Raw genomic sequence first — 57,299 nt, 5'->3', positions numbered from 1 at the left:
GAAGAATTCATTCTCCTGGAAAGAATCGTGAAGGTAAACCGGAACAAGTCCTGTCTGCCAGTCATGACAGTGGATGATATCCGGTCTGAATCCGATCACCGGAAGAACCGATAACACAGCTTTGGAAAAGAAAGCAAATTTCTCAAGATCCCATGGTGCGCTGTCATATGGTTTCGGACCGCTGAAATAATATTCATTGTCAATGAAGTAAAACTGGATCCCGTCATACTGCATCTGCATAATGCCTACATAGCAGTTCTTAAATCCCAGATCCATATAAAAATGGGTCACATACTCCATTTTGTCTTTCCATTCCTGTTTCATACAGGCATATTTCGGTAAAATCACGCGGATATCAAAATATTTTTTGTCAAAGCACTTAGGCAGTGAGCCGGCAACATCAGCGAGTCCTCCTGTTTTGATAAAAGGTACTGCTTCTGATGTAGCAAACAGAATTTTTTTCATCTGTATTCCCCTCCCTGGGTACACCCGTTTTTATTTATGATTATACTCCAAAATTCATCTAATTTAAAGACCGATTTTTATATTCTAGTCTGATTTTATCTGCGATCAGTGCTATAAATTCAGAATTCGTGGGTTTCCCTTTTCCGGTGCTTACAGTATATCCAAACAATTCATCAATGGTATCCATCTTTCCCCGGCTCCATGCCACCTCGATCGCATGTCGGATCGCCCGCTCCACTCTGCTCGGTGTTGTCTGATGGCGTTTCGCAATGGTTGGATATAATACCTTGGTAATGGAATTGAGCATTTCCATGTCATTGACAGACAAAATGATCGCATCCCTTAAATACTGATACCCCTTGATGTGTGCCGGAACTCCGATCTCATGAATGATATTCGTCACATCGGTTTCCAGATTCCTCTCCGGCTGAGGCTTTTTGGTTTCTGTGATACCTGGCCTTGCAATCTCCCGCACTCTTCTGTCCCCAATCTTCCGAATATGTTTGATCCGGTTTAAAAGTGTGGTGTTGTCAAAAGGCTTCAAAACATAATAGTCTGCTCCAAGACTGAATGCATCCTCTGTAATCCTCTCCTGTCCAATTGCAGATAATACGATAAACACTGGAACTTTTTTGACATTTGCGTTATGGGAAAATTTCTCCATAACGGAAAGACCGTCCATCTTCGGCATAATGATGTCGAGAATCACCACATCCGGCTCCTTATCTTTGATTATGTTACAGATTTCTTCTCCGTTGTGTGCTTTTCCGACCAGTTCAAGGTCTTTATCTTCTTCGATCATCTGACCGAGCATGTCTGTCATTTTCGCGTTATCATCAGCAATTGCAACATTTAATTTGTCCATGAGGACCCTCCTAACTTCTATCTCCTTGGGTTTCCAGACATACCCCCTGTCACCACGGCAGTAACCGACACTGTTAGCTGCCTGCGCTTTCCCCTTGCTGGCGACAAAATTATTATAGTGGAAATCCTGTAGTAAAATCAAGATAAAAGTAGTTATTTTATCACACTTTCGTACGATATTTTTCGACATTTTTTCTCTTATATATCACAAAATTCACCAAAATGCAGGTATTTCCATCTGTATCCGGCATTTTTCCCCATATAAAAAAGAGGCACTTTTCCCGGACTTTTTCCATGTTTTTGTGCCTCTTTCCTCAACTGCAGATTATGCATTGCCTGTCATATTTTCAATAAAAATCCCATATCCGCCGGTAGAATCCTGCACAAATACATGAGTCACAGCACCAAAGAGTTTTCCGTTCTGAAGCACAGGACTTCCAGACATTCCCTGAACAATCCCACCTGTTTTTTCCAGGAGTTCTTTATCTGTGATCTGGATCACGAAGCTCTTATTAGAATCCTCATGGTTCATATCAATCCTGGTGATCTCTGCGGCATATTCTTTTACTTCGCCGTCTGTGCAGCAGAGAACAGATGCGGGTCCAATTTTCAGATCCTGTTTGTAACCTACAGGAATCTTCTTCAGATCCAGATTTTTCACCTGATCAGCATCCACAGTTCCAAAAATGCCGTTTTTACTGTTTTCGGAAATCTCACCCAGGATATTGTCAGCTTCGTATCGGATCAGACCAGATAGTTCTCCGGGATTTCCTTTTTCACCTTTCCGGATCCCCAGGATCTGGGCGTTGTAAAGATTTCCATCTGCGATACTTAAAAGTTCGCCGGTATCCACATCGCTGATCCCGTGACCAAGAGCACCGAACCCTCCATTTTCGTCCACATAAGTCAGGGTTCCGATTCCCTGTGTATCGTCCCTCACCCAGATTCCAAGCTTGTATTTTCCTTTTTCATCTTTCACCGGCGTCAGGGACAGGGGAATCATCTCTTTTCCCCGGCGGACCTTCAGTGTTACAGATTCTCCGCAAAGATCTGCAAGATCCTCCAAAAGATCCTGCTTGCACTGAATCCGGTTCTGATCAAAAGCCACAATATAATCTCCCGGCTTTACAATGTCCCGGGCCGGTTCTTCCATCTCACCACTTTCCGAAAGGATCTCGCCTGTATCAATGATCAGAACTCCTTTCGTCTGCATATAAATACCTACTGCATCTCCGCTTGCATATACTTCTTTTGCAGTTATATTTTTTACCTTCACATCCTTAAAAGGGATCACTCCCAAGAGTCTGCAGTGCAACTTATAGCTGTCTTTTCCTGAAACGGTGATCGCATCATCAAAGCTGATAAAAGGGCGTTTAAGAAGATTGGCTACTTCCCGGCTGTCCTCATGATCCACCAGGATCTGATCCGGGATCTTTCTGTCCAGAAGCCGGTAGCCCAGCCATCCCATCAGAATCAGATCCAGCGCAAGAAATACAAGGAGCCAACATCGATATTTTCTTTTTCTGTTCATCTTACGTCACATCCTTTGTAATTTTCTGATACAAGCAAATCCCCACCCACTGCTTATTGCTTTTCGCAACTGAAGCAGGGGACTGACTTGATTCGGTTAAAAAAGAGGACCGACCTTTCGGCCGTCCTCTCTTAGTATGTAACGTATAAATTATTTCAGTCTTGTATTTTTTTGTTGCTGTGCCAATTCCTTCATCTCTCTTGCATTTCCAAGAACAGCCGGCGTGATCTGGGCACCGCCCAGAAGTCTGGCAAGCTCACGAACAGATTCCTCTCCTTCCAGAGGATGGATCTGGGTGATGGTTTCTGTTCCTTCTACATGTTTCTCAATCTCAAAATGGGTATCTGCCATTGCTGCGATCTGTGGAAGATGTGTGATACAAAGCACCTGCCTGTGCTGTCCGATCACTGCCATTTTTTCAGAGACCTTCTGTGCAGTACGCCCACTGATCCCTGTATCGATCTCATCAAAGATCAGTGTATCGATCTGATCTTTATCTGCAAGGATCGCTTTGATGGCAAGCATGATCCTGGAAAGCTCACCACCGGATACGATCTGTCCCAGCGGTTTTCTGCTCTCACCTGGATTTGTGGAAATCTCATATTCCACCGCATCATAACCATTATCTGTATAATTTTTCTGCGGTCAAAACGGATAGAAAATCCACATCCTCAAAATTCAGTTCCTTCAATCCTTCGATAATCTTTTCATCCAGCTGCTTACTGTATTCTTTCCGTATCTCTGAAAGTTCATGCGAAGCTTCCTCAAGAATCTTTTCTGCCTGCATAAGTTTTTCTTTCAGTAACCGGAAATTTTCTTCGAATCTTTGAAGTTTTTCTAATTTTTCCTGCTGTTCCTTCTGATAAGACAAAATTTCATGGATCGTCTGTCCATACTTTGCCTTCAGACTATTGATCAGATCCAGTCTTTTTTCTGTTTCAAAAAAAGTTTCTTCGTCAAAAGTCAAACTATCCATATAAGAGGACAGATCACGGCAGAAGTCACTGAGAAGTGAATCGATTTCCATAAGAGCTTCCTGTAAAGGTGCAAGATCCTTATCGTAATCTGCAATTCTTGAAAACTCTTTCAGGGCATTTCCGGTCATATCTGCGGCGCCCTGTTCATATCCGGTCATCCCACGAACCATTTGTGCTGTTTCCATGATCCTTCTGGCGTTGCTCAGCTTCCGGTAGCGGTCCTCCAGTGTTTCGTCCTCTCCTGGAATAAGAGCTGCCTCCTCGATCTCATTGATCTCAAATTCCAGAAAGGCTTTTTCACGGTTGCGCTGTTCCTCATCCATATCCAGTGCTTTCAGCTGATCCACACAGTCCCGATACTCCTGATAAGCTTTCCGGACCTTCTCCCTGGCAGGAAGGATCTGTTCCTTTCCATATACATCCAAAATAGCCAGCTGGCGGTCTCCATAAAGAAGTGACTGATGCTCATGCTGTCCGTGAATGTCCAGAAGACAGGCTGCTGCTGCTTTCATCTGGCTGACAGTACTTGTCTCTCCGTTGATCTTGTTGATACTTCTGCCGTCCATGATCTTGCGGGACATCAGCACCTGTCCGTCTTCCGGATAGATGTCAAGCGCCGCAAGGGACTCTCTGGCTTTCGTGTTTTCAACCTGAAACAGCAACTCTACCAGGGCATAGGAAGCATTTTCACGAATCATGCTTCTGGAAGTTTTTCCACCAAGGATAAGCTGTATGGATCCTAACAGAATGGATTTTCCGGCTCCGGTCTCACCAGTTAAGATATTTAAGCCTGGTCCGAATTCCACCTCTGATTCCTCTATCAGTGCAAGATTTTTTACATGCAGATGTACTAACATTGATTTCCTTTCTGGTATAAAGCATTTACATATTCTGTCATTTTATTTTCCTCTGGATAAGATCCCGCCAAGCTTCTGAACTACACCCGGTGCCTGTTCAGAGGTTTTCACCACACACATAATGGTATCATCTCCGGCAATACATCCCAGGATTTCCGGCCATTTCATAGCATCAAGAGCTGCTGCTGCCGCCATGGCCATTCCCGGAATTGTTTTTACCACTACGATATTCTGTCCGATGTTCATAGCGATCACTGCATCTTTCAGAACTCTGGAATATTTATCACTTAACACATCCGGTGTATGTTCTTCCAGGATCGCATATCTGGACTTTCCGTTGCTGCCTGCAACCTTTGTCATTTTCAGAGCACGGATATCTCTGGATACGGTAGCCTGCGTAACCTTAAAACCGGCCTCATTTAGTCTTGCTGCAAGTTCTTCCTGTGTATCGATCTCGTACTGACGGATCAGTTCGATAATTTTTTCATGTCTTGCTACTTTCAAAATTGAACCTCCTGCATCAGCTGTTACTCATTTTCTGTCTCAGAACCTCCACAAAGCTCAGATGGTTCAGCTTGAGGATTTTTGTCCTGACTGTGGCTTTCCGGATCACGATCCGGTCACCGGTGACCATGGATATCTGGGTATCCCCGTCGAAAGAGGCCACCGCTTTCTCAATGGTATTATGTCTTCCCTCACCGATCTCTACTGTAACTGCCTCTTCCCCGGAAAGAATGATACTTCGGGTGTTCATGGTATGGGGAGCGATGGGGGTCATGATCATCATACTGGCACTGGGAGAAACCACGGGACCTCCCGCTGACAGACTATATCCGGTAGAACCGGTCGGAGTGGAAATGATGATACCATCTGCATTGTATGAATTCATATATGCATCATTAACATAATTCTTGAAACGGATCACACGGAGATGTCCTTCTCTTCCGATCACAATATCATTTAATGCGATATCTTTTCCAATAAGTTCTTCTCCCCGATAGATCTTTCCTTCCAGCATCATACGATCTTCCAGCTCATAGTCATCTGACAAAAGCCGATCCAGAGCCGGATACACGGAATTTTTATCCACCTCGGCAAGAAATCCCAGAGTTCCCAGATTGATTCCAAGAAGAGGGATATCCAGATGCACCACATCCCTTGCAGCCTGCAGAAGTGTTCCATCTCCACCCAGTACAATAATGCACTGTGTATCCTGCGGAATCCCATCCGGGTCCGTATAATGATACGGTCCTTCCATTTTTTCGGTGATCTTCTGCACATGACACCTGGCACCATGCTTCTCCAGATAGGCAATGATCCTATTAGAAAATGTCAGTTCCGGATCCTTGGCACTGTTTGGAATTATATAAAATCTGTCCATATTGCTTCAGTCCTTTCCAAACATCAGTCCAGCTGTCCGTGGGCTTCCTTTACCACATCCTCTACGGATACGTCAAGACTCACAGGTACTTCTGTTCCTTCCGGATGTTTTTTCAGATGAAGGAGATATTCAATATTTCCTTCAGGTCCCTTGATGGGAGAAAAGGAAAGATGACAGGGCTCCATAAAAATGCTCATGGCATAATCTCTGACTTTCTCAATGACTTCTTCATGGACCTTCGGATCACGGACAACGCCTTTTTTTCCGACTTTTTCTCTGCCGGCCTCAAACTGAGGTTTGATGAGACATACGATCTCTCCGTCCTCTGTGAGAAGGTTTCTTACAGGAAGAAGCACTTTTGTAAGGGAGATAAAAGAAACATCGATCGAAGAAAATGCTGCCGGACCTTCCAGATCTTCCGGTACCACATAGCGGATATTTGTTTTTTCCATGCATACAACTCTTGGATCATTCCTGAGTTTCCAGTCCAGCTGTCCATATCCCACATCAATGGAATAGACTTTGACCGCTCCGTTCTGAAGCATACAATCTGTGAAACCGCCGGTGGATGCGCCTACATCCATGCACACCTTATCCTTCAGCGTCACGCCAAAATTTTTCATGGCTTTTTCCAGCTTCAGTCCGCCTCTGCTGACATAAGGAAGAGTCTTTCCTCTTACCTCCAGCTTGGCAGTCTCAGCAAACATGGAGCCAGCCTTGTCTTCCTTCTGACCGTTGACATATACTTCCCCGGCCATGATATACGCTTTTGCTTTTTCGCGTGACGGTGCAAGTCCCTGTTCCACCATCATGATATCCAGTCTTTTTTTCATATTATCCTCCAACAGCCCGGCTCTTTATGTGCCGGGCTGTAAAATGCCTCACAGCTTCGTATTCTTCTGCAAAGGCTATGTCCTTTATTTTCTGTTATTCACAAGATTTTCCCAGCTCTGTTCTACCGCATCCAGGATTCCCTGTACATTTAAACCTATTTTCATTCGCTGACGGTCCACCGTTCCATGCTCAATAAAATGATCCGGTATTGCCAGTGGAAGAACTCTTACTTCCGGATGACAGGCTTCCATATAAGCAGATACATGTTCTCCGAACCCACCGCTTTTTACATTCTCCTCCACAGTGACCAAAAGACTGTGGTTCTGCGAAAGCCGATCAAGAAGCTCTGTATCCAGAGGCTTTACAAAACGGACATTGACAAACGTAGCTCCTGCTATTTTGTGATCTCTTATCTCTTCACAGACCTTCTGACAGACAGAAACCATGCTGCCAACCCCGAGAACTGCAATCTCACTGCCTGGAGTGATCACTTCACTTCTTCCCTTCTTAAGTGGCTCATGACATTCTTCCATATCGGTACATGCCGATCCTTTCGGATATCGGATCGCACAGGGACCATCCAGCTCTTCTACTGCAAATTTCAACATCTCCTCAAGCTCTTTTCCATTCTTGGGAGCCATAACTGTCATATTGGGAATCATGGACAGATAGGAAAAATCAAAGCATCCATGATGTGTTTCACCATCTGCTCCGACAAATCCTGCCCTGTCAATGGCAAAGATCACATGAAGATCCTGCATACATACATCGTGAAGGATCTGATCGATCCCTCTCTGCAGGAACGAAGAATATACCGCAAAAACCGGGATCATTCCCCCAAGTGCCATGCCTGCCGCAAAGGTTACTGCATGTTCTTCCGCAATACCCACATCAAAAAACGCTCCGGGAATTTCTTCCGGAATCGGTTCAGTCCGGTTCCATCTGGCATAGCAGCTGTAATAGCAACTACTTTTTGTTCTTCTCTGCCAAAGAACATATTGCACCGGAAAAATGATCCGTATATGTCGGCGCTGTTTTTGCTGCAAGAGGTCTGCCACTCTGGATGTCAAAAGGACCTGTTCCGTGAAAACGCTCCGGATGGGAAGATGCCGGTCCATAGCCTCTGCCTTTTTCTGTAAGGACATGGACAACAACCGGTCCCTCCACTCTCTTTGCCTCATTAAAAAGCTTCATCATCTGGCGCATATTATGGCCATCTACCGGTCCCAGATAAGTCAGCCCCATATTTTCAAAAAGCATTCCGGGAATGATCAACTGCTTGATGCTGCTCTTGGTCTTTCGGACCGTATCTACCACGGCGGTTCCAACATGGGGAATCTTTTTGAGTGTTTTTGTCACGCCGATCTTCATTCCTGTATAAGTCTCAGCTGTACGCAGAGCGCTTAAATAGGTGGACATTCCTCCTACGTTCTTGGAAATAGACATGTTATTATCATTGATGATAATAATAAAATTAGTCTTCAGCTCAGCCGCATTGTTCAATGCTTCATAAGCCATCCCACCGGTAAGCGCACCATCTCCGATCACGGAAACCACATGGTATTTCTCTCCCATCAGGTCTCTGGCACGGACATAGCCAAGTCCTGCGGAAATGGAATTGGAACTGTGTCCGGTATCAAACGAATCACAGTCACTTTCATTCCTTTTTGGAAAACCGCTTAAACCTCCTTCTTTACGAAGATCCTTAAAGCCGTCTTTTCTTCCTGTAAGGATTTTATGTGTATAAGCCTGATGTCCCACATCCCAGATCAGCTTATCCTGTGGAAGATCAAGCACATTATGCAGAGCAAGAGTCAGCTCCACCACACCCAGATTGGATGCCAGATGGCCACCTGTCTCACTTACACTCTGGATCAAAAAGCTCCTGATTTCCTCGGCAAGACGCGGAAAATCCTCCAATGAAACTTTATGAATATCATTTGGCTTTTTAATTTTTTCCAGAATCATTTGTACCCTTCCTTTGTTCTTTCTATTTCCTGCGGCTGACAAGACTTTCCACAAGAAGATCCAGAAATCCGTTCTTCCTGTCAAGGTCGTCTAAAAGTTCTACCGCATGGTCAGAAAGTTCTTTAACCCTGCTGGCTGCTGCCGGGGCTCCAACAAGGCTTACATAGGTAACCTTGTTGTTTTTTTCATCACTGTGGATCGGTTTTCCCAGTTCCTCCTGGGTACTGGTCACATCAAGGATATCATCCTGGATCTGAAAAGCCAGCCCGATGTTTTCTGCAGCCTGCTCCACAACCTTAAGTTCTTTCTCAGATGCCCCTGCCAGCACAGCACCGGTCATCATGGAAGCCTCGATCAATGCGGAGGTCTTGTTTTTGTAAATATAATCCAGCATCTTGTGTTCCAGAGGTTTCCCATCATTCTCCACATCAACACTCTGTCCACCAAGCATACCGTTGATGCCGGTCTTATCTGCAATGATCCGCATGGCGGCTATCACACGGTCTTTATCCCCGGTCAGATCAAAGGCGGAAAGCATCACTTCGTAAGCCCTGTTAAGGAGTGCCACGCCGCTTAAAACACCCATGGCTTCTCCGTATACTTTATGTGTGGTCAGCCTTCCCCTTCGGTAATCATCGTTATCCAGTGCAGGGAGATCATCATGGATCAACGAATGTGTATGGATCATCTCCATAGCCGCCATAAAAGGCTCACAAAGCTTATCCTTTCCTCCAAACAGCTCGTAGGTTTCCCTGATCAGGATCGGGCGAAGTCTCTTTCCACCTGCCGTCATACTGTAATTCATGGCCTCTGCCATGGTTTTTGCAAAACCGGATTCTTCCGGAAGATATTCCCGGATCACATGTTCTGCTTCTTCTGTTCTTCTTTTCAGTTCTTCTTTAAAATTCACGAAATGTCCCATCCTCATTCATCTGAAGCATCTTTTTTCTACAGTATCCAGTCTTCTGTTCAGATCCTTTAGGAGCTCCATTCCCTGTCTGTAGAGGCGGAAAGACTCCTCAAGAGGTGTTTCTTTATCCTCCAGCTTCCGGGCAAGCAGATCAAGCTCCCCAAAAGTATCTTCTATGGATTTCTCTTCTTTCTTTGCTTCTGCCATTATCGCTCTTCCTTCCTGATGCGATCCGCAACTGCTTCTATGACTCCATCGGTTACTGCAATGGAGATCCTGTCACCTTTTTTATCTGACTGATCTCTGTCACCGCATGTCCGCCTAAGTCGGACACAAATGCATATCCTCCATTTAGCTTTCTTAATGGAGAAAGTCCCTCAAACCGCTGGATCCATATTGCCAGTTCATGTCTTTTCTCTGTAAGCTTTTGTTCCATGGAAGAACGCAGGCATTCCTCCAGCTCCGATGCATACTGACGTTTTTCACGTAACATGGACTCCGGGCTCAGATACTGGAATCTGTTCTCATAGGCCTTAAGTTTTGCGGCAAAAAGTTCTGTCTTACTGTTCATGGCACGCTGCAGACGGTCTCCGTACATATGAAAGCTCTCCAGAACACTGCGAAAATCATCCACTGCCAGCTCTGCTGCAGCAGATGGTGTAGGTGCCCGCAGATCTGCTACAAAATCCGCAATGGTAAAATCCGTCTCATGTCCCACTGCCGAGATCACCGGTGTCCTGCACTCAAAAATAGCACGGGCAACGCTCTCCTCGTTAAAGGCCCAGAGATCTTCAATAGAGCCACCTCCACGGCCGACGATGATCACGTCCACCCCTGCTTCATCCAGCATCCGGATTCCCTTTACGATACTCTGCGCCGCTCCCTCTCCCTGCACAAGTGCCGGATAAAGGATCACCTGCAGATATGGATTCCTTCTGCCTGCAATATTGCGGATATCCTGTACTGCTGCACCAGTAGGTGCTGTCACCACGCCAAGGGTATGAATAAAATGAGGAATGGGCTGCTTATATTCCTGGGCAAACATCCCCATATCCTCAAGTTCCTGTTTCAGTGCCAGATACCGCTCATAGAGGGCACCAGCACCCTCCAGTGTGATCTCTTTTGCATAAAGCTGATAACGCCCGTCTCTCTCATATACGTCTACAATTCCGCCTGCAACTACCTTATCCCCGTCCTTCATGCGAAAAGCAAGACCCCTACGGTGTCCCGCAAACATCACACAGCTTAATGTGCCTGTTTCATCCTTCAGGGAAAAATAAATATGTCCGCTGGTATGGTATTTACAGTTGGATACCTCTCCCTTTACATAGACTTTCCGGAGAAAGTAATCCTGGGTAAACATATTTTTGACATAATGGTTTACCTGACCGACAGAATAGACATTTCTCATGCGTTCTCTTCCGGGGCTTCTGCTGCCTTCTCTTCTGTATCAGCAGTCTCCTCCTCGTTTTTCTTCTCATCCTTCTCAGATGCGATCTTACCCAGTACTCCATTTACAAAGGAGCCGGAAGCATCTCCGCCAAATCTTTTGGCAAGTTCTACCGCTTCGTTGATAGCTACTCCTGTCGGTACGTCTGCATCATATTCCATCTCATATACTGCCAGACGAAGTGCCGCAAGATCCACACGGCTCATACGCTTTGTCTTCCATCCACGGCTTGCACTGTTCAGCTGTGCATCGATCTCTTCCAGATGTTCTTTCACATGTGCGTACTTCTTCTTCATATATTCCTGGTCCTGTTCTGAAAGTTCTCCAAGACCTTCAAAATAAAGAGAGAGCTGTTCTGTCATCTCTTCTTCTGAATTAAACTCTGTCATAAACATAAGTTTAAATACATGTTCTCTCTGTTCTCTTCTTCTCATAATTTCCTCCTAAGACGGAAAAAGGAAAGGTTTACTTTCCTTTTTCGTTCTCCATATCCACGCTGGCAATATGAATATTTACATCTGCAACCTCAAGTCCTGTCATATTCTCAATAGCGGATTTAACCTTCTCCTGAACCTTCTTGCTTGTCTCAAGAATGTTTCTGCCATACTCGATATTCAGTGACAGATCCACGGTAACGACTCCTTCCAGAATGGTTACTCTCACGCCCTTGGACAGATTCTTCTTTCCAAGTTTACTTACCAGCTCATTGGTGATATTTCCTGCCATGGAAGCAACTCCATCCACATCTGTTGCTGCAAGTCCTGCAACGATCGCAACAACTTCATCTGCAATGTGAACTTCACCGATTCCGCCCAAATCCTGTATCTTATATGTTGTTCTTTTTTCTGCCATGGGAAACCCTCCTACGGATATAATATTTTTGTTCGTAATTTTATACTATTATATCAAAAAAAGTTATGAAATAAAAGGGCTTATTTACTGAATTCTGTCAGTACCAGATCAGGGTTTCTGTCCTCAACCATGCCAACACTCCATGCATTGACAAAGAGCAGCAACGGATTTCCCTTAAGGTCTGTGACTTTCTTCATATCAGAAGTTCCCACGATCTTGTCTACTTTTACAGTCTCCTTGTTGGCAATCCAGCGGATATGCTCATATGGAAGTGTTTCCAGGCGGATATCTACATTATACTCATTCTCCAGACGGTATTTCAGGACATCAAATTGCAGGATACCTACAACACCCACAATGATCTCTTCCATACCGGTGTTAAACTCCTGGAATATCTGGATTGCACCTTCCTGAGCGATCTGGTTGATACCTTTTACAAACTGTTTTCTCTTCATGGTATCGATCTGACGCACACGTGCGAAATGCTCCGGCGCGAAGGTCGGGATCCCCTCAAAGGCAAATTTCTTTCCAGGTGCGCAGATGGTATCTCCAATAGAAAAAATACCCGGGTCAAAGACACCGATGATATCACCTGCATACGCCTCCTCCACAACATGACGGGATTCTGCCATCATCTGCTGCGGCTGAAGAAGTCGCATCTTCTTGTCTCCCTGCACATGATAAACCTCTTTGGTCGCATCAAACTTGCCTGAACAGATCCTCATAAATGCGATACGGTCTCTGTGAGCCTTGTTCATATTCGCCTGAATCTTAAATACAAAGGCTGAAAAATCATCACTCATAGGATCTACCGGTCCGCAGTCTGCAGTTCTCGGAAGCGGAGAAGTGGTCATCTTCAGGAAATGCTCCAGAAATGTTTCCACACCAAAGTTGGTAAGAGCAGAACCGAAAAATACCGGTGTCAGCTGTCCTTTGCTGACCTCTTCCTGAGAAAACTCCGCGCTTGCACCATCCAGAAGCTCGATTTCTTCCATCAGCTGCTCTTTCTGCTCAGGATCCATGACATCATCTGCACGGGGATCATTAATATCAATCTCTTCTATCACACCTTCCTTGGTGCCCTTCTGTGTATCGGAAAAGGTAAGGATCTTCTTTGTATTACGATCAAACACACCCCGGAATTTCTTACCGGAACCGATTGGCCAGTTGATCGGACAGGTTGCAATACCAAGCTCTTTTTCGATCTCATCCAAAAGATCAAAAGTATCGTTGGCATCTCTGTCCATCTTATTGATAAAAGTAAAGATCGGAATGTGTCTCATAACACAGACCTTGAAAAGCTTACGGGTCTGTGCCTCAACACCCTTGGATCCATCGATGACCATAACTGCTGAATCCGCAGCCATCAATGTACGGTAGGTATCCTCGGAGAAATCCTGATGTCCAGGTGTATCCAGAATGTTTATACAATATCCGTCATAATGGAACTGAAGAACGGATGAAGTAACGGAAATACCTCTTTCCTTCTCGATCTCCATCCAGTCTGATACTGCATGGCGGGCCGTAGCCTTACCCTTTACACTTCCGGCCAGATTGATGGCCCCTCCATACAGCAGAAATTTTTCTGTTAATGTTGTTTTACCAGCATCCGGATGAGAGATGATGGCAAATGTTCTTCTTTTTTCTATTTCTTTCGTATACTTCGACACGTGAGCCTCCTGTATATTCTCTGATATCTCTATTTTACTATAACCTTTCCTATTCTAGTATAGACAAGGCTTTGCTGTCAAGGCAATTCAGTCGTAAATTCCCTCTGTATCAATAGTCTGATCGTTCTGGATATCTGCAGCCGTCTCTGCGTCCTCAGATGTTTGATCCGCCGAATCGCTTTCCACAGATGCAGCGGTATCCTGCACCTCCTCACCTGTACTTTCCGCATTATCCTCTGCACCTCCCGTATTTTTTCAGCTTCATCTGCAGTATTTATGACATCCGATGCATTTTTACTTTGACTCAGAGGCGTGATCACAATGCTCTCTGCTGCCACACCGGTTTTCCTCTTTACAATATCCTCGATCTGTGCACGTTTTGCATCCTCCAGATCTGCATCCGGCACCACAACATCCGCAGTTTCACCCGTTAGATTTACGATCACATTTTCAAAGCCCTTCGCCTCCAGAAGAAGCTCTGCAGCCGCCTCTTTTTCTGTAAGATCTGTCATGGAAACCATTGTGTTAATAGCATTCTGTTTTTCCTCTTCGCTGATGTCTTTATTACTGATGATCGCCTGCAGGTCCGCTTTGTTCTGGGAACGCACCTGCTCCCTGCTGACTTTTGCCTGTGCTGCAAAATCCGAAGCACCGGTAAGTACGGCCTCGCCCGGGGATGCGGTATCCATCACCTCCGACTGGGTTGTGCCATCTGCCCCGTTCTCATCCAGAAGGGCTGTTTCATCGGTCAGGTCATAATCCACGTCATCCAGGATACTGCTGCTGTCTGTACTCGTCTCCTTATCCTTAAATCCCAGATCCACATCTGCGAAATTCAGATATCCGGCCACAGCAATGAGAATGGCCAGCGAGGTGATGATTACCTGATTTTTCTTCATGATCTTTTTCACTTCTACTCTCCTCATTTCATTTTCATTATTCTAATTTTAATGAAAATCTTCAAGAATCCTTTGTTTATGCGGGTTTCAGGACTTCGTTTGTGACTAATTTGTGACTAACCGTGTAAATCTATATCTGTTCACAACATCGTAATTTGACGTAAAAAAGAGAGTCGGGTTTTTAGGCCCAACTCTTTTCTGACTGTCCGCTCGTGCCGCTGCTAACAGCCCCCGAATTGGGACATACAGCTCTTCCGTTCATGCACGGTGGAATCAGTCTGCACTCTTCACTTGTGCGTAGCCACACAGGATATTATACATCATAAGTTCAACCCCTGTGCGGCTGTTGATAGTATACCTTGTTCTGAAGGAAAAATCAATCAGAACGTTATTTCGTATTCGCCTTCATGTGCTCAATCACTTTCTTCCAGGTATCAATGCCGCAAGTTCCATTTGCCTTTACGCCAACATTTTTCTGGAAAACTTTAAGGGAATTATATGTGTCATTCCCGAACTGTTTGTCAACTTCCACTCCCAGCATCGCCTGAAGCATTGCCACAGCTGTACCGGAACTGCCCTTTCTCAGAATCGGAAGTCTTGTCTGGAAGGTACCGGTAAGCGTAGTTGAAGGTGTACTTACTTTTGCACCGGTGGTAACAGCAATAGCCACGTGGTGATTATCGTTCAGGAGGATATCTCCTGCCTTTAAATAGTCACCAGATGTCAGATACTTACTATCCGTCAGTACTTTCGCACCAGCAGCCTTCATTGCGGCTCTCATGTTCCGTGTCGTCAGATAGATACTGACTGCCTTGAGTTTTGCGTTATTTAAGCGATACCCAGCCCCCTTGACGATAGCTGCTGTGCTCGCACTGCAATCGGATTCACAAGCTACCGTGATCTGCGCCGGATCATAGTTACTTGCCTTTAAGTGCTGCCAGAACGAATACCGGTCATTGCTGTTTCCGGCAGTACCCTGATCGTACCCGATGAGATTGTTCTGGGCCGCTTTTGTCGCCATATCTGCAATCATGGCTGCGATTTTTGCGTCATTGAATCTCAGGACACAGAGCCACGGTCTGCTGTACCAGTTCATAATCCGATATTCTGTACCAGTCTGATCTCCTGCTTTCCCACCTGCATACCTTCCGTTTTCATCATGTCCGCAGTTACTGATTTTTACCATTGCTGTTTCTCCTTTCTGTGTCGTTCCTCTATAGTCCTTGTAGAACACATCCATATCAACATTTCCACTGATACCGGATACTTTTCCCTTACTGGAATATTGCCAACCTACACCGATCGATGGCTTCAGCCGTGTCTGGACAGTGCCATTATCATTCGCCGGATATCGTGCAATCCAACACTCATACTTCCTGAGTGCATCAGTCAGAACGTTATTATACCAGTCCAGATTGCAGTAGATACCGACCTTATAACCAGCTTTCTTCATCCTAGTCAGAAATGCGACTGCAATGTTTTCGACTGCCTGTTTACCGAGTTTTCGCTGATTAGACCACTCGAGATCATAGAACACCGGGAAGTCCAGTCCACGCCCGTTTAGTGCGGCAATCACATCTTCCGCCTCGTCAATCGCCTGTGCCGGTGTTAAAGCGTAGCTGTACTTATATCCACCGATAAGGATTCCGTTGCTCTTGCATCCCTTGTAGTTGTACTCGAATGAGCTGTCAACGCCGGACCTTTGGTGTATTCTCAAGATTGCGAATTTGATACCGGATTTAGCCACTTTCGCCCAGTCCGGTTTCCCTTGGTTGGATGATACGTCAATACCTTTAAATTCCAATTCTATCAACTCCTTTCATGATTTCATGAAACATATTTGTGGTGGCTGTAGCGTACAGATTCCTGCGCTACTTTTGCGTAAATCATAGTCGTGTCAAGTTTTTCATGTCCGAGCATCTTCTGTAAGTCGGTGACGTTCATTCCCCGTTCGAGCGCCATGCTCGCTGTTGTGTGTCTTATCAGATGCGGGTATAAGTGTCTGCCGATGCCGGAACGTTCGCCAATCTGCCGGACTATCTGCTCAATTTGCGTCTTTGTAATGCCCCGATATGGCTGACGGACGGTGGATATCACGCTGTCGGAATCACCTTTCCGGCTGAGCCAGTATTTCTTCAGAGCAACTTCGGCTCTGGCGTTGATATACGATATCCGGTGTTTACTGCCTTTTCCAAACAGATGAACTTCCTTGGTCCGAAAGTCAATGTCAGTTTTCTTCAGAATCACCATTTCCGAAACACGGCATCCGGTGCTGTAGAACAATTCCACAAGGGCTTTTACTATTTAATTCATTAAGTGCTCCAACCACCGTCTTGTTGTTCGTCTGCAAGTTGCTGATGACCGCATTGGTCAGTTTCTCAACGATCCAGTTCCAGATTCCGCTGAACGGCGAAAGCTTGTTTGCCTTCGATGTTGCGTCGTAAATCATCAGTGTGTCGTTGTCCGCCGGTGTTGCTTTCTGTGAATACTCGTTAAATTTTCCCATTATTGTAATCTCCTTTCTAACTCTTTGATATGTTTTTCTTGCTCGTCAACCTTTGCGCTAAGTTCCTGTATGGCTTTAATGGCGTAGTTGAGAAGATACGGGCTGTTAATCTGTTTAATATCCATCTCGCCGTTTTCGTCATATCCGCCGCCCAGAGCCAAGTTCGGGTCGATTTCTTCCAGTTCATCCGCCACGAAACCGATGTTTTGGTGCCATCCGCCCATCCGCTCTTTCCAGTCAAATTGACGAACTTTCATGCGATTAACCGTTTCGAGGGCGTCTGTTTCGCTGTTTTCGATGTTTTCTTTTAAGCGGATGTCGGAAACTTGTGAGGTTGTATATAAATAGTCTGTGCTAAAGCCAGATCCACCCCATTTAGCACGGATTCCTAAACGTCTGTATGTTGCCGCATCTCCGTGCTTACGGCCTGTTCCCGAAAAAAGATAGGCCACTTGCGAATCATCTGCGCTTACGGACGCTACCGGTTGTCTTTTGACTTTGCCGGATGTTTTTGCTTGATTTTCCAAGTCGTAAAACATAAGGGGTCCATCGACAGTTGCGTTTCCGCCTACGCTCAAGCTTTTGCCAATAGTTGCACTTCCATCTGTCGAAAAATTTGCTCCAAGTTCGCATCCGTCCGTAAAAAGTGAGTTTGTATTTATTCGGACTTTGTTGTTCAGATAGCGAACAATATAGCCTTCCCATTTTTTGCTCGTATCACCTTCCATCCAAAGTTCAGGCACGTTATTTTGGACTTTCTGTGCGTACAGCCCGTATTTTCCAAGCATCAGTGCATTGTAGTTGTCTGCATCTGTGTAGTCCGTATATAATCGCAATCCGGCAGTGTTAAGAGATACCATCGGGTTTCCGGTGTTCTTGTTAAGTACGACATATCCGGTATATCCTAATCTCGATATCTGATTTCCGTCAGCATCGTAAATCTTCAACTGACCGTTTCCATTATTCGTGCCGCCAAGACTGATGACGCCACCTTTCATGGCATTGAATGAGATAAACAGTGTCTGGTTTCCACTTTCATCTTTTTCGTAGTACAGACCCTTGAACTTCCCATCATCTGACAGGATATCGACTATCTGTTCCTGTGTCAGAGACGCCACATCAACCGCAACGGAAAAAGTCTGGTAGTCCGCAAGTTTGGTTTTTGACTGGTCAAAGTACAACGACACCTTCAGCATGTCGTGTCGGCTTATTGTGCATGTAGTATATAATACTGCCATCCTGCTGTGGCTCTTGCGTCATATACAGACCGCTCGAAGAACGGAGTGTTTCAGCTAGTCTCTGTATAGCCTCTTCTCTTGCGGATTTTCTTTTTGCACCATCTGACGTGCCGCAACTATAGTTTTCGTGCTATTCCCGTAAAAGTCACTGCTGCCTCTGATTGGATCATCGGCCTGTGTCTTAACTGTAGTCAGGCCGCCCACGTTACCTGATACATCTGTCAGAGGAGTAAGGTACTTATTCCCTAATCGGTCGTAAGTGTACACCATGTCTCCAAACTCGACGAGCGGGTTGTACACCAGATCACCCTCAAGATTCCGGAATCGTGCTCCTGCAATCTGTTCGCCGATAATATTCGCCACTGTCTGAAGCTGATCGGTATCAATCAGCTCGTTCTCAAGTTCGAGGATGTACCCTTGCTGTACTGGTTGAGCTGGCATCTGGACAGGCTGTTGCTGGAACTGATTCATCTGCCCCGGAACGCCAAAACTATATTGATAAGGATTGTTATATAATGCCATCTTATGCACCACCTTTCTGATTATATTTTTGCATAGATATATCGATCTAAAAAGTTCAAAAAAGTACCAAAAAAGTATTGACTTATCACTCATTGAGTGGTATTATAATATCAGAAAGAGGAAATAAGAAAACTAAGGAGGAAAAGGACATGAAAAAATATAATTTAGCGGTAATAATGAAAAGAGCATGGGAGTTAGTTAAGAAAATGAGAATGTCTATTTCCTCTGGTCTCAAGAAAGCATGGAGGGAAGCAAAGAATATGTGTAAAGAATTACCGGAACTGATTGGTAGTCCAAAGCAGATCGCCTGGGCTGAGGATATCCGTAAGAAAATGATCGAGTATGGAAACAGTTGCATTAATTTTCATGAATCCAAAGGTAGAAAGAAAATGCCGGAGCGCATGAAAAAAGCCATGGAAACTATTTACGAGATCAAAGAAGCAAAATGGTTTATCGAAAACCGTTATTGCGCTTACAGTCCAAGAGAATTAGACGTTGAATTAAATAGCGATATTGATTGCGAAAACAATATTTGCGAAAGAAAATTTAAAGAAGCTTTGAGCGATTATGAAGAAAAGATGGAGCGGAAATAAGATGTTAAAAAAATACGATTATGAAGAGTTTTTGAACATGGTAAAACACGATCTTGAGAATCAGGAGAAGTCAAATCTTTTACCATTTGATTTTCCAGATAATGCAGAATTAATTTCTCCAATCAATGATAAGGAAATAATTGATACAGTGTATCATCTTCTGTCAGTTTGTAGTAATGGTTATAGTGATGTATCAATAGAACTAGATGCTAAATATAATATGCGTTTTTGGAACAGGACATATAAACAGATTGGAATTTTATTTCCAAATCTTAAAATAGAACAAGTATATAGTATAGTTAGATATGTCAGAACTAGATTTATCTATGATGAAATGAAAAGAATAAAAACTGACACAGGAAATTTATGTTCTTATGCTGTTTATTCTGATTCAGATGAAAAGTTTGCATTAGATGAACAGCGCTCAAAAATATTTTTGCAGCAAACCTGGACAGAAGAAGGCAATGAGGTGTTCTATTTCAGGATCCTTCCGTCCTCGATGGGATTCTTTTCTTATCAGGTGAGAGAGGAGGATGTTTTTCCCGAAAAAGTTTCTTCAAATCCTCTTGATTTTCACGAAATCAGAACGTTATCTGGACTTACACAGCAAGCTTTTTCTGAAAAATACGGTATTCCTAAAAGGAGCATCGAAAACTGGGATGGTGGCAAACGCAATCCTCCAGAGTATGTTATTAGTTTGCTTGAGAGAGTTGTAAGAGAAGATATTAAAAAAATAGAAGAATAATAAAAATAGCCCAATTTATAATATCGCAGATTACTATGTTTATCAATAAAAGTAAAGCTCCAGGATTTTTTCTTGCATGGAAATCAATTTTAAAACAGCTCAAAAAAGTATTGACATATCACCCGTTGAGTGATATTATAATATCAGAAAGAGGAACAAGAAATTATTTAGGAGGTAAGCGTTATGAAGTATAACAAATCAGAAATCATGAAGAATGCATGGAGTATCGTAAGACAGTGTAAATGCACTATTTCTGTAGCACTTAAAAGAGCATGGGAAAAAGCCAAAGAAGATCTCAAGCTTGCAAAACTTGGCAAATATTTCAACGCTTGCCTTGACGGACGCGAAGTTCTTTTTAATCTTGGCGATGGAGTCGTTTCTGGAAATACTTTTTATTGTAGAAAGACTTTAAAAGAATTTGGGCTTAAATGGAATCCAGACGAAAAATACTGGTATGGAAGTCCTGAGAAAGTTGAAGATATCGTGAGATATCGCATTTTATAAAAAGGAGGAAAATATCATGAGAATTAATGGAATCGGAATTATCAATAAGAAAGAGGCAATGTCTATTTTAACAAAAGAAGGACGGGAATCCGTTAACGCTGGAGAAATCAGTATGGAAGAACTTGGAGCGATGTACAAGCTCGAACAAGTCAAGAAGGCTTGCAGTATCGGTAGATGTTCTGATACATTCCGAGCAAACTACAGCCGTATTCCGGACAGCTTAAAAGAAAAGCTTATGCCGCAGGAACTGGCGGAGCTTACAGTGGCGTTTTACAAATGTTACGGGGACGGGAAAAATGCGAAAGAATAAAGAGCCGAAAACCAGCTCTTTACACTTAAAATTATTGTTTCAACCCTCGGCGACCGGAATTGTTGGTCACTCCACTTACAGAACATCCTCTGCAAGCGACAACGATATTATACCATAATGATGAAAAAATTAATAGTCTTATTGCAAAAAAGCCCTTGGATAATCTCCGGGGCTTTTATCGTATCAGCATACTTTGATTATTTTATTATTCACCCGGCGGCTTAATCGTTTCGCCGTGGATATACTCACATTCATCTGTTCAGCGCAGTATTCGAGCGTATATTCCTTGCATCTCAGTCGGAATAGCTTTTCTTCGTCCGGCGTGAAATTACACTCTGTCAAAAATCTATCTATATCTTTCTTAGTGAACACATATAATTTCATGAGCATACCCCTTATTAATGCAATTAACGCTGATTCTGTGCAAGATACTCCGTGAGTTTCTGTTTTGTTTTTTAACTCCTCGACATTGTTCCCACTGATTTGGCTATCCAGCATAGTCGATAACACTTCCAGGATTAATGAGTCACGTTCTGCAATTCTCTGAAGACTTTCATAATCTCGCTTGTCATGTTCTTCCAGTGTCTCTACTCGCTTATTAAGTCTGAACGCCGGTGTAATCCACTTAAAGATTACGGCTGCCGCCCCTCCGACAATGGACACCCCTCCACAGATAGAGAGGAAAATCTGTACAAATTCTGATATGCTCATTTAGCTACTCCTTTTCCCAGTAATATACTGGAATCTCATTACCGGAATCCCATGTGTCAAAATATTTGCCATCTTGCACTGTCACCACATGACCATCTATGCAGAGAATGTATGTGCCTGTCGGATGGTCTGTACAGAAGTCGTTGACTGTATAGATATATCGCTCTGATTGTTCAATCAGCTTGCGTCTGTATCCATGCTTATACAGATACGCTCCCCAGACATAATTTGCACTTGGCATATCTGACAGAGCACACGCCTGTATCATTAATCCAGCGAATACCGTTTCCCAGTCGAACCCGGTTGCTTTACATATTGCCCGGACAGCACAATCTCCGGTTCTCTTACCCTTAATAGGATTAGGATTGAAATATTCCCATCTGTCCATCAGTCAATCCCCTTTGCTGTTTTATATCGTTTTGCCGCTCCTCTGGCTTTTGCGGCGTTCTGGCGGTTCCATTTCGCTATCATAAGGCGGTCTTGCAGTTCTCTTAGGTCGTTCTGCTCGCAGTAATCTTTGTATGCAGCATTTTGTTTCTGTAAAAGATAAGACTTCCGGTCAAGGTCTTGCTGGAGTGCGAATTTCGCCTGTTCGTCCTTGCAGTTATCAACCGCTGCTTGCATTCCGAGGACTTCGCGCTTCGTTTTTCGGATTCTCCGCTCATAAGTACGTTGTCGCTGTTCTTTTTCATACTGTTTACCTTTATCAGCTTTATCCTGTGCTGATAGTTCTGCATAGGGGTTGAATTCTCCATCACTTGCCCCAAAGCTATGCCGGCAGTTGACCCCTGACAGTCCGCTTGCTGTTCCGTATCCGGTCAATGAGAACGGCGGAAACTTCTTGCTCTTACCAGAACGAGAGTATATCTTGCCTTGCCACCATGAGTGATTGCCCGGATTCTGGCCGCCGTCACCCGTTCTGGCTCCTATGTGAGCACTGACTAGAACTAAATCCCAGTCCATTTCTTCCATGCGTTTTAGGGATATATCTCCCGTAGCCTGTGCCACACCAGTTCTGACAGAACGCGCAACTGCGGTTTCAATCGTGTCTTTTCTGCCAGATGGATATGTGACGGTGACACCATCTGATACAACATTATTAACTGCCTCTTTGATGGCTTGCGTATACCCAACCGCTCCAGTCATTACATGATTATATGCAAGGTCGCATTGTTCGATATAGAGCCTCTGAGCGGCACTTGCGGTGGTTCGTGTGAAATTCTTCCACTCACCCATAGTCGCAAGCATATTCCGTTCCATGAGCCTTATCATAGCTGGAGACTGCTCAAGCGGTACAGGACTTAACCCTGCTATCCAATGATTATTCGTGCATTTTTCAACCATCTCAATAATCTCTTTCTTATAATCCATAAATAACCCTCCCTATTGCAATTACCACCTACATTACAGTATATGTCCGGTTTTTGGGAAACAGAACCGAACATTCGTTCATTTTTTGCTATTATGCCACTAATGTTCGCCCTTGGAAACTGCCAGATATACACCGATATGTTTATGATTGCATAGAAATTATTCGTAACATCAAAAATATAGTCTTTTCTGTTTAGTGGCAGGGCGAATAAAAACGGCAGCATGGTCTGCTTTATTTCATGGGCGCTATTTTTATGTAGGGTAAAAGATCTGTACGCATTTTGGACAGAATACACTTCTGACTCTTCACGGATATAATCGTCTACACACATTGGTAAATAAACAATGTAATTAAGCAAAAGCACAGCTCCTATTATAATTAGTATATTTTTGATTATTTTCATTTCATAAATCACCTAAAAACGTTTATTTACAACTAAATTTAACGATGCTATAATAAAAATAACATATTTAAACACTCTTTTTTGCAAATGGCGAAAACAATGTTTATAAGGGAATGATTTACATGAAAATTGCGATTTGTGACGATGATAATTTACGGATTGAGATTTTCAAAAATAGCATTGACCGATATCTAAAAGAGCATGGTGATGGTGGATATACATTAACCACCTACACCAGCGGAAAGCCTTTGATCGACGATGTTACAGATGGTGAATGGTATGACATAATAATTCTTGATGTCTCCATTAACGGAGAAAATGGCATAGAGATTGCCAAAAGATTAAGAAAAATCGGATACTATGGAAATATCACTTTTTGGACAGAACGCAAAGAATATGTATTTGATGCACTTGATGTGCTGCCGGTTCATTACATCATTAAAGGCTCTGAGCATGGAAGAATGTATTCAGTTGTTGAGCAGACGCTTGAAAATATCCGTGAAAAAACGCTTACTATCAAGAACAAGGACTACTTTCACAGAGCTGAATTCCGGCATATTGAATACATCGAAAGCCAGAACAAATACATAATGATCCATTGCACGTGCGGAATATCACACAAGGAACGAGGAAAGCTCAATGATATCGAAAAGAGTCTTGACGGAAGATTTTTGCGCTGCCACCAGAGCTATATAGTTAATATGGACGAGGTAAGCGAAGTAAGCCATTTTTTACGATGGTATCTGGCGCGATCGTCCCGATCAGGCAAAGAGAACTTGCAAAAATAAGAGAAAAATATGAAAACTACGTCATTGGAGGGAAATAAAGCATGAGCGAAGAGAAAACAAAGAAATGCAAATATTGTAAAACAGAGATTCCGGCAGACGCTAAAGTTTGCCCGCAGTGCCGAAAGAAATTAAAAGGCGGAAAGCTTAAATGGGTTGTGCTGATAATCCTTGTTGGAGCGATCATCGGAGCTGTAGCTGGTGAAAGCGATTCGGAATCAGATAAAAGCACAGCAACCGCTACTTCTTCAGAAAAGAAAGAAACTACTACTAAACAAAAAGAAGAAGCTGCGCCAATCGAGTACACTACTGTTTCTGTTAATGATATGATGTCCGATCTTGATAGTAACGCCATGGGTGCATCTGATAAATACAAAGGTAAATATCTTGAGATCACCGGAAATCTCAGTAACATTGATGCCTCTGGAAAATACATCAGCCTCACAGCCGATGGCGACTTTGAGATTATTGGCGTACAGTGTAATATTAAAAACGACGAGCAAAAATCAAAGGTAGCATCTCTTACCAAAGGCGATAAAGTAACATTAAAAGGAAAATGCACAGATGTTGGAGAAGTCCTTGGATATTCTTTTGACATTGACGAGATTGAGTAAACCAGACTAGCTCCTGCTTAACGGCAGGGGCTGTTTTTATACAAGGAGGAAAATCATGGCAAAAAGAAAGAAATACCCGAAATTGCCAAATAGTTTCGGCTCTATCCGCTACCTCGGCAAGGGTCGAAGAAACTGCTACGCAGTTCACCCACCGGCAACGATTGACACAACAGGAAAAGCAATCCGTCCACCTGCGATCTGCTACGTTGACGACTATCTGAAAGGGTTCGCCGTTCTGACAGCTTACAAAGCCGGGACGTACAAGCCGGGTATGGAAAAAGAACTTGAGATTGCCCCTACAACGGACGCAGATGCCCTTATAAGCCGTATTTTGTCGGACTACAATACATTTAAGGGCACAGAGGAAAAACACCCGGAAATGCACAAATTGACGTTCTCAGAGGTATATGAACAATTCTACGCATGGAAATTTCCAGCCGGAACAAAAGCGTCCTATAGCTCGATGGAATCATACAAAACAGCTTACTCAAACTGTAAAACATTACACAATCGCACATTTGAAGATTTAAAAGCCCCCGATTTACAAAACGTAATAGACAAATGCACTCTTAAGAAGCAAAGCAAAGCAATTATATTAACCCTCTTTAAGCAGATGTATAAGTATGCCATTTACTCAGAAATTGTGTCGGAAAACAAGGCTTTATATGTAAAAGTTAACGCAAATGATGATACGGAACATGGCACACCTTTTTCGGATGAGGAATTGCAAATCCTTTGGAATAACACCGATGATCCAGAAGTACAGCTCATTCTGATCATGTGCTACTCTGGATGGAGAATTGGCGAGGTCCTGAAGCTTACGACCAATCTTGAAGAGAGATATTTCCAGGGCGGCATCAAGACCGCAGCCGGAAAAGACAGGATCGTTCCAATCCATCCGGCTATATATGAGTTTGCAAAGGACAAGGTCCTGACGCAAAACGGCAGGCTCTGCATCTATTCCCAGACGCAACACCGAAACGCCCTGTTCTACCCTACACTGGAACGATTGGGGATAGTCGGCGATCCGAAGCACACGCCGCATGATTGTCGACACGCCTTTTCCGCCCTGTGCGAAAAATATGGCGTCCGGGAGAACGACCGGAAGAGGATGTTGGGACATTCGTTTGGAAACGATGTCACGAACGCTGTGTACGGTCACAGAACCCTGGAAGAACTCCGGGCAGAGATTGAAAAGATAAAAGTCCCATTTGTGACTAACTGTGACTAACCGTTCCTATTTTTATCTTTTTTAAACTGTCTTAATTACTCTAACAAAAGTCTGCAAAGCCTTGATTTTACTGGCTTTTCCGCATTTTACAAGGGATTTCGCAAAGACATTTTCTTTAATCTAATTTTATTAGCGTCGATCTGAAATAATGCCATAATTGCCTGCTGAATATTCTGGACTGTCACTGCGCTGCCTGCTCCCTGGGCCGCCACCAGCACACCGGTAACTTCATTTTTGCTGCTTATGGAAAAGTTTTCCGTATTTCCCTCATCCCCGGTCATAATGATCACTTCCACTTCTCCGACTCCTTCCACATTGGAAAGCAGTTCCTCAAGGCGGCTCTCCAGGCGGGTTTTCTCCGCATTCTGATCCTCTGCTGTTTTACTATTCTTTCGGGTTACCGGAAGTCCTGCCACCAGAAGAAGGATTCCCAGAAGAAGGAAAACTCCCCACTCCTTCCATCCCATCCTCAGAAGCCAGGATCTGATACTGTCCTTTCCTGAGTCCGCAGATTCTTTCGAGCTCATTTTTCACCGCCTCCCTCTGTTTTTCTGTGACTGTTCCATAAAGTGTTATGGTCAGCTGAAGCTCTTTCTCCATATCTACTTCTGTTTTTGCCGAAAAAACCCCTTCTTTCCTGAGGATACCCTGAACCTGATCCTTCAACTCCTGTTCATATGCTCCTTTAAGAAATGTTTCCCTTATTCCTTCTGCTTCTGTCTTCATACGTACCTGTTCTTCTCTCCCATAATTATTGCTGAATCCGGACAGAAGTTCTTCACTTTTTCCCACTACGGCAAATATAGGCGTACAGATCAAAAGCACCAACAGAAGCCCCATAAACAGCCGTATATACTGCTCATAACGCTTATCAGGCAGAATATGCAGAAGTGCTGTAGTAAGTACATGAAAAAAAGCCAGGCTTTTCATCCACTGATAAAGTTCTGTTCTCATCCCAAGCCTCCTCCTGCCATCAGGATCAGAAATGTAAGCATACATAAAATTTCCGCAGTAAACAGGATTCTCATCAGAAGTGCACATCCCTCTGCCATGGTGCCAAAGGCTTCTACCAGCCGTTTGTCTGATACAGGCTGCGCCGCAGCCGCCAGAAAGCGATAGGTCAGTGACAAAAGTCCATATCGGACCAATTGCCCCGCCCCCACCGCCAGGATCACCAGTAAAAGCGCAATGCCCAGACTGTTTCTTACAAGAACAGCTGTGGTAAGGACCAGTTCCGTAACTGCATTTACCGCGCTCCCAATCCCAGGAAGAGCACCTGCAGTTTTTCCCACAGCACTCCGCTTCAGAGAATCCATTACCGGAGCTACAAGCCCACGCACCACCTGCAGTCCTGCTGCCACTCCAAGTAATGTCCGAAGCCCCCAGGAAATCACAGTCTCGATCAGCTCAGCCATTTTTCCCAGCATTTCTTCCCTGGAAAGATGATTCACAAATCTCAGAAGAATATATAAACTCACTCCGGGAAGCAGTACTCGTTCCAGGATCCATTGAAAAAGCCACACCAGAAGCAGTACTCCCTGATAAAAAGCAGCTGCACTGGATGCACCTGACGCTGCTGCCACTGCCATAAAATACACCGGTGAGAGTTCCTTCATAAACTCCGTGATCCACGCAAGCATTGAAAGCAGTGATGCACTCAAACCGGAAAAATTGTTCATCAGAAGAGTAAAAACAAGAAGATACACCACATAAAAACTGATTTCTCCCACCTGCCCGTTATCAAAGGCACCGGCAAACCCGGAAAAAACGGCAGCGAATAACAGCAGAAGCAACAACTTCACGATCAGCTCTTTTTCTCTTTCAATACCATAAAAAAGGAGACTGTGCAAAAATTCCCGCACACTCTCCTCCGAAAGCACCTCTTCCCCTGACAACAGTCTGTGAAACGCTTCTGTAACAGAAAATGTTTTTTCTCCAAGCATCTCATCTACCATGGACTGCAGGTCGGTAAGCTCCATCTGATCTGTGATCTGTTGTTCCGCCGAAGAAGCATAAACGATCACACCGCCAAAACAGTTTATAACTACAGCCAGAAACAGGGCTGCACAAATCTCTGACCAATATCTTTTCATGCAAGAAATCCCTGTATGGTATCCAACAGTGCCAGAAGAACCGGCATACTTAAGACCATTACAGATAACCGGCAGAACAGTTCGATCTGTGCACCAGTGGAGGAATATCCTGCATCTCTGCATATACCGGATGAAAATTGTCCGATATAGGTGATCCCGATCATCTTCAGCAAAGTAGTAATATAGCTTCCATCAATCGGAAGACTCTGTTTCAGTCTCTCCAGAGACTGGAACAGATAGCTGATCTTCCCTACCACTAATCCCAGTATCACAAGACCTATTCCCATCGTAACAAGGCTTACATACTCCGGTGCGCGGTCTTTCAGAAGAATCCCCAGAAGAACCCCTGCCGCTCCCAGAACAGAAATCTTCAGAATATCCACGGTTCTTTCCCTCCCCTACAGTACAAAAAGCTGCTGGATATTTTTAAAAAGCTCATAAATATACGGCACGATCCAGAACAGTACTAAAAGAAGTCCTGAAAAACTCACCAGAAAAGCCTGTTCCTCCCTTCCGCTATGTTTCAGGATCTGAGAAAGAACAGAGACCAGGATCCCTACTGCACCGATCTTAAATATGATACTGACCTCCAAATGATCCCTCCTTTTCTTCTGAAAGCCTGTCCCTCTTACTACTGTCTGATAAACAATACTATACCAGGAGAACCGCAAGCAGCAGGCCTCCAAGAATCCCAATTCCCTGGTACAGTTTTTTCTTTCCGGAAACCTCCGCTTTCCGCTTCAAAATCTCTGCTTCCAGATTATTTTCATACAGGGAAAGCTGTCGCATCTGCATTTCCAGATCCATATAGCCCAGATATTCTCCGAAAGAAAAAAAGCGTCCTTTTCCCCATGGGTAAGGCAGCTTTTTTTCAGGGCGCTTTCCGCACATTCCCTGCATATCTGTGAAAGTTTTTTCTCCTGTTCCCGCTTTCATCCTGTCCGCGGCACTGATGAGAAACTCTCTGTATTTTCCATTCATTCTTCCTGCTGCTCCATAAAAAGCATCCGGCAGTGATGCATTCCCGCAGCGGATCTCGCCTTTCAGGCAGATCACCATCTGAAGCAGTTTTTCCAGTATACGAATCTGCTCCGAAAGTCTCATACTTCCGGAAAATCCCATTCCGGCTCCTGCCGCCACTACCAGAATACATCCTACAATCCGGTACATAGGCATTTCCCATTTTCATCATAGATTCCTTCCACGATTCCTGCACGTTCATGCTTTCCCAGAAAAATATATCTCTGGAAAACCCGCGCTTCCCACAATTTCCGGAAAAACGGCTGGGATAATGTTTCTTCCATGGAAGCTCCATGTGCAGTTGCGATCAGACGACATCCACAATGGATAACTGATTCCACAGCCTTGAAATCTTCTTCTTTTCCAAGTTCATCCACAGCAACCACAACCGGCGACATTGACCGAATCAGCATCTGCATCCCTTCTGCTTTCGGACAGCCGTCCAGGATATCCGTACGCATTCCAAGGTCATTCTGAGGGATCCCCTGATAGCATCCGGCCAGCTCACTGCGCTCATCGACTACTCCTACCGTAACACCAGAAATATTTCCCCATCCATTACTCATCTGCCGGATGATATCCCGAAGAAGCGTGGTCTTCCCACATCTGGGCGGAGAAACGATCAAGGTATGCATGATCTGCTCTCTTGTCTGGATATATGGCAGCACTTCTTCTGCACATCCCTGGATCTCATGTGCCAGACGGACATTGATGCAGGAAATATATTTCATCCCACGGATACGGTTTCCGTCCAGGATCACCTTTCCGGTAACTCCTACACGATGCCCACCCTGTACACTCAAAAACCCCTGGCGAATCTCATCTTCATAAGCATACAGGGAATAGCCGCTGACATACTCCAGTGTTTCCTTAAGATCCTCCCGCGTAACCAGATAAGGTTCTGTATCTTTTTGCCGGAGGAAACATTCTCCCCCATCATAAGTGAGGAACAGAGGTCTTCCCACGCGGAGACGTATCTCATATAATTTATCATAATCAAGGTCTGCATCCACCAGAAGCTGGCGGACATTACTGGCAAACAGGTTCTGGATCTGGTTTGCGTCCATGTTTTCACCTCTTACACTTAAATATATTGCGGACATGCCGGATTTAGTACCTGTTGTCTTTTTTGATGCTCTCTCGTTTTTTCTTTATTCCGACAGAAAAAAAGACTTTCTTCTTCGTCATAGGTCTCCATCTTCGAAAGATTCAGCTTCAGGACCCGATCCACAATATTTACGGAGGACGCACGGTATGCATAGGCACAGGATTCAAACATCACATAAAGACTGTCACCCTCCACCACGATCTGTTCCAGTCGTTCCGGAAAACGATAAGTTCTGGCAGAATTCTCGTTTACATACAAACGCTTATCGGATTGTTCATAAAACACCAGCCTGGATGGCAGGATTCCAAAAGAATGAGAGATCAAAAGCTTATCATTATAAAAAGCAATTCCCTGAACCTGCTCCGATATGGTGGAATAATCCAACGGAACTGCCATTTCAAAATCCATGCCCAGTTTCTCGTCCATGGTATTGATCAGTTTTCCCTCTTCGTCAACTCCGTATCGTGCAATTACACTTTCGTTATATTTTTCAAAGCAGCCTACATACAGACATCCCTTATAAAAGGTCATAAAAGAATCTCTCACGATCCCATAAAGACTGACTATCTGGAAAGTATCCACCGGCAGATGGCTGTCATCATAATCGTAGGCTTCTATTGTATCCATCTTTATACTCACTGCCTGTGCGATCCCGTTGATATTGGAGGAATACCATAATAACTTATGCTCCGGGTCATAGGCAAGTCCTCCCACATGAGGCTGTCCAGGCAGTATCACTTCTTTAATAAAATTATGTTTTTCCTTATCGATCACATAAATGACCGAATTATGTTTCTGTGTGCTGCAGTAAGCGCTGACCAGCACATAATCCTCTGTAACCGCCAGTCCCTGAGGCGTCATGGACGTACACATGGCAGGAGTGGCACCCTTTTTTGTGAGCAGCGTTCTGGTATTCTTCAGCCCGGGAATGACATATGTTCCATATTCCTTCTCTTTTTCTCTCCCATCAAAGGCAAAATAAGAGAAATCCTCTTTCTGGGAAAGCATCTGTTTCTGTCCCCGCAGTGTATACACTGCAGCACCTCGGTTTGTCACCACAGCTTTTGTGGGCAGCTCAGTTTTTGCACGGTAAACAAATGCATATAAAAAATAACATATGCACAGCACAAAAACAACTGCCAGGATCTTCAGAATGAAAATCCTGAAGCTGCGTTTCATCTCTTTGTTCATTTCATCGTCTCTATTTGCTATCTCAAAATGATGTCTTCGTATTCAAATCGTAATTCCAGGCTGTCTCTGGACCAGATTGCACCACTGTATCCCGGTTCCAGCTCCAGCATTATGTAATTTCCCTTATCCATGGAAATCGTACGCAGATCCCTGGACAGTCCCTCTCCGGTCCATTTGATATATGCCTCTCTCAAAACCCACTGGGCAAAAAAGGCTTTCTCCATATCATCTGCATCCAGGATTTCCCGTATCATATCTGCCGGCACCATTCTTTCAAGGAGCCGTTCGTAATTTACCTTCTTGTGGATCTGCACATCAATGCCCACCTCTTCTCCGGCAAACAGACACATCACATATTTTCCGGAATGTGTGATATTATAATGAATTCTTGGAAGCAGGGTAAAAAACGGTTTCCCATGTTCCCCCTTTGACCGAGGCTCAAAAGCAAGCTTCCGTCCAAATTCCCGCTCAAGTCCGATTTCCAGAAGCTTTTCCCCGATCATATGCTCCATGTTCTTGCCGTTATATTCATCTCTGATCTTCGTATAATAAATAATCCCATTCATAATCCGGCCTCCTCAAGAAAACGGGACGGTTCCCGTTCCTTCTCATACTGCTGTCTTACATAATACAGGCAGAGTTTCTTCTTTGCCCGTGTCATACCAACGTAGAAAAGCCTCCGTTCTTCCTCCAGATGTGCCTCCAGGACTGCCTTCCGATAAGGCATGCTACCTTCATTTACATTCATGATATATACATTGTCATATTCCAGACCTTTGACCGCATGAAGAGTGGATATCACCACTCCTTCCCGTTTCACATCCTGTTTCTTCGCCTGTTCTTCCAGCTTTCTGGTATACTCGTCCATATAGGCCATCCATTCTTCCAATGTTTTCATTCCTCTGGCACTTTCATGGATCCGGTTCAGGGTTTCCATAAGCTCTTCCGGTTTTATTTTACGATACCTTGCATATTCCTGCAAGTATTCTTCGTATCCCATGCCATTCCGGATAAAATTAATAGCTGCATAAGGGGCCATAGTCTTTAAGATCCGAAGATGTGTCTCCATCGTTGTGATCCTGTCACACATCCAGTCTTTGTCTTTGTAAAACTCTCCCAATGCTTTAAAATCAACGTTTTTTTCTGTCAGAGCGTCTCTGGCTATGTATCGGTTTGGCCGGTTCATGATCTCCAGAAATGTACTGCGGCTCCGGTCTCCTTCTGCCATTTTCAAATAAGCGATCATATTCCGGCAGATCCAGTGTCGGAACAGGTTGGGCAGTTTTTCCTTCATAGTGAAAGGAACCCCATACTCCATCAACGCAGCGACCAGTCCTTCGGTTTCCTGATTAGTCCTGAAAAGCAGCGCTGTATCTTCAATATTATCCCCTTCTTCCATCCGATTCCGCAGCAGGCCTGCAACTGCCATATATTCGTCTCTGGGATTTCGAAATTCTTTTATCTGCACCGGCTCTCCCGGTTCATTTGGTGTGGAAAGTTTTTTCACATAACGGTTTTCGTTATGATTGATCACCTTCATGGCTGTATCCAAGATATTTCCACTGCACCGGTAATTGATATTCAGGATCACCGTCTCCGCATTTTTAAAATCTTCCGGGAAATTCAGCATGATCTCCGGGCGAGCGCCACGAAAATGATAGATAGACTGATCATCATCTCCCACCACAAACAGATTGTTCTCCGGTGCTGCCAGCATCTTCACGATATCATACTGAAGATGATTGATATCCTGAAACTCATCCACCAGAATATAGTGAAACTTTTTCTGCCATGCAGACAGGATATCTTTTCGTTTTTTCAGAAGTTCATAACAGCTCAACAGCATATCATCAAAGTCAAGTTTTCTTCTTTCATTCAGGACTTTTCGATATCCCTGAAAGATCTGTCGGAACACTTCATCCGGGCAGCAGGAAGAATAATAATGCTCCAGAGCGATCCTTCCACCCTTTACAACACTGATCTCCTTGGCAATATCTTCCACAAAATCCCCTTCCTGGGACTGTTCTGCAGCACAGTTTACCACCAGTTCTCTTAAGATCGCATATTTTTCTTCTTCTGACAGGATATTTCCTCCATTCAGACCATAAGCCTGTTTGAGGATCCCGTAAAACACTCCGTGAAAAGTCCCGAAAGTAACGCCGGTTCGCTGAACACTGGTAAATTTCAGAAACCGTTCTTTCATTTCCACTGCTGCTGCCCTGGAAAAAGTCACAACAAGAACAGAGGAAGCCGGTATCTTCCCTTCCTGGATCATATGTGCTGTTCTTTCTACTATGACGGAAGTTTTCCCCGAACCGGGGCCTGCCAGAACCATCATAGGTCCTGACAGGTGGGCGATTGCCCTTTTCTGAGATGGATTTCGTTTCATAACTGGATTATCGATCACACTCTTATTTATTTTCAAGCTTTTCGATTGCTGCATGTACACGTTTCAGTGTCTCTTCCTTGCCAATGATCTCCATGATCTCTGTTGCACCGGCCGGTGTCATCTGCTTGCCGGATACTGCTGTACGAAGCGGCCACATAACATAACCATTCTTATATCCGTGCTCCTTTACAAAAGCGCTTAAAGATGCATACAGCGGATCATTGGTATAATCCTCCTGTGCTTCCAGTACCGGAAGCACTTCCTTGAGAACTGCAAGAGAAGTCTCCTCTGTTGTTTTCATCTTTTTGTGGCGGTACATCGCACTGTCATACTCCGGAACTGCCTCAAAGAAATCTACAAGCTCCGGAATATCCGGGAATACTTCAATTCTGGTCTGAACCATTCCTGCGATCTTCTTAAGATCAAAGTCTTTTTTCAGAACTTCTTTCAGATACGGAAGTGCTCTCTCATAGAATGCCTCCGGATCCATCTTCTTGATATACTCACCATTCATCCATTTCAGCTTGGCAATGTCAAAAACTGCCGGTGATTTGTTGATATGATGATAATCAAATGCCTCCACAAGCTCCGGAAGAGAAAAGATCTCACGGTTGTCTGCCGGGCTCCATCCAAGGAGTGCAACATAGTTGATCACTGCCTCTGTCACAAATCCCTGATCGATCAGATCTTCATAGGAAGAATGTCCACATCTCTTGGAAAGCTTCTGATGTGTCTCGTCTGTGATCAGCGGACAGTGAACATAGGTCGGGATTTCCCATCCGAATGCCTCATAAATACGATTATACTTCGGTGAAGAGGAAAGGTATTCGTTACCTCTTACAACATGTGTGATTCCCATAAGGTGATCATCAATTACATTTGCGAAGTTGTAGGTCGGATAACCGTCAGATTTGATCAGGATCAAATCCTCCATCTCCTCATTGTTAACGGTGATATCTCCGTAAATAACATCATGGAATGTAGTGGTTCCCTCTGTTGGCATATTAAAGCGGATAACATGCGGCTCACCTGCATCCAGACGGCGCTGAACCTCTTCCTTGGAAAGATGGAGACATCTCTTGTCATAAATAGAGATCTCCTTACCTGCAACAGTACGTTTCATGCTTTCCAGTTCTTCCTTGCCGCAGAAGCAGTAATATGCATCTCCCTGCTCAATAAGCTGTTTGGCATATTTCAGATACATGCCTGTTGCCTGACGCTCGCTCTGTACATACGGGCCAAATCCGCCATCCTTGTCCGGTCCCTCATCATGGAGAAGTCCTGTTTTCTCAAGAGTACGGTAGATGATATCTACAGCTCCCTCCACATAACGTTCCTGGTCTGTATCTTCAATACGGAGGATAAAATCTCCGCCTTCATGTTTTGTGATCAAATAAGCATAAAGAGCTGTTCTTAAATTACCCACATGCATTCTTCCTGTAGGGCTCGGTGCAAATCTTGTTCTGATCTTTGTCATTTCTTTTCTCCTCGTTTTTGTTGTTTCTCTTTATAGGTGCTATTATATACCCAAATCCTTCAAAATGTCCATAGGTTTTCCGGCGGAATACCCTGCCATCCCTCTCATGTATCTTCGCATATACAAAAAAATCCTCTGAGACACCGTCGTCCCAGAGGATCCTTGATTCCTGTTTATGCTTCTACGCCTTTGTTCTTAAGATAATCGATCACATCTCCAACTGTGTTCAGATCTGTAAGCTCCTCTGCCGGGATCTCAACATTGTACTCATCCTCAAGAGCCATAACCAGCTCAAACAGGTCAAGAGAATCTGCTCCAAGATCATCCTTGAAAGATGTCTCCGGTGTAATTGTTGATGCCTCACAATTTAACTGCTCTGCAAGCATTTCTTTCATTTTTTCTAACATGTCTTTTTTCTCCTTTAATCATTACAGATCGAATCTGTTTCCTCTTTTTGAGCAAAGTATATAGTCTGCAAAAACAGTTGTCAAGAGGATTTTCCCAAAAAATGGCTCCAGAGCAAAAATATTTTGATTTTAAAACTATTTTACTCTTGAAATTTTATCTGACGGGCCACGCTGAGAGCTATTGCCATCTCCAGCATCAGGAACACAATGGACGTTCCTCCGTAACTGATAAAGGGCAAGGTAACACCTGTATTGGGCATCAGATTCAATACAACAGCAATGTTAAGGATCACCTGCAGCGCAATATGTATAAAAATCCCGGTAACGATCAGTGAGCCAAACAGATCCGGTGCATTCTGCGCAATAAAAAACAACCTGTACAAAAGATATCCGAACAGGATCAGTACAAAAATCCCTCCGAAAATTCCAAGCTCCTCACAGATAATGGAAAAGATCATATCATTTTGTGCTTCCGGAACACTTCCAAGCTTCTGGATACTATTTCCAAGCCCGCGGCCAAAAAGCCCTCCGGAGCCAATGGCATACAATGCCTGCAGCGTCTGATAACCGCCTTCATCGGAATATTTCTCAGGCTGAAGCCATACAAGTACTCGCATAACACGGAAGCTGTCACTATTCTTGGTCGTCGCAACCAGAAAAAGTACTCCGATCACAATAAGGATCACTCCTGCCGCTGCCACAGCAATAAACGGACGCATATCCGGATGTGCCACAAACACCATTCCAACTGTTATTCCCAAAATGATCATGGCTGTACTCAGGTTATCTGTAAGTATATAAGCCGCAAGCGCAAGTCCTGCCCCCGGAAGTCCCAGGATCATACAGCTCTTTAAAGTTTTCACCTTTCGTCCCATTTTTCCGATCATGTAAGCCATCATGATAATAACCGCGATCTTTGCCAGCTCGGCAGGCTGAAAGTTGATCGGTCCGATATACAGCCATCTGGTAGCACCATGAGAGGAATGTCCCAGCGGAGTCCGCACAAGTCCCATAAAGATCAGCGAAGCCACATACAACGCAGTTGTAAAAGGAAGAAGGATATGATAATCCAGTATTTTTGAAATAAATAACGCTCCGATCAGACATGCTGCACTGATCAGTGCCTGTTTCTTAAAATAAAACATATCGTTGCCATAATTCACTTCTGCCATATATGAACTGGTGCTGTAAAGCATGACCAGTCCAAAGCACACCAGCAGTACAATAACAGCTACCAGATTATAATCATAATAATCAGATTTCTTATTCTGCTTTTTTCTGTTAAGCAGAGTTTTTTTCATTCTATCACCATCGCTTTCTGTATCTGCGAAGAATTTCCTGATATCCACGAGTAATAAAGAAAGTAAAAAAATTCCCGGAAAGCCGCATAAATGCTGTCTTTCCGGGACGTTCCATAAATGGACCTGAGGGGAATCGAACCCCTGTCCGAAAGCCTATCCCTTAAGGCATCTCCCATCACAGTCGCTGATTTAACATTCCCTCAGCAGTACGCCCACCGACAGGCTTACTGCTTCAGTAGCTTCATGATACATCTACCGGGGCAAAGCTTACCCGGCAAGGTTTCTCACATGGTCGACGCCAGATTCCCGATGTGTGAGTGCAACGGGGCTGACGAGCAGCTTAGGCTGCTAACGCTAACTTTTCGTCTGCGTTTATATTTAGTTCCCGGTTGGTACGCAGTCCAGGAGTCTGCGGATGGCTTCCCTAACTTCAAAGCCCCCGTCGAAACCAGTACAAGCCCTTAAAAGACTTCTGTGACAGGATCATTTCCGGTCATCTCTGGTGGACAGACGAACTTCTTAGTCAGTTTTTTGACTGGGTTTAATTATACCAGAATGATTTTTCGTGTCAAGGATATTTCAAAAAAAGTCCAGACTGTACAGTTTTTCTTACCTGTACAGTCTGGAATATGCATTCAAACTTTGGTATTTTAAATACTATCAAAATGATCTTTTAATTTTATGGCACAAAAAAACCCGCTTACGCGGGTTTTTTGCTGCATTATACACGTGAGAGATACTCACCTGTTCTTGTATCGATCTTCAGTTTGTCGCCCTGGTTTACGAACAGAGGAACCTGAACCTGTGCACCTGTCTCAACAGTTGCCGGTTTGGTAGCACCCTGTGCTGTATTTCCTGCGAATCCTGGCTCTGTCTCAATAACCTCAAGCTCTACAAAAAGAGGTGGCTCGATTGCGAATACCTCTCCGTTATGAGAGCAAACCTTAACCATCTCATTATCCTTAACAAATTTCAGAGAATCGCCAACCTGCTCCTCTGTAAGACCAACCTGATCATATGTCTCTGTATTCATGAAGTAGTATAAACCACCATCCTGATACAGATACTGCATATCTACACGCTCAATACGTGCTGCCGGGAATTTCTCTGTAGGACGGAAGGATTTCTCTACTACAGAGCCTGTGATAATGTTCTTGTATTTTGTTCTTACAAAGGCTGCGCCTTTTCCTGGTTTTACATGCTGGAATTCAACGATCTGACATACGTTTCCATCAATTTCAAGTGTGATACCATTTTTGAAATCACCTGCTGAAATCATAAATATTTCCTCCTTAATATATGCGGTTCTTTTTCGCTATGGATTATTCTATAATACCTTTTGCCATTTTTCAACTGTTTTTTGTTTAAGCCTTCAATTTTTCTTCAATTTCTGCGATCAGCTCATCAAAAGGCTTCACTCCTGTGACAACTTTAATGTCCGCAAACTTCTCATAAACCGGATCTCTCTGTTTCAGAAGTTTCTTGATCTTCTCTTCTTTATTCTCAGTTCCTTCCAATGTGGGATTGTTACTTCCTTCCAGACGTTTGATCAACGTTGCAGCAGATCCCTTCAGATAGATGATCGTTCCCATACTCTGGAGATATTTCTGGTTCTGCTCCTGAAGAGGCAATCCCGCACTTACAGAGATTACCTTCCGTTCGCTGTCTGTGGACAGTTCCTTGACTGCCATAGTCTCCAGCGCACGGTAAAATGCTTCTCCAAAGCGTTCAAATACCTCCTTTACTGACATGTTCATTTTTTTCACGATCAGTCTGTCCACGTCAATAAACGGAAGCCCCAGGTCCTTCGCCAGTCTCTTTCCAACTCGTGTCTTTCCTGAACCCATAAAGCCGATGATTACAATATGGTTCATGAATTCTTTCCCTCCTCTTTTTGGTAAAAATGTAATACTATTTTTTCCAGATATCGCTTCAGTACGATCTGGATCTCCTCTTTTGGATGAATCGGTTTCACAAGGATCGTCCGGATCCCTGCTCTCTTTGCTCCATAAATATCCGTAAACAACTGATCTCCTATAAAGATCGTCCTGTCAAGATCGATTCCGATCACCTGGCAGGCTTTTTTATAATTTTTCACAGCCGGTTTATGGGCATTTTCTATAAAATCCCCCTCTACTGCTTTGGCAAAGGGCTCCACACGAGGTTTCTGGTTATTGGATACAAAACAGTATCGAAACCCGAGAGTCCTCAGCTTTTCAAACAGTTTCTTTGCCCGGTCATCTGCCGGTGCCCCGTGGGGAACAATGGTATTATCGATATCAAAGAGCAGCCCTCTGTATCCTTCTCTGTAAAGCTTCTCATAATCGATCCCATACGCAGAATCCAGATATTCATCCGGAAAAAAGCATCTGAACATCTATTCCACCTCAGTCCTTTCCTATCGCTCGCAAAGAGGAATATACTCTGCTTCCGGAAGGACATTCTTATATGCGGGACGGATGATCTTATCCACATTGATAAGCTCTTCCATACGATGTGCGCTCCAGCCTACGATACGTGCAATAGCAAACATCGGTGTGTAAAGCTCCAGCGGCAGATCCAGCATGCTGTAAACAAATCCGCTGTAAAAATCCACATTGGCACTGACACCCTTATAGATCTTACGCTCCTCTGCGATAACCTTTGGTGCAAGACGCTCTACTGCAGCATACAGCTGATAATCCTTCATTCTGCCCTTTTCTCTTGCAAGCTGTTCCACATAGCCTTTAAAGACTTCTGCACGTGGATCTGAAACAGAATAGATCGCATGTCCCATACCATAGATCAGTCCACGTTTATCAAAGGCCTCTTTATGAAGAAGCTTCTTAAGGTATGCACTGATCTCCTCTTCATCACTGTAGTCATGTACGTGTTTACGCATATCGTTAAACATTTTTACGACTTTGATGTTGGCACCGCCGTGTTTCGGGCCTTTCAGAGAACCTAGTGCTGCCGCGATCGCAGAATACGTATCTGTCCCGGAAGAGGAAACCACATGTGTAGTAAAAGTAGAGTTATTACCACCGCCATGCTCCATATGAAGGATCAGAGCAATATCAAGGATCTCTGCCTCCAGTGCCGTATACTTCTTATCCGGTCTTAACAGACGCAGGATATTCTCAGCTGTGGAAAGCTCCTTTTTAGGCTGATGGATATAAAGACTCTCGCCTCTCTCATAGTGGTTATAGGCCTGATATGCATAAACAGATAACAGCGGGAAAACACTGATCAGGTTGATACACTGACGGAGCACATTCTCCAGTTCAATATTATCCGGGTCTTTGTCGTAGGAATAAAGTGTCAGCACGCTTCTTGACAGAGCGTTCATAATATCTCTGGATGGTGCCTTCATAATGACATCCCTTACAAAATTCCGCGGAAGCATACGCTGGTTCGCAAGAATCCCGGAAAATCCATTCAGTTCTTCCTGATCCGGAAGCTTTCCGAAAAGAAGCAGATAGGTTACTTCCTCAAAGCCGAAGCGCCGGTCATTGATAAAACCATTTGTCAGATCCTTAATGTCATACCCGCGATAAGAAAGCTTACCTGCGCAGGGAACCTCTTTTCCGTCCACGATCTTCGTTGCCTGGACATTGGAGATCTGGGTCAGTCCTGCAAGGACACCCTTTCCATTCAGGTCACGCAAGCCTCGCTTGACATCGTATTTACCATATAAAGACAGATCCAGTTTGTCATTCTCACGACAGATCTGGGTAAGTTTCTCAATCTCAGGTGTCACTTTCATGTTGAATTTGCTCATCAGTTATTTCCCCTTTCGATTTCTGTTTTATTGCTGTTCGATAACGGTCCCTCCTCATTCCCCTCTCAAGCAATTCTGGTCTTATTTGTATATCCCGGCGTAGCTGGCCGGGATATTTCAGATATATTATAACATTTTTTTCGGTTCCGGTCTATGCCGAAAATATAACCGAATACCTGCTTTACAGTTTATCGGTTATGAGCAGGCAGCGAATGCGGATCGCAAATCTCTTCTTGTCTATCTGCGATCAGCCCTGCTTATATGTAGCAAAGAACTCTTTCATCTTCTTCATTGCCTTGTCAAGCTGGCGGATATCCGGCAGATAAACAATACGGAAGTGATCCGGCTGGTTCCAGTTGAATCCCTTGCCCGGAACAACAAGCACCTGTTTCTCATGAAGAAAATCCAAAGCAAACTGTTCATCATTGAAAATATTGAATTTCTCAGTATCGATCTTCGGGAATATATAAAATGCCGCATGTGGTTTTACAACGGAAATTCCCGGAATATCATTCAGTGCCTTGTAAATAAAGTCTCTCTGCTCATAAACACGTCCGCCCGGCTGCGTATATTCATTGACACTCTGATATCCGCCAAGTGCAGTCTGTACAATGGACTGTGCCGGAACATTTGAACAGAGACGCATGGAAGAGAGCATATTGATTCCCTCTATATAACCCTTCGCCTTACTTTTTGCACCACTTAAAATCATCCATCCGATGCGGAAACCTGCGATCATATGAGACTTGGACAATCCTGAAAATGTTACACAGAACACATCGGGTGCAAGGGATGCAATCGATGTATGTTTATATCCATCCATAACAAGACGGTCATAGATCTCATCAGAAAAGATGATCAGCTCATTTTCTCTTGCAATGTCTGCAATCTGTTCCAGGATCTCCTTCGGATATACTGCACCTGTAGGGTTATTGGGATTGATGATAACGATCGCCTTGGTCCTTGGTGTGATCTTGCTCTTGATATCCTCAATATCCGGATACCAGTCAGACTGTTCGTCACAGATATAATGAACTACATTTCCGCCTGCCAGTGTTGCAGTAGCTGTCCACAGCGGATAATCCGGAGCCGGGATCAGGATCTCATCCCCGTTATCAAGCAGCGCCTGCATACAGAGGTTGATCAGTTCACTGACACCATTTCCCGTATAAATATCATTAATGGTAACTCCCGGGATCCCGCGAAGCTGTGCATACTGCATGATCGCTTTTCTTGCAGAAAAAATGCCCTTGGAATCGGAATATCCCTGGGAAGTACGAACATTACTCAGCATATCCAGGATCACTTCCTGAGGTGCTGAAAACCCAAATGGATACGGATTACCAATATTCAGCTTCAGAATCTCCATTCCATCTTCTTCCATTCTGGCAGCCTCATCCACAACCGGTCCGCGCACATCGTACAGCACGTTGTCAAGCTTTGATGATTTCCCGAATGTTCTCATAAAAACCACTCCTCTTCTAATTTTCACTATTATTTAACCATTTTAATTTCATAGTCAAAAAATATTTATTCTATATCATCTCACATTTAGGCTTTCAACGCAAGAAATAAAAATTTAAAAAAATCAAATTTAGCACTTCCCTTTTTTAGCATGTTAATGTATAATAGCACTCGAATTTAGTTTTCAACGCAATTTAATATGTGATGAGGAGGAAACAACAATGTCTTACACAGAAGAAGTTTATGAAAGAGTTGTAGCACAGAATCCTGGCGAGCCAGAATTCCATCAGGCAGTTAAGGAAGTTCTCGATTCCCTTAAAGTCGTAATTGACAAAAATGAGGAAGAGTATCGTAAACTTTCCATCCTTGAGCGTCTTGTAGAGCCAGAGAGGATCATCTCCTTCAAAGTACCGTGGATCGATGATAACGGAACTGTACAGGTTAACAAGGGATATCGTGTTCAGTTCAACAGCGCCATCGGACCATACAAAGGCGGCTTAAGATTCCATCCTTCTGTAAATCAGGGTATCCTGAAATTCCTTGGTTTTGAGCAGACCTTTAAAAACTCTCTTACAGGCCTTCCGATCGGCGGTGGAAAAGGTGGCTCCAACTTCGATCCTAAGGGTAAATCTGACAGAGAGGTTATGGCATTCTGCCAGAGCTTTATGACAGAGCTTTGCAAATATATCGGCGCAGATACAGATGTTCCGGCTGGTGACATCGGTGTCGGCGGACGTGAGATCGGTTATCTCTTCGGACAGTATAAGAGAATCCGTGGCCTTTATGAGGGTGTCCTTACAGGAAAGGGTCTTTCCTTCGGAGGTTCCCTGATCCGTACAGAGGCTACCGGTTACGGTGTTGTATACATGCTCAACGAGATCGCCAAAGCTCACAATGATTCTGTAGAAGGAAAAACAATCGTTGTAACAGGTTCCGGTAATGTAGCTATTTACGCTGTTGAGAAAGCTACTCAGCTTGGTGCCAAGGTTGTTGCAATGAACGACTCCAACGGATATGTCTACGATCCGAACGGAATCAACCTTGACGTCGTAAAGGATATCAAAGAAGTAAAACGTGGACGTATCAAAGAATATGCAGACCGTGTTGAGGGTGCTACCTACACTGAGGGACTTGGCATCTGGAATATCAAATGTGATATCTACCTTCCATGCGCTACTCAGAACGAGCTTGGTCTTGACGGAGCTAAAACACTGGTTGCAAATGGCTGCAAATACGTCGTTGAAGGTGCAAACATGCCTACTACTCTTGATGCAACAACATACCTTCAGGAGAACGGTGTTCTCTTCATGCCTGGTAAAGCCGCAAACGCTGGCGGTGTTGCCACATCTGCACTTGAGATGAGCCAGAACTCCATGAGACTTTCCTGGACAAGAGAAGAGGTTGATGAGAAACTCCACAACATCATGATCGATATCTTCCACAAAGCTGATGACGCTGCTAAACGTTACGGTATGGAAGACAACTATGTTGTAGGTGCAAACATCGCCGGCTTCGAAAAAGTTGTTGACGCTATGAAAGCTCAGGGTATTGTTTAATTAAGTTTCCTGAATCATTAATGTATATTTATAGCAGGGACCGCAGAGGATTTTTTCCCAGGCGGTTCCTGTTTTTTTGTATCCACTTTTACGATCTCTGAAAAATCGAACATTCATGTTTCAAAAAAGGCCGGTTGTCTTTTGACAATCGGCCTGAAATCTCCTGCATTTGCGGTCTATTCATTTAATCTCTTAATTGATCAGCTTCTTCAGCTCATCCATAAAGGTACTGACATCTTTAAACTCTCTGTATACAGACGCAAAGCGTACATACGCCACCGCATCCAGATCCTTCAGATGCTCCATAACGATCTCTCCGATCTTGGTACTGCTGATCTCACGGTCTTCTGACCGGAAAATATCTCCTTCTATGGAATCGATCATCTCTTCCACTCTCTCAATGGGAATGGGGCGCTTATAGCAGGCACGAAGAACACCATCCTGGATCTTGGAACGTTTATAGCTTTCCCGGTTCTGATCCTTCTTGATCACAGTCAGCGGAATCGTTTCCACCTTCTCATAAGTTGTAAAACGCTTTCCGCAGGCATCACAGAGACGGCGGCGGCGGATGGAATTGGTATCCTCTACAGGTCTGGAATCTACAACTCTTGTATTATCCTGGTTACAGAACGGACATCTCACGGAACTCTCCCCCTTTCCGGATCAGTAAATCATTACTAAATTCGTTTTTATTATAAAATAAATGCACATAATGTGTCAATAATCGGACTTGCATAAATTTTACAGATTTTCCATAAAATCATACCAGGTGATGAATTTATGCGCATCTGTGAGCTGAAACAAAAAGAAGTGATCAATATCCATACCTGCCGCAGTCTTGGCTGCCCTCTTGATGTGGAATTCTGCTGTGAAACCGCACGTCTGAAAGCCCTGATCATGCCGGAACCGGGAAAATTTTGCTGGTGTTTTTCCAAAGAAAATGAATATTCCATTCCATGGGACTGCATCCGCCAGATCGGCGAAGATATCATCCTTGTTGATTTCCGTAATGAAAAACTGCTGTCCGGAGAATAAATACCTCCTTATTGTCAAGGCCCTTTATTTTTATATTTTCCCTGAAAAAGTATATTTCAACCGCCCTCTGAGAATCATCTTAATGTACTGACAAGACAAGGAGGATTCTAAGATGGCACTGAATAAAGTTGAAATCTGCGGAGTAAATACCTCAACCCTTCCCGTTCTCGATCAGGAAGAAAAGGCGGAGCTCTTTAAAAGAATCAAAGCTGGCGATGAAGAAGCCAGGGAATTGTACATCAAAGGCAATCTGCGGCTTGTTTTAAGCGTGATCCGGCGTTTTCAGAACAGCAGTGAAAATCCGGATGACCTTTTTCAGATCGGCTGCATCGGCCTGATCAAAGCGATCGATAATTTCGACACCACTCTTCAGGTAAAATTTTCCACCTATGCAGTTCCCATGATCATCGGAGAGATCCGAAGATATCTCCGTGATAACAACAGCATACGGGTCAGCCGTTCTCTGCGGGATATCGCTTACAAAACCATCTATACCCGGGAAAACTATATGCGGCAGCATCTCAAAGAGCCTACCATTGCAGAAATCGCTGATGAGATCGGTATCGACAAGGAAATGATCGTCTATGCCATGGATGCGATCCAGAGCCCGGTAAGCCTTTTTGAGCCCGTGTATTCCGAAGGCGGAGATACCCTATATGTTATGGATCAGATCAGTGATAAAAAGAACCTGGAAGAAAACTGGGTGGAGGATATTTCTCTTCGAGATGCCATGAACCGGCTTGGAGAGCGTGAACGTCACATTATCGATCTCCGCTTCTACGAGGGAAAAACCCAAATGGAGGTAGCTGATGAGATTGGTATCTCCCAGGCTCAGGTCAGCCGACTGGAAAAACATGCTCTTCGCAGTATGCGAAACTATCTCCGGAATTGATTCATCTCTCTTCAGACAAAAAGCTGCAGCAGAATATCTGTTATCCTGCCGCAGCTTTTATCTCTTATTTCAGCGCTTTCTCAATTTCTTCGATCACGATCCGAAGCGCCTTCAGCCTTGCATATTTCTTATCTACGGATTCCAGAATGTGCCATGGTGCATAAGCAGTACTGGTTTTCTGAAGCATCTCATCTACTGCTGTTTCATACTGATCCCATTTTTCACGGTTTCTCCAGTCCTCATCCGTGATCTTCCACTGTTTTTCCGGATTGCTCTGGCGGTCGTTGAACCTGGCAAGCTGGGTGTCCTTATCAATGTGGACCCAGAATTTCACGATCACAGCGCCCCAGTCAGAAAGCTCCTTCTCAAATTCATTGATCTCATTGTAGGCACGTCTCCAGTCATTCTCGCTGCAGAAGCCCTCCAGACGTTCTACCATCACTCTTCCGTACCACGTCCGGTCAAAGATGGCAATGTGACCATCCTTGGGAAGCCTTGTCCAGAAACGCCACAGATAATGACGGGCTTTTTCATGAGGCTCCGGACTTGCGATAGGATGTACCTCAAATCCACGGGGATCAAGAGCCTCCGTGATCCTCTTGATATTTCCTCCCTTTCCGGCAGCATCCCAGCCTTCATAGGTGATGATCACAGGCACTCTTTTTCGGTAAAGACGGTTATGCAGACTTCCAAGCTTTGCCTGCAGTTCCTTAAGCTCTGCCTTGTACTCTTCATCCCCCACTTCTTTTCCATCCAGAGGAATCTCGCTTAATCTGGGCATCTCCACCAGAGGAAAAACATTCTGCAGGATCGGCACTGCATGTTTGCTGTTTTCCATGGCAACCTCTATATTGCTGATCATGGTTTCCAGTACCTGCAGTTCTGCCCACTTCCGGTCACCGGCATCGACAATATACCATGGAGCCGCAGATGTATTGGTATCCTGCATATACTGGTCGAAAATCTTTCTGCACTTCTTATAATGATCATTCTGCCAGAGATCATATTCATTGACTCTCCATCTGGTATCCTTGCTTTCCAGAAGGATGCCCATACGTTTTTCCTGTTCTTTCCGGTCGATCTGCATAAAAAATTTCAGGAGTACATATCCATTATCCGTCAGCTGACGTTCAAATCTCCGGATACTGTCAATCCGTTTTGAATAATTGTCACCCTTCAGCTTTTTATCCATACGTTCACGACAGGTCTGATCCATCCATCCTGAATCCAGGAATGTAAACTTGCCCGCTTCCGGGATTTCCCTGAAATATCGGTAAAGAAATGGTTTCCGAAGGTCTTCCTCTGTAGGTGCTGACATAGTCGCAACTTTGAAGAAACGAGGATCGATATTCTTGATCACCTTACTTATGGTACTTCCTTTTCCGGAAGCTCCCCAGCCTTCAAACAGCACGATCACCGGAATCTTATGCTCTTTCAGAGCCATCTGCAATTCATATAATCTGGTTCTTGCAGCGCTTAAACGCACTTTGATATCCTCTTTTTCCGGAATCTGTTCCGGGTTCCAGTTTTTCAACATCTGCATCGTCCTTCCTTGAATTTTTTGAATATTCATATTATACCACAGAAGATCTTATTTTACGATAATTTTTACATAATTTTAACCTTTAGCCTCACAAAAGCAAACAAATTGCACAACAAAAATCATTCATAAGCATCGAAAATCTTTTTAACCTCTTGACATTTTTGTCGCCGCTTCATACAATAGACGCTGATTGTTATTTTTTTAACTTCATAAAAAAGCAGTGCCTGAAAACTGTTGAAATAATAAAGATCAAGGAGCCGATCATGAAACTCACAGAAAAACTTCTGCAGAAAATGGAACAGAAAAAAGAACTCTATGGCGATGGCATCATCATGCCGGACGGGGATTACCGTCTGATCCAGGATGGACACTTAAAAACTCTCATGTCCCTTCTTCCATATACAGAAAACGAAATCTGGAAAATGATCCCCGATGATGATTCCGCACTTTTCTGGCTGGTAGAAAAAACAAGCTGCGTACTGACCGATGTCAATTCCACGATCGGAATGAAGATGACCCCCGCACAGCAGAAAACCTACGAAGCACTTTCCAGTCGCGGGATCATCTCTGATGAATATTATGATCTTACCAAACAGCGGGAAAAAGTAAAAGCTGCCCGGGCTAACGCCTGAGCAGCTTTTATTTATATCTGTCAGTCCTCATACCCTTCCAGAAAAGAATGTTTCACTCCATCTTTTTGTATGCGATAACTGTATGAAGATTAACATTTTCCACACTTCGGAAAATATTACTTTCTACATGTGGATTTACCTTCTTAAGTTCTGCAATCAGATTCTTGATCTCCATTCTCTTGGAAACACTGGTACCATCTGTACGGCAGGTAGTACAGGTATCGGTAAATTTACATGCACACTGGATAAAATGAAGGTCATTATAATCTCTCCAGTGTTTGATATCTGCCTCCCGGATCAGATACATAGGACGGATCAGCTGCATTCCCTCAAAATTTGTACTATGGAGCTTCGGCATCATAGTCTGTACCTGCGCTCCGTAAAGCATTCCCATCAGGATCGTCTCGATCACATCATCATAGTGATGTCCAAGAGCGATCTTGTTGCAGCCAAGCTCCTTTGCCTTGCTGTAAAGATAGCCCCTTCTCATACGGGCACAGAGATAGCATGGGGATTTTTCTATATTATAAACCGCATCGAAGATCTCAGTCTCAAACACTGTGATCGGAATCCCGAGAAGCCTGGCATTGTGCTCGATCACCGCACGGTTTGCCTCATTATATCCCGGATCCATCACAAGAAACACCAGTTCAAAGGGAAACTTGTTATGACGCTTCAGTTCCTGGAACAGTTTGGCCATCAGCATGGAATCCTTACCACCGGAAATACAGACTGCTATCTTATCTCCCGGCTTCACCAGCTCATAATCGTTGATTCCCCTGGCAAATCTGGAAAACAGCTGCTTATGGAACTTTTTGCGGATACTCAGCTCGATATCCTTCCGCCGCTGTTCCATTGCATCATTTTCCTCTTCTTCACTGTTCTCTTTACCGGATTCTTTCTGCATCTGCTGAAAAAGCCATCCTGTATATCCACCTTTCAGGCTCAGTGCGGGAATTCCTTTTTCCCGGAGCATCTCTGCACCCTCCTGGCTGAAAAGCCCTCTTGTACAGTAAAGGACCGGTATCTTATCCCCCCTCAGTTCTTCTGCCCGCTCTTCCAGTTCCTGTTCCGGAACAGAGATTGCTCCCGGGATCATTCCATATTCTACAGTTACTTTATCACGGGTATCTATCAGAAGATATTTCCCCCGTTCTTTCTCTATCTGGTCAAAAGAAATCTCCAGTGTTTCTTCATTCATACTGCTATTATTCCTTTCCTTACATTTTCAAAGTTTCTGGTTCATATTGTAAGCCTTCCCGTCAAAAACCTCAAGAAGATTTTCCCGAAGGTTCCCGCGTTATTGGAATGCTGCTGTTCACTTTGTTCTCAACAACCCAGCCTGTACTTTTTCTGAAAATCAGTTATAATATTTTTGTTTGTAAAAAAATTTTCACCAAGGAGGATACCGGAAATGAAAACACAGAATCAGACTATGCTCTCTGAGAATACACTGACATCCCGGCCCACAGATATTATTGCGGGATTTCCTGTACGTCCCGGGTTTTTTGAATTAAATGGCGCTACTCCTCTTTCCAACGGAGTCAACTTTACCGCACATACCCGCCACGGTACATCCTGCGAGCTTCTTCTTTTCCACTCCGGAGAAGAGGAACCCTTCGCAGTCCTTCCTTTTCCCAATGCCTGTCGTATCGGTGATGTCTACTCCATGATCGTCATGGGACTGGACATCGAAGATCTGGAGTACGGCTACCGCATTGACGGTCCTTACGAACCGGAAAAGGGTCACATCTTCGATAAGACAAAGGTTCTTCTTGATCCTTATGCCAAAGCCGTTGCCGGTCAGCGTGAATGGGGCCAGCAAAAGATCGGAAGCTATCATGCCCGTGTGGTACGTGATTCCTTTGACTGGGAAGACATACCGCAGTCCACCCGTAAGATCAGTGACCTGATCATCTATGAGCTTCACGTCCGCGGCTTTACACAGGATTCTTCTTCCGGTGTTATGCACCCGGGAACCTTTGCCGGTCTTCGTGAAAAGATCCCTTATCTCAAGGAACTGGGGATCAACGCCGTAGAGCTGATGCCGATCTTCGAGTTCGACGAGAATATGAATGCCCGTACTGTAAATGGCAAACGGCTTCTGGAATACTGGGGATACAATTCTGTCAACTTCTTTTCTCCAAACACCAGCTATGCTTCCAAGCCGGAGCATAACTGTGAGGGAACTGAGCTGAAAGAGCTGATCCGTGAGCTCCACGAAAATGGCATCGAAGTAATTCTTGATGTTGTATTCAATCATACCGCCGAAGGAAACGAGCTGGGAAAAACCTTCTGCTTTAAGGGCTTTGACAATAAGGTTTATTATATGCTGACTCCAGAGGGAAATTACTACAATTTCAGCGGATGTGGAAATACTCTGAACTGTAACCATCCCATTGTACGTCAGATGATCCTTGAATGCTTACGTTACTGGACCATCAACTACCGTGTGGACGGCTTCCGCTTCGATCTTGCCAGCATTCTCGGACGCCATGAGGACGGTTCTCCACTTAACAATCCGCCCCTTCTGGAACTCCTTGCTTACGATCCGGTCCTTAGAAATGTCAAACTGATCGCAGAAGCCTGGGATGCCGGCGGGCTGTATCAGGTTGGTTCTTTCCCTGCCAGCCGCAGATGGGCTGAATGGAATGGCCGTTACCGTGACTGCCTCCGTTCCTTCCTGAAGGGAGATTTCTGGAATGCCTGGGACGCTGCATGGAGTATTTCCGGTTCCGGTGATCTGTACGGAGGCTTTTATTCTGATCATAATGACAATTATGCAGGATACAATTCCTGTGTCAATTTCCTTACCTGCCACGATGGCTTCACCATGTATGATCTTTATTCCTACAATGAAAAACACAACGAAGCAAACGGCTGGAATAACACCGACGGTTCCAACGATAACCGCAGCTGGAACTGTGGAGAAGAGGGCGATTCCACCAACCCCGAAGTGCTCTCCCTCCGCTTCCGCATGATACGAAATGCCTGTGCTGTACTGATGTCCAGCCGCGGAACCCCGATGTTCCTTGCAGGTGATGAATTCGGAAACACAAAACACGGAAATAACAATACCTACTGTCAGGATAACGAAACCTCATGGATCAACTGGAAGCTTCTGGAGAAAAATCACGATCTTTTTGAATTTTTCAAATTTATGATCCGGTTCCGTAAAGACCACCCTGTTATCTCCCGGAAGCTTCCCAACGCAGTATGCGGTATGGAAAATATCCACACTCATAACATTGACGCAAGGGATGTGACCATTCCAAGAGATGCCCACACCTTCGCTGTAAGCTTTGCAGGCTATGATAAGAGCAAAGGCACTGATGACCTGATCTACATTGTGATCAACGCATACTGGGAGGACGTAACGGTCACACTTCCGGAGCTTGCCCGTCCCGGTGCATGGTATCTCTGTGTCAACACGTTCGGTGACGGAAATGGCCGTTATTTCTACGAAAAAGGCCAGGAGCCACGCATTGAACACGATTTCTGCATGCGGCCCAGATCCGTTGCCATCTTTACCGGCCGCAATTATTAGAATTTATATCAGGGGCAAAATTCTTTTTGTCCCTGTCTGAAAGAAATGGAGTATTTTGAATGGAATTAAAAAACAGAACTTTGTCCAATTTTGCAGAACTTGTAGAAACAGGTGAATGTAAAAAATTCCGCGGTCGTCTGAAGACAGGTATCGACCTTGGTACTGCCAATACCGTTCTTGCCGTTGTCGACCGGAATAACCGTCCCATAGCCGGAATTTCCGCACCATCCCATGCGATCCAGGATGGAGTGATCGTCAATTACTATGAATCTGTCCAGCTTGTGACAAAACTTAAAAATGAGCTGGAGGAAAGGCTTGGCACAGAACTTACTTACGGTGCTGCTGCCATCCCTCCGGGAGTTTCTGAAGGCAGTGTCAAAAGCATCGGCTATGTTCTGGAGGGTGCCGGTTTCGAGGTTACAAATATCGTGGACGAGCCTACTGCCGCAGCTGCTGTCCTTAAGATCACAGACGGTGCTGTTGTGGATGTGGGTGGCGGCACAACCGGTATCAGCATCCTGAAAGACGGAAAAGTTATCTACACCGATGATGAGGCTACTGGCGGCAGCCATATGACCATGACAGTCGCCGGTCACTATAAAATCCCTTATGAGGAAGCCGAAGTATTGAAAACTACTCCGGAAAAAGAAGACGAAATTTTCCCTGTGATCAAGGCCACTGTAGAAAAAATGGCTGTGATCACCGAGAAATTTCTAAAGGGCTATCAGGTTCCGGCTGTTTATGTAGTTGGCGGTTCTTCCATGTTTAAGGAATTTACTACCGTTTTTGAAAAGAGGCTGAAGCTTCCGGTATACCGTCCGGTCCATCCGCTTCTTGTTACGCCCCTTGGCATCGCATATCACTGTGAGCTGCCAAAAATCTAAGCTCTTCCCGGTCTGGTCCTACGATTCTCCAGAAGGCAAACAACCTCCACTGAATCGGTGAGCGGGAACATATCAACCGGCTGCATCTTCTTTACCAGGTAATCTCTCTTAGTAAGGCAGGCAAGATCTCTTGCTAGGGTTTCCGGGTTGCAGGATACATAAACAATTTTTTCCGGTGAAAGAGTCAAAAGGGAGTGAAGGAATTTACGGTCACTTCCGGAACGTGGCGGATCCATGAGAACAACCTCCACCTTCTCTCCCTCTGCTGCCATTCCTTCCATAAACCATCCTGCATCTCCCGGAACAAAACGAACATTACGGATCTTGTTTTCCCTAGCATTCATTCTGGCATCACGGATAGCATCACGGTTCAGTTCTACACCAATGACATCCCTGGCATTCCCGGAAGCGATGATCCCGATAGTACCTGTGCCGCAGTAAGCATCGATCACCCTCTCTTTTCCTGTCATTGCCGCAAACTCCATAGCCTTTCCGTAAAGTACTTCTGTCTGCACAGGATTTACCTGATAAAAAGAAGATGGAGAAATACGGAAGGTCAGTCCCATAAGTCGATCTTTGATGAATCCCGGTCCGTAAAGTACGATATTGCGGTCTCCAAGTACCATGCTTGTCTGTCTGTCATTGACATTGAGAACCACCGTAGTGATCTCCGGGTACTCTTTACGGAGAGCTTTTACAAAGTTATTCTTAGATGGAAATATTGGAGAAACCGTAACTAATACCACCATGATCTCTCCTGTGGAAAAGCCTCTCCGCACAAGCACATGGCGGAGAAGTCCATATCCTGTATCCTCATCATAGGTCTTGATCTTAAAGGATTTCAGCATACCACGTATGGTACGGATGATCTCCTGACTTTTTTTATCTTCGATCATACAGTCATCTACGGAAACGATCCTATGACTCTTCTCCTCATAAATCCCGGAAATTACGTTTCCCTTCCGGTCACGGCCAAAAGCTGCATGAACTTTGTTTCTGTAATAATAGGGGTCTTCCATTCCAATGATCGGCTCTACTTTTCCGAATTTTTTCAGAAGGCCTTCTGTAATTCTCTGTTTCCTGCGAAGCTGCTCCTGGTAGGATACACCCTGATAACGGCAACCGCCGCATTTCTTCGCAACTGAACAGACAGTCTCTTTCTGTTCCATTTTTATCTCTCCTCTTTTATGGGCACAAAAAAGATGTTCCCAGTTATTTTCACTGAGAACATCTTATCAGACCTTTTCTTTTTTACAAGAAAATCCTTGACCTACTCCTGATATGGCTCATTAAATACAAGAATATGTCTCTTCACATTCTCGTAAGTACCCTGGACCATAGCCTCATTGAGGTCAAAGAAATTATGCTTGTCTGTTGATTCCATATATTTCTCCACATGAGCTGTCAGGCTGTTAAAGCTTGCTGTGGCAATATTCACCTTACGGATGCCAAGAGAGATCGCCCTCTGGAAATCTTTATCAGTGATACCACTGCCGCCATGAAGAACCAGTGGAATATCCACTTTCTCATGGATCTTCTCCAATACATCAAAAGCAAGCGTCGGCGCTACCGGATAATTACCATGGGCATTCCCGATGGCAACTGCAAGCGCATCAATACCTGTCTCTCTTGCGTAAACGACCGCATCATCCGGATCTGTGCAGCGGATACCGTGGTCACAACTTCCATCCTCACTTCCGCCCACAAGTCCCAGCTCAGCCTCAACTGTAGCGCCGTATTTACGTGCTTTCTCCACAACGGCCTTTACTCTGGCGATGTTTTCTTCAAAAGGAAGCGTAGAAGCATCCAGCATAACCGATGTAAAGCCAAGCTCCAGAGCCTTGTCAACCGTCTCAAAAGTAAGACCATGATCCAGATGGACAGCCACATCCACCTTAGCCTCCTTTGCAGCCTGTACCATCATCGGTCCCATCAGGTGAAGCGGAGAATTTTTCAAACGCACCTCCGCGATCTGAAGGATGATCGGAGTATCCAGTTCTTCTGCTGCACGGATCGCACCTCTTACCATTTCCATATTACCAACACTGAAAGCACCGCAGCCAATATTTTTCTCTTCGGCACGTCTCAGCAGATCTTTCATTTTCACAAGTGCCATGATTCGGCCCTCCTGTCCTGTTTATCGTACACTGTTTGCATCTTCTTACAGAAAAAAGCGGTGTCAAAGCACTACTGGCTGATACCGCTTTTTCTATGCAAAGCGGACATCTTTATTCCGCTTAACTGTACATCAGCATGCACCTATTTCCCTGTCGTAATTATAAGCCTGTCTTCTCAGCAATGAATTTTCTTGCACGGATCGCATACTCAAGCGGATTAGCCTTAGCCGGATCCTGCTCAGCCTCAACAACCATATATCCTTCGTAGCCTGCATCCTCGAGAACCTTGAAGATCGGATCATAATTGATGCATCCATCTCCCGGAATCGTGAAGGCACCGGCTCTTACGCCTGCAAGGAAGCTCATGTTTTCTTTCTTAACCTGCTCAACAACTTCCGGACGGATATCCTTCAGATGAACATGTTTGATCCTGTGAACATATTTCTTTACAACCTCAAGAGGATCCTCTCCACAGTATGTAAAGTGACCGGTATCAAAAAGAAGACTTACATATTCAGGATCTGTATTCTCCATCATACGGTCAACCTCAGCAAGGCTCTGTACAACAGTACCCATATGATGATGGAAAGTAAGAGCAATACCATACTCCTCTTTTGCGATCTTACCAAGCTTGTTCATACCTGTGCAGAAGGTATCCCACTCTTCGTCATTCATCTCATATTTATGTCCGAAAATCGGAGTATCCATCTGGCCCTGAACACTGTGGCTCTGCTCAGATGCGCCGATCACTTTCGCACCCATAGCTTTCAGGAAAGCAAGCTGTGCACGGAACTCCTTCTCAACCTCCTCAAACGGTTTGGTGATCAGGAAGCTTGAGAACCACTGGTTACAGATCTCAACACCACGAAGCTCAAGAGCCTTCTTAAGAACCTCAGGATCCTTCGGATACTTGTTACCCACCTCGGAGCCTGTGAAACCGGCAAGAGCCATCTCACTGACGCACTGCTCAAAAGTATTCTCTTTGCCAAGATCCGGCATATCATCATTTGTCCATGCAATTGGTGCAATACCAAGCTTTACTTTATTCTTATCAAACATTGGTCAATTCTCCTTTTATTTGAATTATTCCATAATCTCAGAAATCTTAACCGGTCTGTGCTCCTCGCTGGATTTCTTAGCTGCAAGACCCATTAACACCGGTTTCAGACCATCATAAACATTAAGAGGTGTCTCTTTGTCATTAACGATCGCATCAATAAATGCTGCAACCTCTTTACCATAAGCGTCCATGTATCTCTCAAGGAAGAAGAACATCGGCTTCTCACCTGTAACACCCTCAGCATTGCTGATCACTGTGGAAGACTGGCTGTCATTGGAAATAGCAGCCATACCATCAGAACCGAAAACCTCAGCTCTCTGATCATAGCCATAAGAAGCTCTTCTGCAGTTATCGATAACAGCAATAGCACCATTCTCCATCTGAAGAGTGATAACAGCTGTATCAACATCCCCAGCCTCACCAATAGCCGGATCAACCAGATTTGCGCTCTGAACATAAACCTCTGTAGCATCGCAGCCTGCAAGATAACGAACCATATCGAAATCATGAATTGTCATATCCAGGAACATGCCACCGGAAACCTTAACATAATCAATGCTAGGCGGCTCAGGATCGCGGGAAGTGATCTTGATGATCTCCGGTTTACCAACCTTACCAGCTGCAACAGCCTGCTGAAGAGACTCAAAGTTATGGTCAAATCTTCTGTTAAAACCAACCTGATATTTCAGATTTGTGCCCTCAAGAGCATCGATAACCTCTTTGATCTTGGCAATGTCATGATCGATCGGTTTCTCACAGAAAACATGCTTGCCAGCCTTGATAGCCTCTACAGAAATCGGAGAATGAGTATCTGTAGAAGAACAGATCAGAACTGCGGAAATCTCAGGGTCGTTGATGATCTCCTTATAATCCTTAGTCGTGTGCTCAACACCCATGCTCTTAGCCCATGCAGCAGTCTCATCATTTAAGAAAGGATCTGCAACCGTCTTGATCACCGCATCCGGCACCCTTGTTGTAATACTAGTAATATGAACTCTACCAATTCTACCTGCTCCGATAATACCAACTTTAATCATAGTTTTGATCTCCTTTTGATTTATTTTCCCAATGTAATCTCTTTGCGTGTCCGAACACGCTCTTTATGCTTAATATAATATCATCGCAACACACAAATCGCAACCCCTAATATTGTACAATATTACCATCTTTTTTCTATTAAAAATGACGAGAACTATTTTTAGCCACAATATGTAATATTTTTAGGTCAACTTCACCGAAAATATCTCCAACACATTCCCATACAATCACCCTAATCATCCCACACACCACCCCCTCCAAACATCCAGCACAGCATCACAACTCACATCCCTTCAAGCATCCAGCACAGCATCACAGCTCACATCCCCTCAAACATCCAGCACAGCATCACAGCTTACATCCCTTCAAGCATCCAGCGCAGCATCACAGCTCACATCCCCTCAAACATTCAGCACAGCGCCGATGCCACATCCCTTCAAGCATCCAGCGCAGCGCCGATGCCCAAACTCTCCCTGCAAACAGGCGCAAACTCAGCCCTTGCAGTCGTCCAGCGCAGCGCTGACGACCCACAACCTATCGTCAAACGACATTTTTTCTCGCTGGAAGCACCAGCCGCGGAAGGGGATGCTGTC

General features: G+C 44.4%; 62 protein-coding genes, 1 other RNA gene and 1 pseudogene (1 of these 64 cut by a window edge). 13 read left to right on the top strand and 51 right to left on the bottom strand.

Features of this window, described 5'->3' with window-relative positions:
- The 21 genes and pseudogenes from glgA to CK1_RS00815 all read right to left on the bottom strand — a co-directional run.
- On the bottom strand, positions 1-465 hold the 5' end (the start) of the coding sequence (gene glgA / locus CK1_RS00910) for a glycogen synthase GlgA (protein ID WP_015524465.1). 981 nt of this gene lie to the left of the window's left edge; 465 of the gene's 1,446 nt are visible here — the first part of the coding sequence; it begins with the start codon at positions 463-465; the stop codon falls past the left edge of the window.
- 58 nt (positions 466-523) lie between these two features.
- Positions 524-1,330, bottom strand: a complete 807-nt coding sequence (gene spo0A, locus CK1_RS00905; protein WP_015524464.1) for a sporulation transcription factor Spo0A — start codon at positions 1,328-1,330, stop codon at positions 524-526.
- Between the two features lie 324 nt (positions 1,331-1,654).
- On the bottom strand, positions 1,655-2,860 hold the full coding sequence (spoIVB, locus tag CK1_RS00900; RefSeq protein WP_015524462.1) for a SpoIVB peptidase: 1,206 nt from the start codon (positions 2,858-2,860) through the stop codon (positions 1,655-1,657).
- A gap of 150 nt (positions 2,861-3,010) precedes the next feature.
- Entirely contained in the window at positions 3,011-3,469 is a 459-nt protein-coding gene (locus CK1_RS17730; protein WP_330575380.1) for a DNA repair protein RecN, read from the bottom strand.
- 13 nt (positions 3,470-3,482) lie between these two features.
- Positions 3,483-4,694, bottom strand: a complete 1,212-nt coding sequence (locus CK1_RS00895) for a DNA repair protein RecN (protein ID WP_015524461.1) — start codon at positions 4,692-4,694, stop codon at positions 3,483-3,485.
- A gap of 42 nt (positions 4,695-4,736) precedes the next feature.
- Positions 4,737-5,198, bottom strand: coding sequence for an arginine repressor (argR, locus tag CK1_RS00890; RefSeq protein ID WP_021650687.1), 462 nt, complete (start codon positions 5,196-5,198; stop codon positions 4,737-4,739).
- A gap of 16 nt (positions 5,199-5,214) precedes the next feature.
- The gene (locus tag CK1_RS00885; protein WP_015524460.1) at positions 5,215-6,075 is read right to left on the bottom strand and encodes an NAD(+)/NADH kinase; all 861 of its coding nucleotides are present in this window, start codon (positions 6,073-6,075) and stop codon (positions 5,215-5,217) included.
- A 23-nt stretch (positions 6,076-6,098) separates the two neighbouring features.
- Entirely contained in the window at positions 6,099-6,908 is an 810-nt protein-coding gene (locus tag CK1_RS00880; protein ID WP_015524459.1) for a TlyA family RNA methyltransferase, read from the bottom strand.
- Positions 6,909-6,992: 84 nt separating this feature from the next.
- Positions 6,993-8,877, bottom strand: a pseudogene (dxs, locus tag CK1_RS18715) (1-deoxy-D-xylulose-5-phosphate synthase).
- A 22-nt stretch (positions 8,878-8,899) separates the two neighbouring features.
- Positions 8,900-9,805, bottom strand: coding sequence for a polyprenyl synthetase family protein (locus CK1_RS00870; RefSeq protein ID WP_015524457.1), 906 nt, complete (start codon positions 9,803-9,805; stop codon positions 8,900-8,902).
- Positions 9,806-9,994, bottom strand: a complete 189-nt coding sequence (gene xseB / locus CK1_RS00865; RefSeq protein ID WP_015524456.1) for an exodeoxyribonuclease VII small subunit — start codon at positions 9,992-9,994, stop codon at positions 9,806-9,808.
- Between the two features lie 52 nt (positions 9,995-10,046).
- Complete coding sequence (xseA, locus tag CK1_RS00860) at positions 10,047-11,198, bottom strand: exodeoxyribonuclease VII large subunit (RefSeq protein ID WP_015524455.1); 1,152 nt, start codon at positions 11,196-11,198, stop codon at positions 10,047-10,049.
- Positions 11,195-11,671, bottom strand: coding sequence for a transcription antitermination factor NusB (gene nusB, locus CK1_RS00855; protein WP_015524454.1), 477 nt, complete (start codon positions 11,669-11,671; stop codon positions 11,195-11,197). The genes xseA and nusB overlap by 4 nt, the downstream gene beginning before the upstream one ends.
- Positions 11,672-11,702: 31 nt before the next feature.
- The gene (locus CK1_RS00850) at positions 11,703-12,089 is read right to left on the bottom strand and encodes an Asp23/Gls24 family envelope stress response protein (RefSeq protein WP_015524453.1); all 387 of its coding nucleotides are present in this window, start codon (positions 12,087-12,089) and stop codon (positions 11,703-11,705) included.
- An 80-nt stretch (positions 12,090-12,169) separates the two neighbouring features.
- Positions 12,170-13,759, bottom strand: coding sequence for a peptide chain release factor 3 (locus tag CK1_RS00845; RefSeq protein ID WP_059085481.1), 1,590 nt, complete (start codon positions 13,757-13,759; stop codon positions 12,170-12,172).
- A 77-nt stretch (positions 13,760-13,836) separates the two neighbouring features.
- Positions 13,837-14,670 carry a SpoIIIAH-like family protein gene (locus CK1_RS00840; RefSeq protein ID WP_353611091.1) on the bottom strand — a complete coding sequence of 278 codons (834 nt, stop codon included), beginning with the start codon at positions 14,668-14,670 and terminating at the stop codon, positions 13,837-13,839.
- A 376-nt stretch (positions 14,671-15,046) separates the two neighbouring features.
- Positions 15,047-16,462 (bottom strand): endolysin-like domain-containing protein, encoded by a 1,416-nt coding sequence (locus CK1_RS00835; RefSeq protein WP_306288665.1) that lies wholly within the window; start codon positions 16,460-16,462, stop codon positions 15,047-15,049.
- Positions 16,463-16,485: 23 nt separating this feature from the next.
- Positions 16,486-16,908, bottom strand: a complete 423-nt coding sequence (locus CK1_RS00830) for a tyrosine-type recombinase/integrase (RefSeq protein WP_306288664.1) — start codon at positions 16,906-16,908, stop codon at positions 16,486-16,488.
- The gene (locus CK1_RS00825) at positions 16,886-17,164 is read right to left on the bottom strand and encodes a hypothetical protein (protein WP_015524452.1); all 279 of its coding nucleotides are present in this window, start codon (positions 17,162-17,164) and stop codon (positions 16,886-16,888) included. Before CK1_RS00825 ends, CK1_RS00830 begins: the two co-directional genes overlap by 23 nt.
- On the bottom strand, positions 17,164-18,402 hold the full coding sequence (locus CK1_RS00820) for a tail fiber domain-containing protein (RefSeq protein WP_015524451.1): 1,239 nt from the start codon (positions 18,400-18,402) through the stop codon (positions 17,164-17,166). Before CK1_RS00820 ends, CK1_RS00825 begins: the two co-directional genes overlap by 1 nt.
- A 54-nt stretch (positions 18,403-18,456) precedes the next feature.
- Complete coding sequence (locus CK1_RS00815) at positions 18,457-18,924, bottom strand: hypothetical protein (RefSeq protein WP_015524450.1); 468 nt, start codon at positions 18,922-18,924, stop codon at positions 18,457-18,459.
- Positions 18,925-19,073: 149 nt separating this feature from the next.
- On the opposite strand from CK1_RS00815, the gene CK1_RS00810 reads away from it, so the two are divergent.
- The 4 genes from CK1_RS00810 (at position 19,074) to CK1_RS00795 (ending at position 21,076) form a co-directional block, all read left to right on the top strand.
- Positions 19,074-19,517 (top strand): hypothetical protein, encoded by a 444-nt coding sequence (locus CK1_RS00810; protein ID WP_015524449.1) that lies wholly within the window; start codon positions 19,074-19,076, stop codon positions 19,515-19,517.
- Positions 19,492-20,262 (top strand): helix-turn-helix domain-containing protein, encoded by a 771-nt coding sequence (locus CK1_RS00805; RefSeq protein WP_015524448.1) that lies wholly within the window; start codon positions 19,492-19,494, stop codon positions 20,260-20,262. The genes CK1_RS00810 and CK1_RS00805 overlap by 26 nt, the downstream gene beginning before the upstream one ends.
- 183 nt (positions 20,263-20,445) lie before the next feature.
- On the top strand, positions 20,446-20,766 hold the full coding sequence (locus CK1_RS00800; RefSeq protein WP_015524447.1) for a hypothetical protein: 321 nt from the start codon (positions 20,446-20,448) through the stop codon (positions 20,764-20,766).
- A 16-nt stretch (positions 20,767-20,782) separates the two neighbouring features.
- Complete coding sequence (locus tag CK1_RS00795) at positions 20,783-21,076, top strand: hypothetical protein (protein WP_015524446.1); 294 nt, start codon at positions 20,783-20,785, stop codon at positions 21,074-21,076.
- Between the two features lie 183 nt (positions 21,077-21,259).
- Here the strand turns inward: CK1_RS00795 and CK1_RS00790 are convergent, their stop codons facing one another.
- The 4 genes from CK1_RS00790 to CK1_RS00775 are packed head-to-tail and all read right to left on the bottom strand — an operon-like array spanning position 21,260 to position 23,562.
- Positions 21,260-21,787 (bottom strand): hypothetical protein, encoded by a 528-nt coding sequence (locus tag CK1_RS00790; RefSeq protein ID WP_015524445.1) that lies wholly within the window; start codon positions 21,785-21,787, stop codon positions 21,260-21,262.
- Positions 21,788-21,791: 4 nt separating this feature from the next.
- Positions 21,792-22,175 carry a hypothetical protein gene (locus CK1_RS00785; RefSeq protein WP_015524444.1) on the bottom strand — a complete coding sequence of 128 codons (384 nt, stop codon included), beginning with the start codon at positions 22,173-22,175 and terminating at the stop codon, positions 21,792-21,794.
- Positions 22,175-23,158: a phage minor capsid protein gene (locus CK1_RS00780; RefSeq protein WP_015524443.1), complete on the bottom strand. Its 984-nt coding sequence runs from the start codon at positions 23,156-23,158 to the stop codon at positions 22,175-22,177. The genes CK1_RS00785 and CK1_RS00780 overlap by 1 nt, the downstream gene beginning before the upstream one ends.
- Entirely contained in the window at positions 23,098-23,562 is a 465-nt protein-coding gene (locus tag CK1_RS00775; RefSeq protein ID WP_015524442.1) for a hypothetical protein, read from the bottom strand. The genes CK1_RS00780 and CK1_RS00775 overlap by 61 nt, the downstream gene beginning before the upstream one ends.
- A 122-nt stretch (positions 23,563-23,684) precedes the next feature.
- Between CK1_RS00775 and CK1_RS00770 the strand changes: the two genes are divergently transcribed.
- Genes CK1_RS00770 through CK1_RS00760 form a run of 3 tightly spaced genes read left to right on the top strand, consistent with a single transcriptional unit; the run spans position 23,685 to position 26,192 of the window.
- Positions 23,685-24,350, top strand: a complete 666-nt coding sequence (locus CK1_RS00770; RefSeq protein WP_015524441.1) for a LytR/AlgR family response regulator transcription factor — start codon at positions 23,685-23,687, stop codon at positions 24,348-24,350.
- Between the two features lie 41 nt (positions 24,351-24,391).
- Entirely contained in the window at positions 24,392-24,961 is a 570-nt protein-coding gene (locus CK1_RS00765) for an OB-fold protein (protein ID WP_015524440.1), read from the top strand.
- A gap of 55 nt (positions 24,962-25,016) precedes the next feature.
- Complete coding sequence (locus CK1_RS00760) at positions 25,017-26,192, top strand: tyrosine-type recombinase/integrase (RefSeq protein ID WP_015524439.1); 1,176 nt, start codon at positions 25,017-25,019, stop codon at positions 26,190-26,192.
- An 86-nt stretch (positions 26,193-26,278) separates the two neighbouring features.
- Here the strand turns inward: CK1_RS00760 and CK1_RS00755 are convergent, their stop codons facing one another.
- From CK1_RS00755 to CK1_RS00665, 19 genes are all read right to left on the bottom strand, one after another.
- A complete protein-coding gene (locus tag CK1_RS00755) occupies positions 26,279-26,608 on the bottom strand; it encodes a SpoIIIAG-related protein (RefSeq protein WP_250789392.1) in 330 nt (109 codons plus the stop codon).
- The gene (locus CK1_RS00750; RefSeq protein ID WP_015524438.1) at positions 26,577-27,146 is read right to left on the bottom strand and encodes a stage III sporulation protein AF; all 570 of its coding nucleotides are present in this window, start codon (positions 27,144-27,146) and stop codon (positions 26,577-26,579) included. Before CK1_RS00750 ends, CK1_RS00755 begins: the two co-directional genes overlap by 32 nt.
- On the bottom strand, positions 27,143-28,285 hold the full coding sequence (locus CK1_RS00745) for a stage III sporulation protein AE (protein ID WP_015524437.1): 1,143 nt from the start codon (positions 28,283-28,285) through the stop codon (positions 27,143-27,145). The genes CK1_RS00750 and CK1_RS00745 overlap by 4 nt, the downstream gene beginning before the upstream one ends.
- The gene (locus tag CK1_RS00740; RefSeq protein WP_110103003.1) at positions 28,282-28,668 is read right to left on the bottom strand and encodes a SpoIIIAC/SpoIIIAD family protein; all 387 of its coding nucleotides are present in this window, start codon (positions 28,666-28,668) and stop codon (positions 28,282-28,284) included. Before CK1_RS00740 ends, CK1_RS00745 begins: the two co-directional genes overlap by 4 nt.
- Positions 28,669-28,683: 15 nt before the next feature.
- The gene (gene spoIIIAC / locus CK1_RS00735; RefSeq protein WP_021650700.1) at positions 28,684-28,878 is read right to left on the bottom strand and encodes a stage III sporulation protein AC; all 195 of its coding nucleotides are present in this window, start codon (positions 28,876-28,878) and stop codon (positions 28,684-28,686) included.
- Positions 28,879-28,936: 58 nt separating this feature from the next.
- Positions 28,937-29,455 (bottom strand): stage III sporulation protein AB, encoded by a 519-nt coding sequence (locus CK1_RS00730; RefSeq protein ID WP_015524436.1) that lies wholly within the window; start codon positions 29,453-29,455, stop codon positions 28,937-28,939.
- Complete coding sequence (gene spoIIIAA, locus CK1_RS00725) at positions 29,440-30,372, bottom strand: stage III sporulation protein AA (RefSeq protein ID WP_015524435.1); 933 nt, start codon at positions 30,370-30,372, stop codon at positions 29,440-29,442. The genes CK1_RS00730 and spoIIIAA overlap by 16 nt, the downstream gene beginning before the upstream one ends.
- A gap of 17 nt (positions 30,373-30,389) precedes the next feature.
- Positions 30,390-31,604 (bottom strand): YncE family protein, encoded by a 1,215-nt coding sequence (locus CK1_RS00720; RefSeq protein ID WP_015524434.1) that lies wholly within the window; start codon positions 31,602-31,604, stop codon positions 30,390-30,392.
- A gap of 17 nt (positions 31,605-31,621) precedes the next feature.
- Positions 31,622-32,170, bottom strand: coding sequence for a 4'-phosphopantetheinyl transferase family protein (locus CK1_RS00715; RefSeq protein ID WP_015524433.1), 549 nt, complete (start codon positions 32,168-32,170; stop codon positions 31,622-31,624).
- Complete coding sequence (locus CK1_RS00710; RefSeq protein WP_329984225.1) at positions 32,167-34,029, bottom strand: ATP-dependent helicase; 1,863 nt, start codon at positions 34,027-34,029, stop codon at positions 32,167-32,169. The genes CK1_RS00715 and CK1_RS00710 overlap by 4 nt, the downstream gene beginning before the upstream one ends.
- Entirely contained in the window at positions 34,016-35,470 is a 1,455-nt protein-coding gene (gene gltX / locus CK1_RS00705; protein ID WP_015524432.1) for a glutamate--tRNA ligase, read from the bottom strand. The genes CK1_RS00710 and gltX overlap by 14 nt, the downstream gene beginning before the upstream one ends.
- A gap of 173 nt (positions 35,471-35,643) precedes the next feature.
- The gene (acpP, locus tag CK1_RS00700; protein ID WP_015524431.1) at positions 35,644-35,877 is read right to left on the bottom strand and encodes an acyl carrier protein; all 234 of its coding nucleotides are present in this window, start codon (positions 35,875-35,877) and stop codon (positions 35,644-35,646) included.
- A gap of 140 nt (positions 35,878-36,017) precedes the next feature.
- Positions 36,018-37,178 carry an FtsW/RodA/SpoVE family cell cycle protein gene (locus CK1_RS00695; RefSeq protein ID WP_044960979.1) on the bottom strand — a complete coding sequence of 387 codons (1,161 nt, stop codon included), beginning with the start codon at positions 37,176-37,178 and terminating at the stop codon, positions 36,018-36,020.
- A 115-nt stretch (positions 37,179-37,293) separates the two neighbouring features.
- Positions 37,294-37,639, bottom strand: a transfer-messenger RNA (tmRNA) gene (gene ssrA, locus CK1_RS00690).
- Between the two features lie 260 nt (positions 37,640-37,899).
- The gene (efp, locus tag CK1_RS00685; RefSeq protein ID WP_015524430.1) at positions 37,900-38,457 is read right to left on the bottom strand and encodes an elongation factor P; all 558 of its coding nucleotides are present in this window, start codon (positions 38,455-38,457) and stop codon (positions 37,900-37,902) included.
- 85 nt (positions 38,458-38,542) lie between these two features.
- On the bottom strand, positions 38,543-39,052 hold the full coding sequence (locus CK1_RS00680) for a shikimate kinase (RefSeq protein ID WP_015524429.1): 510 nt from the start codon (positions 39,050-39,052) through the stop codon (positions 38,543-38,545).
- A complete protein-coding gene (locus tag CK1_RS00675; protein ID WP_015524428.1) occupies positions 39,049-39,555 on the bottom strand; it encodes a YqeG family HAD IIIA-type phosphatase in 507 nt (168 codons plus the stop codon). Before CK1_RS00675 ends, CK1_RS00680 begins: the two co-directional genes overlap by 4 nt.
- A gap of 21 nt (positions 39,556-39,576) precedes the next feature.
- Positions 39,577-40,938 carry a citrate/2-methylcitrate synthase gene (locus tag CK1_RS00670; protein WP_015524427.1) on the bottom strand — a complete coding sequence of 454 codons (1,362 nt, stop codon included), beginning with the start codon at positions 40,936-40,938 and terminating at the stop codon, positions 39,577-39,579.
- Positions 40,939-41,185: 247 nt separating this feature from the next.
- On the bottom strand, positions 41,186-42,403 hold the full coding sequence (locus tag CK1_RS00665) for an aminotransferase class I/II-fold pyridoxal phosphate-dependent enzyme (RefSeq protein ID WP_015524426.1): 1,218 nt from the start codon (positions 42,401-42,403) through the stop codon (positions 41,186-41,188).
- Positions 42,404-42,623: 220 nt separating this feature from the next.
- Between CK1_RS00665 and gdhA the strand changes: the two genes are divergently transcribed.
- Positions 42,624-43,958, top strand: coding sequence for an NADP-specific glutamate dehydrogenase (gene gdhA, locus CK1_RS00660; protein WP_015524425.1), 1,335 nt, complete (start codon positions 42,624-42,626; stop codon positions 43,956-43,958).
- A gap of 192 nt (positions 43,959-44,150) precedes the next feature.
- On the opposite strand, the gene nrdR is transcribed toward gdhA, so the two are convergent.
- Entirely contained in the window at positions 44,151-44,600 is a 450-nt protein-coding gene (nrdR, locus tag CK1_RS00655) for a transcriptional regulator NrdR (protein ID WP_021976805.1), read from the bottom strand.
- Positions 44,601-44,738: 138 nt separating this feature from the next.
- On the opposite strand from nrdR, the gene CK1_RS00650 reads away from it, so the two are divergent.
- Positions 44,739-44,993 carry a YlmC/YmxH family sporulation protein gene (locus tag CK1_RS00650; RefSeq protein WP_015524424.1) on the top strand — a complete coding sequence of 85 codons (255 nt, stop codon included), beginning with the start codon at positions 44,739-44,741 and terminating at the stop codon, positions 44,991-44,993.
- 112 nt (positions 44,994-45,105) lie between these two features.
- A complete protein-coding gene (gene sigG / locus CK1_RS00645) occupies positions 45,106-45,885 on the top strand; it encodes an RNA polymerase sporulation sigma factor SigG (RefSeq protein WP_015524423.1) in 780 nt (259 codons plus the stop codon).
- A 64-nt stretch (positions 45,886-45,949) separates the two neighbouring features.
- Here the strand turns inward: sigG and pap are convergent, their stop codons facing one another.
- Positions 45,950-47,422 (bottom strand): polyphosphate:AMP phosphotransferase, encoded by a 1,473-nt coding sequence (gene pap, locus CK1_RS00640; protein ID WP_118752541.1) that lies wholly within the window; start codon positions 47,420-47,422, stop codon positions 45,950-45,952.
- A gap of 269 nt (positions 47,423-47,691) precedes the next feature.
- On the opposite strand from pap, the gene CK1_RS00635 reads away from it, so the two are divergent.
- The gene (locus tag CK1_RS00635) at positions 47,692-48,060 is read left to right on the top strand and encodes a hypothetical protein (protein ID WP_015524421.1); all 369 of its coding nucleotides are present in this window, start codon (positions 47,692-47,694) and stop codon (positions 48,058-48,060) included.
- Positions 48,061-48,112: 52 nt separating this feature from the next.
- Here CK1_RS00635 and CK1_RS00630 read toward each other — a convergent pair whose 3' ends face one another.
- Entirely contained in the window at positions 48,113-49,261 is a 1,149-nt protein-coding gene (locus tag CK1_RS00630; RefSeq protein WP_015524420.1) for a PP-loop family protein, read from the bottom strand.
- A gap of 213 nt (positions 49,262-49,474) precedes the next feature.
- Here CK1_RS00630 and CK1_RS00625 point away from each other — a divergent pair, with 213 nt between their 5' ends.
- Both CK1_RS00625 and eutJ read left to right on the top strand, forming a co-directional pair.
- Positions 49,475-51,607: a glycogen debranching protein gene (locus CK1_RS00625; RefSeq protein WP_015524419.1), complete on the top strand. Its 2,133-nt coding sequence runs from the start codon at positions 49,475-49,477 to the stop codon at positions 51,605-51,607.
- A gap of 59 nt (positions 51,608-51,666) precedes the next feature.
- The gene (eutJ, locus tag CK1_RS00620) at positions 51,667-52,491 is read left to right on the top strand and encodes an ethanolamine utilization protein EutJ (RefSeq protein ID WP_015524418.1); all 825 of its coding nucleotides are present in this window, start codon (positions 51,667-51,669) and stop codon (positions 52,489-52,491) included.
- Here eutJ and rlmD read toward each other — a convergent pair.
- The 4 genes from rlmD to iolG form a co-directional block, all read right to left on the bottom strand.
- Complete coding sequence (gene rlmD / locus CK1_RS00615; protein ID WP_015524417.1) at positions 52,488-53,660, bottom strand: 23S rRNA (uracil(1939)-C(5))-methyltransferase RlmD; 1,173 nt, start codon at positions 53,658-53,660, stop codon at positions 52,488-52,490. The genes eutJ and rlmD overlap by 4 nt on opposite strands.
- 101 nt (positions 53,661-53,761) lie before the next feature.
- Positions 53,762-54,607, bottom strand: a complete 846-nt coding sequence (locus CK1_RS00610) for a class II fructose-bisphosphate aldolase (RefSeq protein WP_015524416.1) — start codon at positions 54,605-54,607, stop codon at positions 53,762-53,764.
- Between the two features lie 160 nt (positions 54,608-54,767).
- Positions 54,768-55,667, bottom strand: coding sequence for a myo-inosose-2 dehydratase (gene iolE, locus CK1_RS00605; protein ID WP_015524415.1), 900 nt, complete (start codon positions 55,665-55,667; stop codon positions 54,768-54,770).
- 24 nt (positions 55,668-55,691) lie between these two features.
- Positions 55,692-56,705, bottom strand: a complete 1,014-nt coding sequence (iolG, locus tag CK1_RS00600; protein ID WP_015524414.1) for an inositol 2-dehydrogenase — start codon at positions 56,703-56,705, stop codon at positions 55,692-55,694.
- Positions 56,706-57,299: the final 594 nt, after the last annotated feature.

The organism is Ruminococcus sp. SR1/5, assembly GCF_000209835.1.
Taxonomy (GTDB): Bacteria; Bacillota; Clostridia; order Lachnospirales; family Lachnospiraceae; genus Blautia_A; species Blautia_A fusiformis.
The sequence above is the reverse complement of the archived record's forward strand: the minus strand, read 5'-3'. Positions and strand labels throughout refer to the sequence as shown.

What these genes read in the sequence shown, in the direction of transcription:
- spo0A (WP_015524464.1), bottom strand. Translation starts at nt 1,330, where the DNA reads ATGGACAAATTAAATGTTGCAATTGCTGATGATAACGCGAAAATGACA.
- spoIVB (WP_015524462.1), bottom strand. Translation starts at nt 2,860, where the DNA reads ATGAACAGAAAAAGAAAATATCGATGTTGGCTCCTTGTATTTCTTGCG.
- CK1_RS00895 (WP_015524461.1), bottom strand. Translation starts at nt 4,694, where the DNA reads ATGTTAGTACATCTGCATGTAAAAAATCTTGCACTGATAGAGGAATCA.
- CK1_RS00885 (WP_015524460.1), bottom strand. Translation starts at nt 6,075, where the DNA reads ATGGACAGATTTTATATAATTCCAAACAGTGCCAAGGATCCGGAACTG.
- CK1_RS00880 (WP_015524459.1), bottom strand. Translation starts at nt 6,908, where the DNA reads ATGAAAAAAAGACTGGATATCATGATGGTGGAACAGGGACTTGCACCG.
- CK1_RS00870 (WP_015524457.1), bottom strand. Translation starts at nt 9,805, where the DNA reads ATGAGGATGGGACATTTCGTGAATTTTAAAGAAGAACTGAAAAGAAGA.
- xseB (WP_015524456.1), bottom strand. Translation starts at nt 9,994, where the DNA reads ATGGCAGAAGCAAAGAAAGAAGAGAAATCCATAGAAGATACTTTTGGG.
- xseA (WP_015524455.1), bottom strand. Translation starts at nt 11,198, where the DNA reads ATGAGAAATGTCTATTCTGTCGGTCAGGTAAACCATTATGTCAAAAAT.
- nusB (WP_015524454.1), bottom strand. Translation starts at nt 11,671, where the DNA reads ATGAGAAGAAGAGAACAGAGAGAACATGTATTTAAACTTATGTTTATG.
- CK1_RS00850 (WP_015524453.1), bottom strand. Translation starts at nt 12,089, where the DNA reads ATGGCAGAAAAAAGAACAACATATAAGATACAGGATTTGGGCGGAATC.
- CK1_RS00830 (WP_306288664.1), bottom strand. Translation starts at nt 16,908, where the DNA reads ATGGTGATTCTGAAGAAAACTGACATTGACTTTCGGACCAAGGAAGTT.
- CK1_RS00825 (WP_015524452.1), bottom strand. Translation starts at nt 17,164, where the DNA reads ATGGGAAAATTTAACGAGTATTCACAGAAAGCAACACCGGCGGACAAC.
- CK1_RS00820 (WP_015524451.1), bottom strand. Translation starts at nt 18,402, where the DNA reads ATGGCAGTATTATATACTACATGCACAATAAGCCGACACGACATGCTG.
- CK1_RS00815 (WP_015524450.1), bottom strand. Translation starts at nt 18,924, where the DNA reads ATGGCATTATATAACAATCCTTATCAATATAGTTTTGGCGTTCCGGGG.
- CK1_RS00810 (WP_015524449.1), top strand. Translation starts at nt 19,074, where the DNA reads ATGAAAAAATATAATTTAGCGGTAATAATGAAAAGAGCATGGGAGTTA.
- CK1_RS00805 (WP_015524448.1), top strand. Translation starts at nt 19,492, where the DNA reads ATGAAGAAAAGATGGAGCGGAAATAAGATGTTAAAAAAATACGATTAT.
- CK1_RS00800 (WP_015524447.1), top strand. Translation starts at nt 20,446, where the DNA reads ATGAAGTATAACAAATCAGAAATCATGAAGAATGCATGGAGTATCGTA.
- CK1_RS00795 (WP_015524446.1), top strand. Translation starts at nt 20,783, where the DNA reads ATGAGAATTAATGGAATCGGAATTATCAATAAGAAAGAGGCAATGTCT.
- CK1_RS00790 (WP_015524445.1), bottom strand. Translation starts at nt 21,787, where the DNA reads ATGAGCATATCAGAATTTGTACAGATTTTCCTCTCTATCTGTGGAGGG.
- CK1_RS00785 (WP_015524444.1), bottom strand. Translation starts at nt 22,175, where the DNA reads ATGGACAGATGGGAATATTTCAATCCTAATCCTATTAAGGGTAAGAGA.
- CK1_RS00780 (WP_015524443.1), bottom strand. Translation starts at nt 23,158, where the DNA reads ATGGATTATAAGAAAGAGATTATTGAGATGGTTGAAAAATGCACGAAT.
- CK1_RS00775 (WP_015524442.1), bottom strand. Translation starts at nt 23,562, where the DNA reads ATGAAAATAATCAAAAATATACTAATTATAATAGGAGCTGTGCTTTTG.
- CK1_RS00770 (WP_015524441.1), top strand. Translation starts at nt 23,685, where the DNA reads ATGAAAATTGCGATTTGTGACGATGATAATTTACGGATTGAGATTTTC.
- CK1_RS00765 (WP_015524440.1), top strand. Translation starts at nt 24,392, where the DNA reads ATGAGCGAAGAGAAAACAAAGAAATGCAAATATTGTAAAACAGAGATT.
- CK1_RS00760 (WP_015524439.1), top strand. Translation starts at nt 25,017, where the DNA reads ATGGCAAAAAGAAAGAAATACCCGAAATTGCCAAATAGTTTCGGCTCT.
- CK1_RS00750 (WP_015524438.1), bottom strand. Translation starts at nt 27,146, where the DNA reads ATGAGAACAGAACTTTATCAGTGGATGAAAAGCCTGGCTTTTTTTCAT.
- CK1_RS00745 (WP_015524437.1), bottom strand. Translation starts at nt 28,285, where the DNA reads ATGAAAAGATATTGGTCAGAGATTTGTGCAGCCCTGTTTCTGGCTGTA.
- CK1_RS00730 (WP_015524436.1), bottom strand. Translation starts at nt 29,455, where the DNA reads ATGTACCGGATTGTAGGATGTATTCTGGTAGTGGCGGCAGGAGCCGGA.
- spoIIIAA (WP_015524435.1), bottom strand. Translation starts at nt 30,372, where the DNA reads ATGGACGCAAACCAGATCCAGAACCTGTTTGCCAGTAATGTCCGCCAG.
- CK1_RS00720 (WP_015524434.1), bottom strand. Translation starts at nt 31,604, where the DNA reads ATGAACAAAGAGATGAAACGCAGCTTCAGGATTTTCATTCTGAAGATC.
- CK1_RS00715 (WP_015524433.1), bottom strand. Translation starts at nt 32,170, where the DNA reads ATGAATGGGATTATTTATTATACGAAGATCAGAGATGAATATAACGGC.
- gltX (WP_015524432.1), bottom strand. Translation starts at nt 35,470, where the DNA reads ATGACAAAGATCAGAACAAGATTTGCACCGAGCCCTACAGGAAGAATG.
- acpP (WP_015524431.1), bottom strand. Translation starts at nt 35,877, where the DNA reads ATGTTAGAAAAAATGAAAGAAATGCTTGCAGAGCAGTTAAATTGTGAG.
- CK1_RS00695 (WP_044960979.1), bottom strand. Translation starts at nt 37,178, where the DNA reads ATGAAAAAAACTCTGCTTAACAGAAAAAAGCAGAATAAGAAATCTGAT.
- efp (WP_015524430.1), bottom strand. Translation starts at nt 38,457, where the DNA reads ATGATTTCAGCAGGTGATTTCAAAAATGGTATCACACTTGAAATTGAT.
- CK1_RS00680 (WP_015524429.1), bottom strand. Translation starts at nt 39,052, where the DNA reads ATGAACCATATTGTAATCATCGGCTTTATGGGTTCAGGAAAGACACGA.
- CK1_RS00675 (WP_015524428.1), bottom strand. Translation starts at nt 39,555, where the DNA reads ATGTTCAGATGCTTTTTTCCGGATGAATATCTGGATTCTGCGTATGGG.
- CK1_RS00670 (WP_015524427.1), bottom strand. Translation starts at nt 40,938, where the DNA reads ATGAGCAAATTCAACATGAAAGTGACACCTGAGATTGAGAAACTTACC.
- CK1_RS00665 (WP_015524426.1), bottom strand. Translation starts at nt 42,403, where the DNA reads ATGAGAACATTCGGGAAATCATCAAAGCTTGACAACGTGCTGTACGAT.
- gdhA (WP_015524425.1), top strand. Translation starts at nt 42,624, where the DNA reads ATGTCTTACACAGAAGAAGTTTATGAAAGAGTTGTAGCACAGAATCCT.
- CK1_RS00650 (WP_015524424.1), top strand. Translation starts at nt 44,739, where the DNA reads ATGCGCATCTGTGAGCTGAAACAAAAAGAAGTGATCAATATCCATACC.
- sigG (WP_015524423.1), top strand. Translation starts at nt 45,106, where the DNA reads ATGGCACTGAATAAAGTTGAAATCTGCGGAGTAAATACCTCAACCCTT.
- pap (WP_118752541.1), bottom strand. Translation starts at nt 47,422, where the DNA reads ATGTTGAAAAACTGGAACCCGGAACAGATTCCGGAAAAAGAGGATATC.
- CK1_RS00635 (WP_015524421.1), top strand. Translation starts at nt 47,692, where the DNA reads ATGAAACTCACAGAAAAACTTCTGCAGAAAATGGAACAGAAAAAAGAA.
- CK1_RS00630 (WP_015524420.1), bottom strand. Translation starts at nt 49,261, where the DNA reads ATGAATGAAGAAACACTGGAGATTTCTTTTGACCAGATAGAGAAAGAA.
- CK1_RS00625 (WP_015524419.1), top strand. Translation starts at nt 49,475, where the DNA reads ATGAAAACACAGAATCAGACTATGCTCTCTGAGAATACACTGACATCC.
- eutJ (WP_015524418.1), top strand. Translation starts at nt 51,667, where the DNA reads ATGGAATTAAAAAACAGAACTTTGTCCAATTTTGCAGAACTTGTAGAA.
- rlmD (WP_015524417.1), bottom strand. Translation starts at nt 53,660, where the DNA reads ATGGAACAGAAAGAGACTGTCTGTTCAGTTGCGAAGAAATGCGGCGGT.
- CK1_RS00610 (WP_015524416.1), bottom strand. Translation starts at nt 54,607, where the DNA reads ATGGCACTTGTGAAAATGAAAGATCTGCTGAGACGTGCCGAAGAGAAA.
- iolE (WP_015524415.1), bottom strand. Translation starts at nt 55,667, where the DNA reads ATGTTTGATAAGAATAAAGTAAAGCTTGGTATTGCACCAATTGCATGG.
- iolG (WP_015524414.1), bottom strand. Translation starts at nt 56,705, where the DNA reads ATGATTAAAGTTGGTATTATCGGAGCAGGTAGAATTGGTAGAGTTCAT.